This window comes from Bacillus sp. FSL W8-0770 (assembly GCF_038008705.1).
Classification (GTDB): Bacteria; Bacillota; Bacilli; order Bacillales; family Bacillaceae_G; genus Bacillus_A; species Bacillus_A cereus.
In genome coordinates this window covers 3,251,268-3,308,938 of sequence record NZ_JBBOZR010000001.1, presented here as the reverse complement: position 1 = coordinate 3,308,938, position 57,671 = coordinate 3,251,268, and the positions used below count along the sequence as shown (strand labels likewise).

The window sequence follows — 57,671 nt, the reverse complement described above, 5'->3', positions numbered from 1 at the left end:
TGTTTAATTTTTACAATTATTTTTCCTTTTGCTCTTCCAGACTCTGAATATTCCATTGCTTTTTGAGCATCTTCAAAAGGGAAAACTCGATCGATTACCGGTTTGATTTTTCCGGCTTCAATATAGTTTGCAATAGTACGTAATTGATCCCCGCTTGGCTTCATAAATAAAAATGAATATTGAGCATTATGCTTTTTTTCAAGTGCAGTAAGTTTTTTGCTGGCTAATGAAAATAAGAGAGTTTTAAAGAAGCCTGAACCAAATTCTTTACCGAAGCGAGCATTCGGCATACCTGAAACTGAAACAATGTTTCCTCCGCTTTTTATAATATTGAATGATTTTTCAAGTGTTGTTCCGCCGATTGTATCAAATACTGCATCATAATTTTTGAGTATTTCTTCAAATTTTTCTGTTTTGTAATTAATAATTTGATCTGCGCCAAGAGACGTTACTAAATTTGTACCAGCTTCACTAGCAGTCGTTGTAACAGTAGCACCCATTATTTTTGCTAACTGAATTGCGAAAGTACCAACACCACCGGACCCAGCGTGAATTAATATTTTTTGTCCTTTTTGTAAATGCATAATATCATGTAGTGCTTGATAGGATGTTAAGCCAACGAGTGGAATCGACGCCGCTTCCTCAAAACTTAAATTTTTTGGTTTTAAAGCTATATCATCCTCATGAATGGCTATATATTCCGCGAAAGTACCGATCTTATTTTTTCTTGGACGTGCATATATTGCATCGCCGACTTTAAAACGAGTTACTTGCGATCCAACCTTCACGATGACACCGGAAAAGTCATTACCAAGGATTAGAGGCATTTCATATTTCAGTAACATCTTTACTTTTCCATCACGTATTTTAAAATCAATTGGGTTAATACTAGCTGCATGAATTTCTGCGAGCACTTCATACCCATTAATTTCAGGAGTAGGTACCTCTGCCATACGCATTGGGACTTTTCCATATCTATCAATTATCATTGCTTTCATTTCTTATACCTCCAAGTTTTAATAAAAGTTTTGCAATAGCTTCTCAATATCTAATACAAGATTTTTTAATAAACCTAATTTTGTACGTATATCAATATAATAAAAATTCTTTGTACCTTCTTTTCTCATTAAAATAATGCCAGCTTCTCGTAAAATCTTAAGGTGATGTGATACTGCTGGACGGGAAAGGTGTGTTTGCTTCGTAATTTCTCCTACACGTAATCCTGTTTGACATTCCGTTTCCATTAGCACTAATAAAATAGCTTGACGTGTTTCATCACCAATTGCCAATAATACTTTTTGAGAATCAATAAAATCTTTTTTTATAATATTTAATTGTTCTTGTTTATTCATTTCAATCACTTTGCCTCCAGGTAATTAGTCGAAAGGTTTAAGATGATGAACCATTACTTCGATACGGTAATGCTACATGATTGTTGTATGAGGTGCAATATTGAGAAAGAAAATCGAGACGAATGAATTTTTTATTGTTGAAAATTATAGGGAGATAGAAAAAGGATTGGAAGGATTACATAACACAATAGATGAAGTTTTAAAAACAAAAAATGATGTAACAATAAAATAAGCGGTCGTAACCTTGTATAATCCATAAGGTTACGACCGCTTATAATGTTTGTATTATTTTTGATTTTTACGATAGAACATGGTTCAACGTAAAGTACATTCTTTTGTTTTACACTTTCATACAGACACAATTCAGGTGGATTATAGATGTATGAAAAGGTAAAAGGAATTTTGGGGCGTAATCTATCTATATGATAATTCAAAATGAAATATAAGTCTATATTTTAATGTTTTTTTTGATTATATTTATGTCACTGAGCTCAGAACAATGATGTGGAGGGTAAATATATGAAATCGAATTATGTACCAGTTTTAATTGTTGGAGGGGGATTATCTGGGTTAGCGTCTGCGTTATTTCTTGCAAAACATAATATTGAGTACTTACTTATTGAAAGGCATCCGTCTACTGCCATTCATCCGAAAGCAGGCGGTCTTACTTTACGTACAATGGAGTTATTTCGAGAATTAGGTTTGGAAAAAAGAATTAAATTGGCAGGTAAAGCATTAGAGAACTGCAGAGGAAGAATAGCGGTTCATACAATAGCTGAGGCGAATAAAGAAGAATTGGAACAAATGAGAGCGACGCAATACGGAAACGATGAAGAGTTACTTCAAAAAATAGAAAAGATTAGTCCATCAAAACAAACTGCGTGTTATCAAATTATTTTAGAAGAGATGATGTTACAAGAAGCGAAAACATTAGGCGAGCAACTATCTTTTTATCATGAATTAGTTTCATTTGAACAAAATGAAAACGGGGTAAAAGCAACGATTCGAAATCGTGAAACAGAAAAAGAAAGTGTCATACATTGTGACTATGTAATTGCAGCGGATGGAGCGAAAAGTAAAATACGTGAGCAGTTAGGGATTAAAACTGAGGGTCGTGGAACCATTGGTGGCTATTATATGAATATTTATTTTGAAGCTGATTTAAGTGAGTTTATACAAGGAGATGCATTCGGTTTTTCGATGGTACTTCATCCGGAGGTTCTTGGTGCACTTATCCCGGTTGATAACGTAAAAAAATGGATTTATCATGTAGCCTACGATCCATTAAAAGGAGAGGGGCTAGAGGACTTCACTATAGAACGTTGTAAACAAATTATTCAAATAGCAATTGGAAGTACAAATGTTGAATCAAAAATATTAAGTGTTTTACCGTGGGAAGCCGCTGAAAGTACAGCGGTGAAATTTCAAGGAAATCGAACCTTTTTAGTTGGCGATTCTGCACATATTATGCCGCCAACAGGAGGATTTGGTTCAAATACAGGAATACAAGATGCGCACAATCTAGCTTGGAAATTAGCGGCTGTTATAAAAGGGAAGGCAAAACCAAAATTGTTAGAAACATATCATGAGGAGAGACACTCTGTTGCAAAATTAACGACAGCTTATGCAAGTAGTTTACTGTTTCGTGCTGCGAATAGAGAGGAAGGCAGTTTGAATAATATGGATGGTTTAGCTGTTACAGTTGGATATCAGTATTGTTCAGAGGCGATTATAGATGATTCAGTCACTCCGCATAGAATGGATAGCATAGAGTTGAACGGAAGACCTGGAACGCGAGCGCCACATTTATGGGGAACGTATGAGGGGAAGAAAGTTTCTACATTAGACTTATTCGGTAACAGTTTTGTATTACTTACAGGAGTAGAAAATAGTTCTTGGGCTGAGGCAGCACATGCTGTTTCAGCTAAATTAGGAATACATCTAAAAGGGTATCGTGTTGGCTTAAGTGGAGACTTTATTGTTCCAGAAGATATTTTTAGCAAATTATATGGTATAGAGAATGGAGGTGCTGTATTAATTAGACCAGATGGCTTTATCGGATGGCGTTCGGAAAAAACGGTAGTAAATCCAGATATAGTATTGGAAGAGGTAATGAGAAATTTATTATGTGATTTTTAAGTAACTACAGAAATATTGTTTTATGTACTTCACTGTACTGAAAAAAATATTCACAAATTTCAATAGGTTTGATATGATTAAATTCGACAAGTTAATAGAGGCCGGAGATATTTGAGAAAAGCCATAAATTTATTTAGGGATACAGGAGTGTATTCTAAATAATTTATGGCTTTTTTTATTGAATGAACCGTACAAAATAGGGAGTTACATGTGAAAAGGAGGGCTATAGAAATTAAATAGGATAATACTAGTTTTCTATATTAATAATATAGAAAACATTTGTAAGATTGGAATTTTAATATAGGTTTATAAAAATAATGAAAGTGTGTCTTCTATTTCGTGTAAATCTCATTAGCTTGTTGAAATTTGCAACGTAGGAAGGATTAGAAGGATGAGAAAGATTATTAGCGTTTTAGTTATTTTCTTTATGACGGGAAGTATCTTTGTTGGGGGAGCTGTTCATGCGAAAGCAGAAGGGAAGCATGAATGGAATACGAATAAGCTTTTAAATATTGCACATCGCGGAGCAAGTGGACATGCACCTGAGCATACTTTTGCTTCTTATGATTTAGTTAAAAAAATGAAAGCGGATTATTTAGAGTTAGATATTCAATTAACAAAGGATGGCCAATTAATTGCAATGCATGATACAGCAGTTGATCGCACTACAAATGGAACAGGCGAAGTACGAGATAAAACGTTAAGCGAAATAAAGAGTTTAGATGCTGGATCATGGTTTAATAAAGCGTATCCAGAAAAGGCTAAGCAAGAGTATGTTGGGCAAAAGGTTCCAACTCTTGAAGAAATCTTCCAAAAGTATGGAAGAAGTATGAAGTATTATATTGAAACAAAATCACCAGATGTGTATCCAGGAATGGAAGAGAAATTGTTGACGTTGTTACAAAAATATAATTTAGTAGGCCAAAACATGTCTTCTAGCCGTGTTATGATTCAATCATTTAGTAAAGATAGTTTGAAAAAGATTCATAGTATGAATGAAAATATTCCGTTAGTTCAATTGCTTTGGTATTATCCAAATGAAAACAATGAAATTGTTGAATGGTCTGGTATTACACATGAACCGAAAAGTGTAACAAATGATGATTTTCAAGAAATTAAAAAGTATGCAGCTGGTATTGGACCAAACTTACGTAATGATAACGGAGAACTAATTATTGATGAGTCATATATGAAAATGGCTAGGAAAAATGGACTGTTAATTCACCCTTATACAATTAATGAGAAACCCGATATGAGACTGTTAATCAAATGGGGTGCTACAGGAATGTTTACAAATTATCCGGATCGATTACATAGTGTATTAAAGGAAAAATAAGTGGAAAAGGGTATACCAGTGTTTTAGGTATACCCTTTTTAATTTAACTCCCCGATAAACGTAATCTCTTTTTCATAGCATTCATCTGCATCATAAATAATTTCTTGAAAGTGAAGCGTTTTGAAGGAATGACAAACTGAAATTTCCCATGTCTCCCAAAAATCAATTTCATTTGAAAGAAGAATCCATTTTTGAAATTCACTATCTCTATTAAAGAAATTATGAAAGTAGTCCTCATTTTTAAATATAATGATTTGCGAATCCCATAAATTATTTATAGAAATCAAAACAACAACTCGATATGTATGGGTATCGCTCGGTTTTATATTTATTAAATGATTTGCTTGATTTAATAAGGTTTGAATACATAATCGTTTTACTTTTCTAGGCGTTTTACAAGAATCGATAAAAGCTTGAGAAACTGGTAAAGGCATATTCCAGTATTCATCGTTATAGAAAGTAGAAGGGAACATTTTTGTATGTTCCTCAATTCGCTTTATCATAGTGTTTGTTTTTCGTTTCATACCACGTATTTTCTTTTCACGCATTGTGAGTCATCTCCATAAATTTTTGTAATGCAGCAGAGTGATATATATCTTTTCTAGTAATAAAAGTAGTAGGAACTTTTTGGAAGCTATTTGGTAAAGGATTGAATGATATGTCATGTTTATGACCATTTAAAATAGACTTCATCATAATTGCTATGCCCATACCTGATTTTACACATGCGAGTATCGCTTCAATTGTTCCAAACTCAAATACTCGCTTAGGTGAAATTCCTTCTTCTTGAAGCCAATCTTCTAATAAATTTCTATAATAGCACCCGTGACTAAATGCAAGTAAATTCATGTCTCCTATGTCTTTAAAGGAAGATAAAGGCTTTTTGCTAATGAGAACTAATTCTTCTTCACGAAATATATTTGTATGAAGTTCGGCATGCTGAGTAGAGCCAGCTATAAACGCTCCGTCCAGTTTTCGTTCTAGTACAAGCCTAATTAATTGTTCCGTCGTATTTGATTCTAAAATTAATTCGACTTTTGGGTATTTCTCATAATAGGCCATTAATATAGATGGAAGTCTTACAGCGGTTGTAGATTCTGTACATCCAATTTTTAAAGTGCCTCTTGGTTCTATCCCATTACTTTGAACTGCTTTAACAGATTGATCCATTAAGTGGATAATTTGTTTGGCGTATGTTAATAAAATCTCACCGTTAGAAGTTAAAGTTACACCTTTTCCGTTTCGATAAAATAAAGGCACACCTAATTCGTTTTCTAGTTGTTTCATACGCATTGTTACGCCAGACTGTACATAGTTTAAATTTTTAGCTGCATGAGATATGTTTTTTTCTTTCGCAACTTCGTAAAATACAGTTAAATCTTTTATATCCAAGTATCATCCCTCCAGAAAAGGTATCATTTTTTTTGATGGATTACATGATAAATCTTTATTTTATATGATATCAGAACTTTCATACAATGGAAGGGGATGGAGGGATTATTGTGTTAATGGAAGAAAGGGTGAATAGTACTTATAAGTGGGTTATGTTAATTTTTGCGACGGTTGCTCAAACAACAGCGACACTTATAACGTATGGTGTTGGAGCGTTTGCTTTATTTTGGAAAGAAGAATATGCATTTACGAATACGGAGATTGGATTGTTAGTAAGTGTTGTAAATATAGGACCGCTATTTTGTATGCTTTTTGTCGGGCGGCTACTTGATCAATACAATGAAAAGTTGTTAATTTCAATAAGTTCATTTTTACTAGGAAGTTCGTTTTTACTGACTAATATGGTCAATGAATTTAATAGGTTACTCTTTGTACTTTTATTAGTAGGAACGTTTTATAGTGTTTCGCAGCCAGGAGGAAGTAAGGTGATAATGAAGTGGTTCTCAAAAGAAAATCGCGGGTTAGCGATGGGGATTAGACAAGCCGGTATACCGATTGGTGGTACATTAGCGGGAGTATTGATCCCGTTTCTTACAATAAAATATAATATGGCCTATGCGGTAAATAGCATTGCATGTATTTGTATAATTGGAGGGTTTTTATATTTTATAAGGAACCATATATTCAAGAGAAAGTTAAACAAGAACGTAGTAAACTTTCTTTTTGGATGCAGTTAAAAGAAGTGATGTGTAAAAAAGAGTTGTATGCAATTTATATAACTGGCATTTGTATGATTTCATTGCAAATGGTGTTAGTTGCACACTTTATAAAATTTTTAGTATTGGAACAATCAATCACGCCAATTTTAGCTGGAAAAGTATTTTCCGTTATGTTCTTTTCTGGAATGGTTGGTAGGGTTATGTTAGCAGCTACTAGTGATTTGTTTTATAAGGGAAATCGGCGTATCCCCTTATTTATAACTGTTTGTATTTCTATTTTCCTCATTCTAATATTAGTAATGAGCATACATACAATAACGAATGTATTGTATGGTGTAAGTGCATTGTTAGGGTTCTTTTCAATTGGATGGTTTAGTCTTTTTATAGCTGAAGTTGCGGAATCAGCAAGTGAAGAATCGGTAGGGATGACAGTGAGTTTTGCACTTACATTAAATCAAATTGCAATTATTGCTGCGCCTGCTTTATTTGGTTATATTGTAGATAAGAAGGGATATACGTATGCGTGGTTATGTATAGTTGTATTACTAACTATTTCAGCGGTTAGCTTATATGGGAAGTATAGAAAATGAAGGAATGTTAGCAATGTAAATTTTTTATGAAGAAAGTCTAAAGAAATGTTGAATGAGCGACATTTCTTTTTTTATTTGTTGTATAATCAAAATGTAAATGAGATTCGTTTTCAATTTCGTTCATTGCCTCTTTTGAAATTACCTGTAATTTTAGCCATAATTAGCTGTTTTTCTTTATCGTTATTTGCATGATTTATTTTATTTAAAAATTTTTTAGCGTCATTTCCTTTTAATGTAATAATTTGTTTTCCGTAATATTCAATTAATAACATGTTATTTTTTGTTATCCGATAATGAAACATCTTATCATCTAAACGATTGCGTTTATCGGTGTTTTTCATAGTACATCTCCATTCTTTTTAGTATGTAACAAATGTTACAAAAGAATTTGAAATTATAGTGTAATGCATCCGATTGTATGTTGGAAATTTTGCAAGAAAGAAATACAATAGAGAGTAGTCAAAATTGAAAATGAGAAAAAGGAATCTAGTTTTAACAGAGTGAATATTAAATAATATTATAATATACTTGATAATTAAAAGATATAAAATAGAATGGATATACGTTAAGTGAAACTAGATAAAAGAGGGTTCCTAGTATGTTAAAGAAATGGTTAATCATTTTCTTTATTTTTGCTGTTTTTTGTGGAAGTGTTGTTACACTAATACATGCAAATAAAGGAAAAAAATATGATACAAAGGCATTTTCTAATGTAAATAGTAAGCAAAAAGATGTTAAGCAGGAAATTGATGTGAATGAGAAAAAGCGTTATGAAATTGCAGCTGGAAAACTAGATCAGTACTTAAAAGATAAAGGATTTAATGGGAGTGTTCTTGTAGCAAGTAAAGATCATGTCATTTTACGAAAAGGCTACGGTTATGCGAATGTGAAAGATCAAGTATTAACAACGCCAAGAACGAAATATCGCATTGGTTCTATTACGAAAACAGTTGTTGCAATATCTATTATGCAACTAAAAGAAAAAGGGAAGTTGAACATTGAAGACAATGTAAATAAATATATCCCATCGTTTCCAGCAGATAAAAATATTACGTTACGAAACTTGTTAACACATACGTCTGGATTACCAGAACAGGGACAAGGTAGTGTTGACGCAGCATCACGGTTAAAGTTAGTAACGTGGATTGGGGCACAAACGTTACAATTTCCAGCAGGGACAGGATGGAAATATACAGATTATAATTATATGGTGCTTGCATATATTGTAGAAAAAATATCAAATAAACCACTTGCTGAATATGTGAAAGAAAATATTTTGACTCCTGTTGGAATGAATGAATCTGGAATGGGCGCAACACTCCCAGAAGATATTTTCTTAGCAGAAGGGTATACGAAAAAAGATAATAAGTTAATAGCCACACCTCGCTTAAAAATGAACTGGCTGTATGGTTGTGGTGAAATGTATACGACTGTTGAAGATATGAAAAAGTTAGATGAAGCTATTATGGATGGTAAACTACTTTCTAAACAAAGTGTATCAGATATGTTTTCTGCATCACCTGCAAGAAAATATGGATTTAGTTTCTATATTTACCCAGATTATTATCATAACCACGGTGTATTAGCTGGCTGGAACACTTTTAATAATTTTAACTGGGATAAACGAACGTTTGTCATATTATTTTCTAACGTCCAAAATGGTATGAATGATGCATTTAATCAAGAATTTAGGAAAATGGCGAATGATTTAATAGAAGGAAAATAATTATAAAAAATCGGTATTGATATGGAATTATCAATACCGATTTTTTTATTTTGTAAAGTTTTACTTACTGAATAAAGTGAAACTTTAATCAGTGGAGAGGCTTTGTTCATCCACCACTGAGTAGAAGCCCTCATCAATCGGGCTTTTACGGGCAACAGGGCCCCACTTAAATTCTTTGCTTCCGCTGAATTTTGAGGTGGGGGTCTTACTGCCCATAAATAGCGGGATAAATAGGTAAGAAAGGCGATTGGCATTTGAATAAATCTAAATAGGTAGTTAAATGTTAAGTAATGCAAAGAACAATTGGTAATTTTTACATTGATAAAAAAGCTTGAGCTTCACACTATGTGAAGCTTTACATTATTGGAGACAAGAACAGGAGGTTGAAAAAATGAAAAAAGCAATAAAGTTTTGTTTAATAGCTACATTATCTACAACGATTATTAGTGGATGCTCTTTTGAGGGGAACAATGAAAATGTTAAAGGGAAAGAAGGGGAAAAAGTAGAGGTACAGAAAAATGCTGGGAAATATACGATGCCAGATGAAAAAGATAAACATGAAGGTACATGGCTGCAATGGCCACATGAATACACATATGGTGAAGAGTATAAGAAGGAAGTTGAACCTATTTGGGTTAAGATGGCAAGTGCTTTAACTGAGGGTGAGAAAGTCCACATTGTTGCATATGACCAGGAAGAAAAAGAAAGAATCAATAACCTTTTAACAGATGAAGGGTTAAATATGGAGAAGATTGATTTCTTTATCGCGCCTACTGATGATGTATGGGCAAGGGACAGTGGACCAATTTTTATTTATGACAGCAATAAAAATCTCAAAATATTAGATCCAGCATTTAATGGTTGGGGGAAGAAAACACCGTATAAAAATGATGCTCAAATACGTAAAAATGTTAGTAAACAATCAGGAATTGAAAGAGTTGATTGGGGAAAATTTGTCCTTGAAGGCGGCGCAATTGAATTAGACAGCAATGGGACTGCTTTATTAACTCGAAGTGCGGTGACGAATAAAAATAGAAATCCTGATTTATCAGAAAAGGAGATTGAAAAATATATAAGTGACCTTGGGGTATCAAACTTTATTTGGTTAGACGGAGTACCTAATTTAGATATTACGGACTTTCATATTGATGGATTTGCTAAATTCCATAATAAATCTACCATTGTAACGATGAAAGAAGATGACCTAGCCGAATGGGGTTTATCTAATAAAGATATGGATACATTGTTAGATGCAAAAAATGCTTCAGGACAGAAATATAAGTATGAATACTTGCCGCTTAGTAAAGAAAAGGTTGCTTTAGAAAATGGAAAAACTCTCGATTATAAGGGGTCATATATCAATTATTATATCGGAAATACAGTTGTATTAGTGCCTAATTATAATGATCCGAATGATAAAATCGCAAACGATACGATTCAGAAGTTATACCCAGGTCATAAAGTAGTCGGTATTGATGTGAGAGAGTTGTATAAAAACGGCGGTATGATTCATTGTGTGACACAACAACAACCTATTGCATTGAAGTAATTGATTGTAATTTCGTTGTTCTGCTATATAGACAAAATAGGTGGAATCTTATTACCTATTTTGTCGTTCCTTATTATTTATAATAATAAAATTTTAATATAATGATAAATTAATTATAGTGTATATTCGCTTTTCGTTTTATATGGTAAAGGAGAAAAATGTTTGTGTTAAAGAATTTTAAAATAGTGTTTTCGTATTTCCCTATCGTTTTACAGTACATTTTAAATGTAACTTTAATTTGCTTAGGGGTTATTCTAAGTGTGTTTCTTATGAAAGAAGTCATTCAGTTTATACAAGAACTGAAATTGGATGGTAATGAATCGAGTTATCATTTAATCATTTATTGTTGTTTTAAAATACGGTATTAAAAAAACTTGTCAAGAGTCAATATAAGGCTTAACGTCAGCCTTATATTTTTTTTATAAATATATAATATTTCTCCATGCTATAATCCATTCATAAAATGTACATGTTGCATGAGTTGTAACGAAAAAAGACATAAATTTAGGAATAGTTGGCTTTGTAAAATCAGTTATGTAACTACTATTAAAAAGCGAGATGAATAATATGGAACAAAAACATAATGGCATTATTTTTACTGCAATACCAGACGAATCAAATGAATATTATCAACCATTTTATGAAGACTTGATTTACTTTAATGAATGTTTAAATGAAAAGAAATCAATTGCGGATCAACTTATATCTTTATCTGTTGAAGAACAAGACTTTCATACGAGCTGTTTTGAGTATGATGATATTTGGCTAAGAGATGTTGCACCGGTTGTCACAAATCATCTAGTTAAATTTAAATATCGACCAAATTATTTGCCAGATGATCAAGGGCGATATTTAGATCAACAATTTAATAAATGGTTGAAAAAGAATGACTTTGAATATGTAAAATCCCCATTAATATTAGATGGTGGTAATCTTATTTGGAATAAAAAAGATACTGTAATATTAACAGAACGCATATTTGATGATAACGATGATTGGACAGAAGAGGAAATTATTGAGCAGTTAGAATGGGATTTAGATGTGAGCCGAGTTATTATTATTCCTGCTGAAGAAGGGGATGTACTAGCACACGCAGACGGAATGGTTAAATTTATTGATGAACATACAATGTTTATTAGTGATTTTTTAGGGGATCATGAATTTACATATAGTGTTCAAGAGATTATTAAAGAACAAATGCCAGAAGCTGAATTTATAGTTGTTCCTTCATCATATACAGAGAAAGGACAATATGATCAAGAGATAGCATCGGCAAAAGGGTTGTATATAAATATGTTAGAATCATGTGATGCTCTTTATGTTCCTAAGTTTGGACTAGCTAAAGATGAGGAAGTTTTACGATATATTCAACAGTATACGGAGAAACAAGTTATTCAAATTCATGTAGGAGAAATATCAACAATGGGGGGCGCGATGAATTGTTTAACGTGGTATTGTCCAAGTCATTTGTTACCTTCGAAAATGAGAAGATTGAAAAATCAGAATGGAAATTTTTCAATGAAGAAGATTTTTGATTGGTTTTAATAAATAAGTAATGAAAAGAAAATATATTCAAGGAGTATTGATATGTATACCATCGCTGAGTTTTCTCGGATTTGTAAAATGAGTACGCGGATGTTAAGACATTATGACAAAGAGGAGATATTAAAACCGGCATATGTGAATCCGGTTAATGGGTATAGGTATTATGAACAAGAGCAACTGGAAGTAGCGCTGAAAATAAAAAAGCTAAGGGAGTATAAATTTCCTCTTCCAAAAATTAAAATTGTTTTGCAGTCATCGGATCAAGATTCGTTTGTTCAACATATACAATCACAAATTATCGAGTTGTCTCAGGAAGTGAAACAAAATTTACAGGTTATTTCAGAAATGAATGAAATGGTAATGGTGAATAGTAGTCTAAATATTGCTCGCCATAGAAGTTACGATATATTAATGGGAATGAGGAACGAAGTAACGTTAATTACTCAAAGAGTAAAAATAGATATAGATGATATGGATGATTATTTTTATGACTTATATGAAGAGGTACAAAAAAATAACTTTCAAATAGTTGGTTCTCCATCTGCAGTCTTTTATGATGAAGAATATATTCCAAGTAACAGTGATATTGAGTTAAGAATTCCGGTTATGCAGGGGAATGATGAAGACGTAGCACAAGAGTATGAAATGAAACAACTAAGTCCACATCATATCGTTACTACTATGCATTATGGAAGTTACGACTATATAGGTTACGCTTATATAGCGTTAGAAGAATGGATTGAAAGAAATGGGTATGTAATAATTAATTCGCCATATGAGGTTTATATAAAGGGACCTGAATGTGATTGTTTAGCAGAAGAGTATGTGACACAAATTTGTTTTCTAGTTACGAAAATAGAATGAGAATAAGGATTGACATTAACATTATGTCAATCCTTATTCTATGTATGAAAGCAATTTATCATAATAAAAAGGAGAAGTAAAGAATCACCTTATAAAGTTGCTACAAGTAAATGAAGATATTCCTGTTGACCTTAACACGATGTCAAAGTATAGACTGTACGTACATTCATATAAGGGGTGAACACGTATGAGAAATATAGAGAATAGTTTGTTTTATATGCCTGCGGAATGGGAGAAACATGAAGGTACATGGCTCCAATGGCCACATGATAAAGCACATAGAGGTGAAGGCTTCAGAGCTAAGTTAGATGATATTTGGATATCGATGGCAAAGGAGCTTCACTATGGAGAAAATGTCCATATTGTTGTATGTGATGAAGAAGAGAAAATACATGTCCAATCGAAGTTAATTGAAGCTAATGTAAATATGGATAAAATTGATTTCTTAATTCAAGAAACTGATGATATTTGGATACGAGATAAGGGACCAATCTTTGTAACGGATAAGGAAGGGAATCGCTGCCTAACGCACTGGATATTTAATGGTTGGGGAAATAAATATCCGTACGAAAAAGACGCTAATATTCCGAATAAAATAAGTGAAATGTATCGTATTCCAAAAGTTGAATCTAGTGTCTGTCTAGAGGGTGGGGGAATTGAGATAAACGGAAACGGGACCTTAATGGCGGCGAAAACGTCTATTATAAATGAAAATCGAAATCCCACACTAAGTCAGAAAGAAATTGAAATGGAGTTAACGAAATATTTAGGAGTAACAAATTTTATATGGATAACTGGTATACGCGGAGAAGATAATTATGATGAAGATACGGATTATCATATTGATGGCGCGGCACGGTTTGTAAATGAAAATACGATACTGTATGAATATGATCTTTTCGATGAAGGAGAGCCATACCTTTTGGAGGCGTACGAAAAGCATTATCAAGAATTGCGGCAAGCGAAAAATATAGATGGAAAGCCATTTCAGCTCATTCCAGTACCAGTAACAAGAAAAGTGGTAAAAGAAGCAGATTGTAAAGGATCGTACTTAAATTTTTACATTGGTAATGAAGTTGTATTGGTACCTATATACGGTGATGAACATGATAAATTAGGGCTTCAAATCATTGAAGGTCAATTTCCAGGGAGAAGAATTGTCGGTATATATGTTAACGAATTGTATGCATACGGTGGTATGATTCATTGTGTGACGCAGCAGCATATAGAATAGAGTAATTCAAATAAAAAGCATGCAGAGTATATACTCTGCATGCTTTTTATAATGTTGAAAACTCCTCAACAAGTTGAGTGAATTGTTTTAATGCACTTTCAATCGGTTCTGGCGTTGTTAAATCGACGCCAGCTTTTTTCAATAAGTTTAATGGGTAGTCTGAACTTCCGCCTTTAAGGAATTCAATATAATTTTTCTGAGCATCCGGATCACGGCTTAATAGTTTATCAGCGATTTGAATGGCAGATGCGAATCCAGTTGCATATTTGTATACGTAAAACGGGCGATAGAAATGAGGGATTCTAGCCCATCCGTATTTTACTTCTTCATCAAATACAAGTGAATCACCGTTATATTCTTTAAATAGCTTTTCATAAATTTCACTGAAGACTTGTGCATGTAATGGTTTACCTTGTTCAGCCATTTCATGTGTGATTTTTTCAAATTCTGCAAACATAATTTGTGTAAAGAAAGTACCTTTAAATTTCTCAATAAAATGGTTAACTAAATGGTTACGCACGTTCGTATCTTTTGCTTCTTTTAATAAATAGTGAATTAATAACACTTCATTTACTGTAGAAGCGACTTCTGCGACAAAGATAGAATAATGTGCAGAAATTCTTGGTTGGTATCCATGTGAATAGTGCGTATGCATACCGTGACCGCATTCATGAGTAAGAGTGAACAGGCTGTTTAAATCATCGTGATGATTTAAAAGAATGAAAGGATGAACGCCGTATACACCAAAGTTATAAGCACCAGAACGTTTCCCTGGTGTTTCTCTTACGTCTATATATCTTTTATCTTTAAAACTTTTTAATGTCTCAATATATTCTTCTCCTAAAGGAGCTAGTGATGCAATCATAATGTCAAATGCTTCACTATATGGGATGTCTTGTTTTGCACCTTCTACTAAATCGACGCCTAAGTCGTATTGTCTTAGTTCATCTACGTTTAATTTTTCTTTTCGAATTTCATTGTATGTATGTAATGTTTGAATGTTTTTTTTCGTTGTATCAATTAGGTTTTCATATACTTCTTTCGGAACCATATCGCCAAATAATGATTTCTCTAGCGCTGATGGATAGTTTCTTAATTTCGAAACAGTAACATTATTTTTAATAGCAGCGGATAAAGTAGATGCGATGGAATTCTTTAACTGAACATATGGTTTGTAATATGCTTTATAAGCTTCTTTACGCTTTTCACGATTCGTATCTTCTATTAACTTTGCATACATTCCGCGTGTTAAGTTCACTTTTTCTCCATCGTCAGTCGTCACTTCACCAAATAATATATCTGCATTATTTAACATACCAAATGTGTGCTGTGGAGAAGAAAGAGCTTCACCCATTTGTGATAAAATTTCTTCTTGGTCCTTATTTAATACGTGTTTTTTATAACGGTATAATTCAAATAAGTCTTCTTTATAATATTGTAAGCCTTCTGTTTCTTCTATGTAAGAATGTAATGTGTTTTCGTCTATGCTAAGTAAGAAGGGGGAAAAGAAAGATTTCGCTGCACTTACTTTCACGTGTAATTGTGATACTTTATCGACAAGAGATTGCGCGTCAGTATCGCGTGTATCAAGGTCAGATTGTAATCGTGCATAAGCGAACATTAAAGATATTATGCTAGAAACTTCTTCACTCTTCGTTAAATAAGCTAATAAACTATTGCCATCGTGAATATTTCCATTAAACTCGTGTAATTCCTTCGTTAATACTTCAATTTTATGAAAATCACTTTCCCAATCTTCAATTGTATGGTAAATGTCTGTTAAATCCCATTTTTCTATATCAGCTACTTGTAATCGATCTTTAAGTTCTGTCATAATCATTTCCTTTCTAAACATGTAGTTATATTTCTATATAACTATGAAATACAACAAATTGCAAAAAATCCCTGCTGAAAATTGAAAAGCCCTGCTGAAATAAAAAGGCTTACTTACTTATAGTGTAATTCCGAATTTTGAATGTAAAAGGTTTGTATATTGCATGTCTGTAACGGTTTCTTTCGTTTTTTTACCATTTTTTGCTACTGTAAGGCTATCTTTCGTTAAAGAGGCATGCCCATCTTCAGTTAGTTTTACAATAAGAGGTACTTTATTAAAGGGTGATCCTTCATGTTCAACGATAATTTTTTGTGCTGTATTTGCTTTTTCTTCATCCACTTCTTCTATATAAAATGCATAGCCTAACGTCCAATCATCAGCAGAAGATTGATCCAAGAACTCATTGTTTTTCCGCATCTCTAAAATGTAGTTTCCCTTTTCGGTCATTTCTTTACGAATACGATAATCTCCTGTAATAGAGTGAATGACTTCACCTGAGAAAGGGACAGGGGCAAGAGGTAAGTATGATCCGAATCCTACTTCAATTAAATAAAGTTCATTATGATGTGTTAAAACGGTTGCGATATGGCCAGAATCAACAGCCCATATGGAGTTTGCAGCGTTATAAACTGTTCCTGAAACGAGATGAACATCGAATCCAGAATCTTTCAGGAAGTAATACATAGTAGGGTTGAGTTCATAACAAAGACCGCCACGGTTATTTACTAAAATTTTCTCTTTCAAATTTTCTTTTGATATTTCTTTAAAATTCTTTTCGAGAATATTTAAGTTTTCAAAAGGAACAGTTTGTGCCATTGCGTACATAATGTTAGATAAATCTTCAAATGAAACTGTGTCTTTTTCTTCTATATGTAATCGTGCGAAAAATTGTTTTTGAAAGTCTGTCATCGAAATCCCTCCGTTATGCTTTTATAGGTAAATTGTAAACAATCTTGAATAGGATGTGAAATTAAAACTACGTTGAATATTTGAAATTAGATTAAAAATAATATGAGAGAGTGAGAGATTGCTACTTTACTAACGGTGGGACGAATATTATAATAATTCTGATAAACTATGCAAACGCTTTCTTGGAAGGGGATGGTGTACAGATGTTTAAAAGAATAACAATAGTCGGATTGTCAGTTGTTATGTTTTTACCTAGTATATATGACGGGAGTAAAGCATATGCAGACACAGTTAACAATGGAACGTTAATGCAGTATTTTGAGTGGTATGCTCCGAATGATGGAAATCATTGGAATCGTTTGCGTACTGATGCTGAAAATTTAGCGGAAAAAGGAATTACATCTGTTTGGATACCACCTGCATATAAAGGAACTACGCAAAATGACGTAGGATATGGAGCATATGATTTATATGATTTGGGGGAATTCAATCAAAAGGGAACAGTGCGGACGAAATATGGGACGAAAGCACAATTGAAGTCTGCAATTGACGCTTTACATAAGAAAAACATCAATGTATACGGTGATGTAGTTATGAATCATAAAGGTGGGGCTGATTATACAGAAACTGTCACAGCAGTTGAGGTAGACCCGAGTAATCGGAATATTGAAGTATCAGGTGATTATGAAATTAGTGCGTGGACGGGATTTAACTTTCCAGGGCGTGGAGATTCTTATTCTAATTTCAAATGGAAATGGTATCATTTTGATGGAACGGATTGGGATGAAGGAAGGAAATTAAACCGAATTTATAAATTTAGGGGCATAGGTAAAGCATGGGACTGGGAAGTGTCTAGCGAGAATGGGAATTATGATTATTTGATGTATGCAGATCTTGATTTTGATCATCCAGATGTTGCGAATGAAATGAAAAAATGGGGAACGTGGTATGCGAATGAATTAAATTTAGATGGTTTTCGTTTAGATGCTGTTAAACATATTGATCATGAATACTTGCGCGATTGGGTAAATCACGTTAGACAGCAAACAGGGAAAGAAATGTTTACAGTAGCTGAATATTGGCAAAATGATATCCAGACTTTAAATAATTATTTAGCGAAGGTTAATTATAATCAATCTGTGTTCGATGCACCACTTCATTATAATTTTCATTATGCTTCAAAAGGAAATGGAAATTATGATATGAGAAATATTTTAAAAGGAACGGTAGTTGCGAATCATCCTACACTTGCGGTTACTCTAGTTGAAAATCATGATTCACAGCCTGGTCAGTCATTGGAATCTGTAGTGAGCCCTTGGTTCAAGCCGCTGGCATATGCATTTATTTTAACGCGTGCAGAGGGGTATCCTTCTGTTTTCTATGGTGATTACTATGGTACAAAAGGAAATAGTAACTATGAAATTCCAGCGTTAAAGGATAAAATTGATCCGATTTTGACGGCACGAAAAAACTTTGCATATGGTACGCAACGTGATTATTTTGATCATCCAGATGTGATTGGCTGGACAAGAGAAGGTGATAGTGTACATGCTAATTCTGGTTTAGCAACATTAATCTCTGATGGACCAGGAGGGGCAAAGTGGATGGATGTTGGAAAGAATAACGCAGGGGAAGTATGGTACGATATTACGGGTAATCAAACAAATACTGTAACAATTAATAAGGATGGTTGGGGACAATTCCAAGTAAGTGGAGGATCAGTTTCCATATATGTTCAGCAGTAATTTGGTGATGAAATAGGAGAGGGAAATATAAGTTTTCCTCTTCTTTTTATATTGTTATCCTTCCTAAATCTTTATGTTTATAAATGAACTAGTCGGCTTTTGAAACACCAAGAGATGCATTGGAATAAATAATGTCATCTTATTCGTACTCGAGGAACATCTCCTTACTGTGATTGCTATAGAACTAAATATTAGTATGTTTTTAATGTGATTTTAATAGATATTATATTTGCTTTACGATAAAATTATTATAATGCAAAATTACACTATTATCATAAAATGATAGTTAATGGGTATTTTTATACTTGTGGTTATTAGTGTTTTCTAAAGCAAGATGATGAGTTTTTATTATTCAAGTTAGCGAAGATAGTTTGATGTAGCGCTTTTTAGAAGAAGTTCTTTATATAAATCGTAATTTAAAATCCATAGGCACATTTCTGTATAGGTGGTAGTAGCAAAAGGAGAGGCAATATGAAAAGAACAATAATGAAATATAGTATAATGTTTAGTTTATTACTATTAACATCATGTGATATATCCAATGAAGAAATTGAACAAAAAGCACAAAGTTATACAAAATCGGAGTATGGTATGGTTGTTAAATTAAACGGAGTTGAAACTCTGGATAACGGAAAGGACTTCCTTGGTCCAAAGGGGCGGATAGTTACTGTGCAGCAAGTCGATGAACCACACTTGCAATTTCAACTGTACTTCGAGGGGCAAATCTCTCCAGAAGTAAATAATGATAACTATGAAAAGAAAAAGGAAGCAAATAATTTACAAGGAAGATTTAATACATATTATGGAGAGAAAAACACTATATTTACTTTTGATCAAATGCAGACTGGGGATAATGTTTCCGATAAGAATACTGAGGAACAAATAGCGAAGAAAAATTTGCAACAGTATTATACGGCAGTTTTTAAAAGTAATACTGTTTTAGATGTAAACAATTCTGTACATATGGAAACATTAGCGGGGGTTGCAAGAAGTATTCAGGAATTTAATAAAACGATTGAAAATAGTAAAAGTAATGTAGAAGATATAACGATTCAGTTGCCAAATATTAATAAGGATGTACTACAAAATATTCCTGTAGATTATATAGTAACGGCTGAAGATGCGAAAAAGACCCTTGAGAAAAAGGTTGATTATATGAACATTTTACAGTCTGCAAGGAAATAGTTTGACACCTTTACTTCTTACAAAACATATAGTATGATGATTTCAGTAAATTAGATTTCAATGACTATAATATAAATTAATGAGAGGTGCTTTTTGTGAGTGCGGTAGGTACTAAATAGGAAAAATTTAATGAAATAAATCGGATAAGACCAGGGGATTTTTATGTACATCATACCCCTAATTTTGTCATGCATTTATTTCAAAACCTATGAAGATACCTACAATACTTTATAAAGCGTGTAATAAGGGACTGCCATCTATTTTTTTATGGCTTATTTCCTCATATGTTATTACAAATGCCTTGTAAATGTAAAAGCTGCGGTATCCCCGCAGCTTTTTTGTATATGTTTTTATTGTATAATTATGGGATTTTATATATGACTCATTGGAATCTAATGAGTAGGTATCTTCATTTATGATAAAAATCAATCATAGTGAGGAGAAACAAAATGAATACGATGACTTTTGAAAAGCTACAATATAACGAATTAAAGGATATAGTGAAATCTTATTGTGTAAGTGGATTAGGTAAGGAATTATTAAACAAATTAGAGCCGAGTACGAGTATAAAAGTAGTGAGAAATCGGTTGAATGAAACGACAGAAGCACGAGCTATATTAGATGCAGAAGGGCATGTTCCTTTCTTCGGCATTTCTAATATTGCTAGTACAATTCAAAAATTAGAAAAAGGGATGATTTTAGATCCAGAAGAATTAGTCAGTGTTTCAGACTTTTTACGCGGATGTAGAAAGATTAAAAAGTTTATGTTAGATAAAGAATTTTTTGCACCAGTATTAGCTTCTTATGCAAATTCAATGACTGAATATAAAAGTATTGAAGAGGAAATTAACTTTTCAATTAAAGGAAATAGTATTGATGCAGCTGCAAGTAAAGAGTTAAAACGAATTCGAAATAATATCGATTCTGTAGATGGGAAAATAAAAGAACGTTTAACGAAGTTTTTAAATAGTAGTGCAAATAAGAAATTCATTCAGGAATTCTTTATTAGTAAAAAGGATGACCGTTATACGATTCCAATTAAATCTTCCTATAAAAACCAAGTTGCTGGAAGTATTATTGAAGCCTCGGCAAAAGGTTCTACTGTATTTATAGAACCGCATACGGTTACGAAATTGAATGCGGAACTAGCGGGTTTGAAAGCAGAAGAAGCGGTTGAAGAATATCAAATTTTAGCGACTTTATCAGGAATGGTGTTAGAAAACATTTATAGTATAAAGATTAACATGGAGCTAATTAGTCAGTATGATATGGTATTTGCAAAAGCGAAGTTTAGTAAATCGATCAATGGAATAGAACCGAAGTTAAATGATCATGGCTACGTTCATTTAGTGAATTGTAAGCATCCGCTTTTAACAGGGCAAGTTGTACCCTTAAATTTTGAAATTGGTCAAGAGTATCGTAGTTTAATTATTACAGGGCCGAATGCGGGCGGAAAGACAATTGTATTAAAAACGATTGGATTGTTAACATTAGCTACAATGTCAGGTCTTCATATTGCAGGAGATAAAGGTACAGAAATCGCTATTTTTGAAAATGTATTTGTAGATATTGGTGATAATCAAAGTATCGAAAATGCACTAAGTACATTTTCATCTCATATGAAAAATCTTTCTGAGATTATGAGGATGTCAAATAATAATACGTTACTTTTATTTGATGAAATAGGAAGCGGTACAGAACCGAATGAAGGTGCAGCACTTGCAATATCTATTTTAGAAGAGTTGTACCTTGCGGGATGTATTACCGTTGCGAGTACGCATTACGGAGAAATTAAACGATTCTCAGAAATGCACGATGACTTTATGAATGCAGCGATGCAGTTTAATAGTGAAACGCTAGAGCCGCTTTATAAATTAGTTATCGGAAAATCAGGAGAAAGTAATGCACTTTGGATTGCGAATAAAATGAGCGTAAAAGAACATGTGCTGAAAAGAGCGAAAGAGTACATGGGAAATAAAGAGTACGCTTTAGAAAAAGTGAATGAAAGTAAAATTAGAAAACCGAAATTTGTACAAGAAAAAAGAGAATTTCATTATGAGTACAAAATCGGCGATCGTGTGAATTTATTAGATTATGATGATTTTGGTATCATCTATAAGGAAAAAGATAATTTTTATAACGTTGTTGTATATTATAACGGTGAATTCGTTGAAGTAAATGTAAAACGTATTACTTTAGAGGTAGCAGCGAAAGAATTATACCCAGAAGGATACGATTTAAATACACTATTTGTTGATTATAAAGAAAGAAAAATGCAACACGATATTGAGCGCGGATCGAAAAAAGCACTGCGTAAAATTCAAAAAGAAATAAGAAAGAATAGAGGATAAGTTAAAATGGTAACGATTAGACAAGAACAAAAAAATGATTATAGAAAAACAGAAGAAGTCGTAAAAGAAGTATTTTCACTTGAAGAATTTAGTGATAAAACAGAACATGAACTTGTAAAACGTATTAGAGAATGTGACGCGTTTGTTCCGGAGTTATCAATCGTTGCAGTAGATGAGGAAATAGTCGGTCACATTATGTTATCTAAAATTGCGATAGAACAAGGTGGAACTTCTGTAGAATCGCTAGCACTTGCACCAGTGTCAGTTGCTAGGGGCCATCAGAAGAAAGGAATTGGCGGAAAACTGATCACGGCTGCTTTAGAAAAAGCGAAAGAACTTGGATACGGATCAGTTGTAGTATTAGGACATCCAGAGTACTACCCGAAATTTGGTTTTAAGAAAGCAAGTGAGTGGAATGTAAAAGCACCGTTTGAAGTGCCTGAAGAGGTATTTATGATAATGGAATTAACAGAAAATTCTCTTCGAGGTGTAGAAGGAATTGTACAATATTCGAGTGCTTTTGCTGAGTAGGAGTACCGGTTAAGAAATGTAATCATAAAAGATGCTATCTTTTTGTATGGATATACAGAAAGATAGCTTTTTTTATTAAGCGGATCTACTGACGTATATTTTGCTCAATGAATAATTGAGGTGTTAAAATTGATATAGAAACGTAAAGGGAGAGAATGAAATGAATAAGCGAGAAACAGATAGCAATGAGAATGTAGTGACGTTATATGTTACAAGACACGGTAAAACAATATTAAATACGAATCATCGCGCGCAAGGTTGGGCAGATTCTCCTTTAGTAGAAAAAGGTGTTGAAGTTGCCACAAATTTAGGAACAGGATTAAAAGATATTCATTTTATGAATGCATATAGTAGTGATAGCGGCCGCGCAATTGAAACTGCTAATTTAGTATTAAAATATAGTGAGCAATCAAAATTAAAACTTGAGCAAAGAAAAGATTTGCGAGAATTAAATTTCGGTATTTTTGAAGGTGAAAAACTTGAGAATATGTGGGATGTGGTTGGAAAAGCTGCAGGCGTTGCATCACCAGAAGAACTCTTGAAGCTTTCTATTCAAGAAGTGATTAATCTTATTAGAGTAGCAGATCCGACAAAACAGGCGGAAGATTGGGAATTGTTTTCTACTCGTATAAAAACAGAGATAGATAAAATTAGTGAAGAATCTGCTGCAAATGGTGGCGGTAACGTTTTAGTTGTCGTTCATGGGCTTTTGATTACTACCTTAATAGAAATGTTAGACAGTAGCAAAACAAAACTTGGAGTGGAAAATGCTAGCGTGACGAAGATTGTATATCAAGATGGAACATACACAGTTGAGTCTGTTGGAGATATGAGTTACGTTGCAAAAGGGAAAGAAAGTGTGGAAATATAAAAATAAGAAAAGGAAGGTAGAGAACTCTAGCTTCCTTTTTATTTTTTAATATATCATTTATTAATTCGAATCGGAATATTCCGTTAAAAATGAACTATGAAAATTATTGTAATGGTATAATTAGAGAGTAGGAACAACAAATTAGTTTGCAGTGTATTGGAGGGACATTAGCCTTACATTTCATCTCGGAATCTAAAGTAAGTATACGAGAAATAAAGTGAAACTTTAATCAGTGGGGTTTTCTTCATCCCCCACTGATTATCATCCCTCACCAATCGGACTTTAATGGGCAGCCCGCCCCCCACCTAACTTCTTTGCTTTCGCTGCATTTTGAGGTGGGGGTCTTACTGCCCATTAAAGCGGGATAAAACAAAGTAAGGAATGTGTGAATATGGGTGGTACATGGTATGTGATTTATGTTCAATTCTAAGAAGAAAAGAATATTAACAATTATATGGAGAAGTGATTATGTTGATTAAATTCGTTCATTTGTTATTTGGGAAACCGTGTGAAAAAGGTGATTCGCTCCAAACTAAGTTTCCACGTTTTATTTATTGGAGTGCAGTTGTATTTTATTTTTTTGGAATGCTATTATTTGGGATTCTTTCTTTTATTGATACTGTATTTATTGGATCGTTGATATCAGGAGGTTTGTTCTTTCCTTTAATATTTAGATTCATTTATTATATAAACTTAAAAATGAGGGGCCTAGAAAGAGAAGCGTAGAGAAAAAATATAAATAACAGGGTTATTGAAAAGAAGCGAGATTGATGTTAAGAGATAATAAAGTTGTTTAATTTACAATAAAGTCCTTTGAAAATAATAAAGTTGTTTAATTCTTATTGAATTAACGGTGCAGGATAGTTGAATAAGGATGATGATATACTTAAGGGGGAATTTACTTTATTTTATAATTTATGAGGTGGAAAATGGACTCTTTAGAATTAAACAAATCTAAATATATTGTCTCTAATATCAAAGAAATTTTGCATAAAAAGCTTATTCTTGATAAACCGTTAACTAAAGATGAGGTAAAAAAATTAAAACTAGTTAATCCCCCTGTATACGAAAAAGAGAAGTATCTCATTCAAAAACGGTGGTTTTATAGTATTAATATCGGAGAATGGGAAGATGTGGAGATTATTATTCAGGGGAATAATGAAAATCCCGATATGGAGATTATCGAAATGGCAGAAAAAACATTCGATGAACTCCATCTACATATAAGCTGTGCATTAAAATATTTACAGAAATTCTTCCCTAATCAAGAAATGAAGAACTACTATCTATCCACAATATTTTTTGGAAAGATGGTTAATTTTGACGATTATATATTTTCTGGGTTTAGTTTAGCTTTTATTTATGATGGTCACTTTGAGTTTCAGTATAAAGTAAAATTTAAAAACGATGGATGGCCTATTGGTTTTGAAGGTGGGCCACTTTAATAATAATAGATAATTTTTTCTTATTGAACTAACGGGTGCTTTAGTTGAACAAGATTTAAACAACATTATTATTAATTTTTGTCTACAAGCACATTTAAATGGTTAGAAATTAAACAACTTTAAAGGGCTTTACTACAATATGATTTGTAGCCAGGCTCTTATATTTTTAGATCAGAATTAAATAACTTTATTATCACTTTACAATTGAACATAAATAACGTTAAAAAAGGAAGCAAAGAAATACATTCTAGCTTCCTTTTTTATTGGAACGATTATGGGATCAATAAAATCTTCCCTGTGCTTTTTCGGCTCTCTAATAATTCATGAGCACGGGCACCATCTTGTAAAGAGAATGTAGTAGAACTTGCGATCTTTAATTTTTCGGTCGCAATCCATTCGAATAATTGAGAGGAGCGTTCTATTCTCTCTTCATAAGATGTAAGCACGTTCCAAAGGTCTCCGCCAGTTAAAGTTTTCGAAGTATCCATAAGCATACGTGGATCAACTGGCGCAGGATTACCGCCGGCCATTCCGTAAAATACGACAGTACCGCCAGTTTTAGTAGCATTAAAACTCTCCTCTAATGTAGAACCTACTGATTCATATACAACATTTACTCCATCACCATTTGTTATTTCAACTACTTTTGTATGCCATGCTTCCGTATATAAAAAAACGTGATCAGCACCAGCTAATGTAGCTATCTTTGCTTTTTCTTTTGATGACGTTAGGCCGATTACTTTTCCGCCTAGTAGTTTAATTATTTGAATAAGAAGTTGCCCAACACCACCAGCTGCAGCGTGTACTAAAGCTATATCACCTTGTTTTATTTCATAGCTATCTTTCGTTAAATAATGTGCGGTTAGACCTTGCAATAAGACAGAAGCGGCTGTTTCAAAAGAGATAGAATCTAAAAGCTTAATTGCTTTCTCAGACGGAACAGCAACTAGCTCTGCATTTGCAAATGGGACATCAGCAAATGCAATACGATCTCCAGGATTAATATTCGTAACGTCAGCTCCTACTTTTTCAACAATGCCAGCCCCTTCATAACCTAATATAAAAGGCGGGGTACCAGCGAGATGATAATCACCGCGGCGTCTATAAATGTCGGCGAAATTTAAACCGATTGCTTTCGTGCGGACAATAATTTCATTTGGATTTATGATTGGATCATTTAGTTCTTTATATTGTAGTACATCCGGATTTCCGAACTGTTCGAAACAAAGTGCTTTCATATGGAATACCTCCATTTTTATTGTTTGTAGATGCTCTTTATCATACAATACAAATATCAATAGACAAAGAGGATTATTTCGATGAAATCAATCGGGAATATCGATTGAAAAGAGGGACGATAAATGGAGATAAAACAATTAATTACATTTAAAGTAGCGGCGGATACTTTGAATTTTACACAAACTGCGAAGAAATTAAACTTTGCTCAATCGAGTGTGACAGCGCAAATTAAAACGTTAGAAGCTGAGTTAGGTACGCCGTTATTTGAAAGATTAGGAAAACGCCTTTTCTTAACTGAAGCAGGTAGGAAGTTTCAACTATATGCCGACAAGATGATTGCGCTCAGCAACGAAGCAAAAATGGCTGTGAAAGATGATGAAGAAATAGCAGGTACGTTAATAATCGGTGCGCAAGAGAGTCAATGTACATATAGACTTCCTTCTATATTAAAGAAGTTTAAAGCACAATTTCCTCAAATAAAACTTATATTTAAACCGGCACATTCCAATAAAGATGCGAAGGAACAATTGATGGAGGGAAAAGTCGATCTTGCATTTATTTTGGACGAATGTAAAACAGAAGATACTTTACATGTGGAGCCGCTTATGAAAGAAGAATTAAAAATAGTAGCTGCTTCAGGGCATCATTTACTCGAGAAAGCTTCCATCTCTACAAAAGATTTAGAAAGTGAGACGTTGTTGCTAACAGAGCTAGGGTGCTCGTACCGGACTTTATTTGAAGAGCTACTTCGTACAGAAGATGTGTATCCAGCAAATAAAATTGAGTTCGTTAGTGTCGAAGCAATTAAACAATGTGTTATTGCAGATTTAGGAATAGCTGTGTTACCAGCAATAGTAGTAGAAAAAGATATACGAGAAGGGATGATAAAAGAGTTACATTTAGAAAATGAAATCTCACCGATTTATACACAAATTGCTTGGCATAAAGATAAATGGATGACAGCGCCACTGCAGCAATTTATTGATGTAACGAGGGAGTTTTTTACAACAGATTAAGTGGAGAAATATTTATTTTATATAAAAGAAAAAATGGCAATTTTGTATAAAGAACCGATGCTTGCATGTAACAAGTATCGGTTCTTTTATGTTTTAAATAAAGGATGCTATAAAATGTGTATTTCTCAACTTTTTTTCTTAGACGGTTACGTAAATTTCTTCGTATATTCCAATAATCATAAGGAAATTTACAACGTTTAGTCGTTTCCGTAAGATGCCTCTAGGAAGCATGAAAGGAGGGGCGTACACAGGGGATAGATTGTCTTTATTATACGTACTTATTTTGAGGGAGGAAATTGAAAATGTTTAAAAAGTTAATGAAAGTATGTGTATTAAGTGTAGCGAGTGTAGGGCTATTATTTAGTTTCCAAGGAAGTACATTTGCTGCTACTGATTTAAGTAGTTACTATGACGGGAAAAATCCAGCAACAACGAAAGTATACGGAGGTAGTACAACGTGTGATGCAGATGGATTTAATGCAAAGTCTACAGCTGTGTATGAAGGGAGTAAAAAAGTAGGGACAGTGTATTTACGTTACAGCAATAAATGTCATGCAGCTTGGGCTAAGTTTGTTTTAGATCAACCAGCACCAGCTGTGTCTGGAGGAGTGTATGCGTACGCTGTTGTGAATAAATACAAAAATGGTGTATTTCAAAAATCAGTCACTTCTAATCAGGGAAACGGTACAATAAAAACAGGTCAAACGAGCACGTATACAGGAATGGTATTTGATTTAACTGCTGATTTCGGATACACAGCAGAGGCTGAGGCGGTTACGTTTAATAACGGTTATGGAAAAACAGGACGCTATTAAAAAGGAGTGGAATACTTTGAAACTTTTAAAAAAGCTAAGCGCATGTTTTTGTCTATCATTGCTCGTTTTAACTAGTGTGTTTAGTACGACTGGTAATGATAAAGCATATGCAGAAGATCATTCGTATGATGGAAAAAGTCCGTATTACAATAGCTGTGACCAATCAGCAGTAACGAAAGAAAAGAAATGGATTGATTCCAATTCTTATGTGGAATTAAAATTTAGCACGACGTGTAAGACAGCGTGGGCAAAAGTTACTGTAACCCGCCCAGCAGTATATAATAATGAAGCTGATGCAAGAATTGTAAGAAAAACAGATGGAAAGGCATACACTTGCGACAGTGCTGGAGGAAATGGTGTTGTAAATAAAGGGCAAACATCATGCTATACGCCAATGGTATATGATTTAGATCCAAGAAAGGCACAGGCGCAGGGGAAACATGCCATTCCGAATAGTGATGCATATAATTATGCGGAGACTATTTGGTATTGATGAGGAAATGGAGAATGTAAGATAGAATATTTTAAGAGCATGTTTTGAGTGGTTTTCAAAGCATGCTCGAATTGTATTCATTCTAATTTTTTTAGTAATCATGGACCATTGAATTAACTAAGGTCTGTATCAGGAGGAGTATATCCAAGATGCCTAGCCATTGATACAATTTGTCCTTTATGATGAAATTCATGTGTTTCTGTATGAGTTAAAAGCCATAGTGGTGTTGTACTCCAAGGTTCTTTTTGCCACTTTACTTCATTTGCTATATTTTCGAGCCAACGGTCATTGTATTTATCTAAAAAACGTTGTACAGTCTCATCTACTAACTTAAATCTAGCACGGACTTTTTCCACATCTGCATGCTCAATTTTATAATCACTAGCGAATGAAAAATCTGCTCGTTTTTGTTTGAATGCGAATGATCCAAGCCAGTATCGATAGCAATCGGCTACATGAATATGTGTCTTTATAATGCCACCGCTCCCGAAATTCGGAACAGTGCTATGTAATTTTTCTAGTGGGATTTCTTCCAAAAATGAAAATAGAGTTTCTCTTGTAGAGCTAATAAGATTATATTGTTGTTTTAAAATATGTAACATGTAAGTACACTCCTCTTTTATTTACATAGTAAGTAATTCTATATTTACGAGGAGGGAACCTTTTTATTATTTTTAATAAGCATATTAGATGTATTTCTTATTTATTTCTGATAGATTAAACAAGGTAAAACTTTAATGAATTGAACATTCTTAGTTCATAATAAATTGTACATCAAGAAGGGGAACGATAACATGAATAGACTAGTGGGTTTAAAACAATTTGAAATAACGCGCGGGGCATTACTTAAATTTATGGAGACGCTAGATGATAAAATTGCAGATACGCAGCCAGAGGGTTTTAACAATACAATTCGTTGGCATATTGGTCACGTGTTAACAGCAGCAGAAGTTTTCATGTTTGGAAAAGAATTCAAACAATTACCAACTGAATATCCAGGTATGTTTGGATATGGATCAAGACCATCTAAATGGAAAACAGAAGGACCATCATTAGAAGTGTTAACGACTCAATTAAAAGAACAAGCAAAGCGTATTAACGAAATGCCAGCAGAAGCATTTGAAAATAAACTACCAGAGCCGTTTTTAGGATTGGAAACTGTTGGTGAGCTTTACGGTATGATGCTTTATCATGAAGCTGATCATATTGGGCAAATGAAGGCGATGGAACGTATTATTAAAGCTCTTTAGTCTTAATTGCATATAACAAGCAATACAGTTGTAATGTTAAATAATATATACAAAAAAGGTAGATAAATTATTATCTACCTTTTTTGTATAACTTCTTGAAGGATTAGAGAATTTTATAATTTTTTAGGTTGTGATTATTAATTGTAGTATTCCTAAATATGGAATATAAGTATAATGATAGAGAAGAACTAGAAATAGGGGTGAATACTATGATTACATTAGAGCAAAAGTTAGAGCAATATAAACATACATATGTACAGTTAAAGGGAGAACTAAAATGGAAAACGAGTGATTCTCGAACAGGAATGATGATTGCTGCTATGTATGCAGGTAGTGATAAATTGTTTAATCTCGAACGTTTTTTAGAAATTAGTAGTTATATTAAGAATCAAGTAGGGATGTTTTCATACTTAAAGTCTTATCATCGTTTTGTAGTGGCCGCAACATTAGATATTCACTTTACAGATTACAAGAAAGCTTTTCGGACGTTTTTAGATTTATATGAACAATTGGTCACTGGTGGCTTTAGCCGGAGTATATTTACTTATCTCGCAGCAGCTGTGCTTTTAACAGAAGAAAATGAACAGCATGGCGCGCACATTCAGCGTTCGATGCAAGTATATAAACGCATGAAAAAGGATCACCTCTTTCTTACAAGTACAAATGATTATCCGCTCGCGGTTTTATTAGCAGGACAATCAGAGAATGTAGAAACACTTATGGATCGTGTAGAACGTCTGTATCAGAAACTAGCGAAAGCTGGTTTGCGTAAAGGGAATGATCTTCAGTTTTTAAGTCATATTCTTTCACTAAAGAAGGATGTCCGGGAAGAAATGTTAGTTGCAACATGTACAAACATATGGAATTTGTTAAAACAAGAAAAGGTAAAAGTGAAACAGATGCATTATCCAGCAATCGGGCTACTAGCGTTACTTGAAGATGGAGAAAAAGAGATTTATGCTATTAAAGCGTTGATTGAAAAACTGCAGGGGGAGAAATTATTCCGTTGGCATACAGATACGAATATTCTTATTGCTATTCAACTGTTCGTAAGTCAGAAAGGTGAGGAAAGTAAAGCTACCAACACAGGTTTACAAACTATGATAGAAGTCCTCATACAAGCACAACAAGCAGCTATGATGGCAACGATTGCCGCTTCATCTGCAGCAACATCTTCTGCTAGTAGTAGCTCATAATATGTAACTACTTTAATAAGGAAGGTAAAAAAGCCCATCACTTTCTAATGAGTGATGGGCTAACTATTTTTACATAATCAGCATTATTTTTTCGACTCTTTCAAATGTTTGAGTTGTGTAACAATCATAATGCTAATAACAACGAGTAAAAACCATGAACTAATTTTGCTTAAGTGAACGAGATTCCACGCTTCCCGTTGATTTGGATATTGCCATGCTCCGAAAAATGTTGCGATGTTCTCTGCAATCCAAATGAAGAATCCGATAAGGAAAAAGGAGAGAACGAGTGGCATTGTATATGTAACGCCTTGTAATGAAAATTGTACAAATGTGCGAGAGAAAACAATGAATAGTAGTAAAGTTAATATCCATCTAAAATCGTTTGTAAAGTGGTGTGTGAAAAAATTGAAGTAAATCATAGCTCCTAACGGCACGGCAAAAATAGCTTTCGGCCAATGATGCATTTTTAAATGCAACCTTCTCCACGCTTGGCATATGTAACTTGCGACACTTGCGTACATAAAGCCGCTGTAAAGTGGAACTCCAAAAATCTTTGAATACGCCTCTTCAGGATAACTCCATGAACCGAAATGAACTTTATATATTTCTAGTAAAAGGCCGATGAGGTGAAAGACAGTAATTACTTTTAATTCGTCTTTCGTCTCAAGTCCAGTCTTGTACATAATCCACTGCATAAGAAGACATGCAATGAGTATGAAATCATAGCGATATAACCCTGGAATAGAAACGATTTTTGAAAGGGCTAGTGTTAAGAAAATAACGACTGGGAATAAGCAAGATAATGCTTGCTCGTAAGTGAAGTGTAGTAGTTGTTTTATATATAACATTGGGTCACCTTCGGTATTTTTATTTGAAAACTCGAAATAATGATTAAGTATACTACACTTTTAAAAATAAGCTAGTAGTCTATTTTGTGTGTATTTGTAATTTTTGGAAGGGAATTGTAATAAGTATTTTAATATTTAGCGAAGTGAAAAAATAGTTTGCTATTTAAAAAAAGTGGCGATATAATATCTAAATGAAAATGATAATTATTATCAATAATAATTACAAATAAAAAATAATTATAAAAAACAACTGAATATAAAGGATGAAATGAAACATGTTACATAAGTCTACTGTACATGCTGGTAATAACCGCTGGATACATATTAAGTTCATATGTTTCATGAGCTTAACAATTTTATGTTTAATTGGATCTATATTTTTAGCCATTTCATTTGGTGCAAAAGATATTCATTTACAAACGGTGTGGGGAGCGGTTTTGGATTACAATCCGAAACTAACACAGCACCAAATTATTTATGAATTAAGGCTCCCGAGAGTAATTGGTGCAGCAGTTGTAGGGGCAGCTTTTGCGGTTGCTGGTGCTGTTATGCAAGGTGTAACACGAAATCCTTTAGCTGATGCAGGTGTACTCGGAATAAATGCAGGTGCGATGTTTGTAGTAGCACTTAGTTTTGCCTTTTTTCCGCATATGCCATATTCCTATTTAATGATTGTCTCTTTTATTGGAGCGGTTTTAAGTACAGTACTCATTTTTATTATCGGATCGGCCACATCAGGCGGATTAACACCAATGAGGTTAACGATTGCTGGAGCGGTTATGGCAGCGCTTTTACATTCATTAAGTTCAGGTGTTGCGATTTATTATGATTTAAGCCAAGATTTAGCGTTTTGGTATGCTGGTGGTGTTGCAGGGGTTAAGTGGGAACACTTGAAATTTTTAGTCCCTATTATTCTTATAACGATTATTTTTGCGACAATGCTAGGGAGATCTATTTCACTCATATCAATGGGAGATGATGTTGCTACAAATTTAGGAGTGAAAACGAACCGAACGAGAATACTAGGGATGATTATAGTAGTCATTCTTGCAGGTGTATCTGTTTCAGCTGTTGGTTCTATCGGATTTGTAGGACTCGTTATTCCGCATATTGCTAGAAAATTAGTTGGTGTTAATTATAGACTCATTATTCCTATGTCAGCATTATTAGGTGCTATGTTATTAGTTTTAGCTGACCTAGGAGCAAGAGCAGTAAACCCTCCTAAAGAACTTGCGATAGGAATTATGGTAGCTCTTGTTGGAGTTCCGTTCTTCCTCTATATAGCACGTAAAGTTGGGAGGGAGTTGTAAGTGAAGAAGATTTTAAACACAGATAAAAAAAGAGCCATTACTGTAACTACAATATTCGGTTGTATTGGTATCGCTGTTATTTTACTTAGCTTAAATACAGGGACACTGAGTATAGAGCCACTTAAAGTAATTCAAACACTTTTTGGTTATGGTGATTTTGAGAGCGCAACCGTGCTATATGATTATCGTATGCCAAGAATTATAATCACCATGTTAGCTGGTATTGGCCTTGGGATTTCCGGTGCGATTTTGCAAGGATTATCCCGTAATGCACTTGCAGACCCTGGTATTCTTGGACTGCATTCAGGTGCATCTTTCGGGCTAATTATATTTGTTACATTCTTTCATTCTATTAATGAAAGTGCATCCATTTTAATACCGTTATTTACATTTGGCGGAGGAGTATTAGCTGCATTTCTTATTATTTTACTTGCGAGTGATCGGTCAAATGGTTTACTTCCCATTAGACTTATTCTCGTTGGTATTGCAGTTTCAGCTGGTTTTAGTGCAATTTCGTTATTTTTCTCTCTCAAGTTAAATGATGAGACGTATACATTCGCTTCTAGATGGCTAGTTGGTAACGTGTGGGGAAGGGATTGGATTCATGTCCTTGCATTATTACCTTGGATTTTCATACTAACCCCTTATGCGTGGCTAAAATTTAAAACGTTAAATGCATTGTCACTAGGTGATAGTGTAGCGGCAGGACTTGGTGTTTCTGTTCAAAAAGAACGGTTATTACTTTTAGCTACAGCGGTTGGATTATCTTGCGCAAGTGTATCGATGGCAGGAGGGATTGGTTTTATCGGTTTAGTTGCTCCGCATATCGCAAGGAAGTTAGTAGGTACTACATATCAACACTTTCTTCCTTTAGCTGGCATTATCGGAATGATTATTTTAGTGCTAGCAGATACGATAGGTCGTTCTATATTTGAGCCAAACTCTATTCCAGCTGGTGTAGTAGTGGCGGCATTAGGAGCACCGTATTTTCTTTATTTACTTACAAAAACAAAATAAATACTTCAAAGAGGAGAACATATGAAAAAGAAACTTACTATTTTATTTAGCATGATGTGTATTTTAGTATTAGCAGCATGTGGTCAAACGAAAGCTAATGAAGAGGCAACGAAAAAAACGGAAAAAAGTAATGATCCAAAAATCGCCTCTATGTCCATTCATTTAACAAATAATTTACTTGCATTAGGAATTACACCAGTAGGTTCTGTTATTGGCGGAGATTTAAAAGATTTCTTACCGCACGCAAAAGAGCAGTTGAAAGATACGAAGAAACTTGGTGTTGTAACAGATCCGAATATGGAAGCGTTACTTCAATTGAAGCCAACTGACATTTATGTGGATGAAAAATACGCGGGCAAAGATTTAGCGAAATACGAAAAAATTGCAAAAACACATTCTTTCAATTTAGATGAAGGTACGTGGAGAGATCATTTAAAACAAGTTGGTAAACTTGTAAACCGTGAGAAAGAAGCAGATAAATATATTCAAGATTACGAAGAGCAATCAAAACGAGTAAAAAGTTTAATAGATAAAGAGCTAGGTAATAACGAAAAAGTAATGGCAATTCGCGTTACTGCAAAAGAATTACGTGTATTTAGTACAAAAAGACCGATGGGACCAATTTTATTCCAAGACTTAGGATTACAACCTGCAAATGGTGTAGAGAAAATTGATGGAAATCGCCCTTTCGAAGTCATTTCACAAGAAGTATTACCTGACTTTGATGCAGATGCGATTTTCGTTGTTGTAAATAGAGATGATAAAGCAAAAGCAGCATTTAAACAACTTCAAGAAACGCCAATTTGGAAAGACTTAAAAGCAGTTAAAGGCAAGCACGTATACATTATCAATGATCAACCATGGCTGGACTATTCTGCTTTAGGAAACAAAATGGCAATGGATGAAGCGGAGAAAATGTTTACGAAATAATATAGTTTTGCTATTAGGAAAGGCCCTCTAAATTTGGAGGGCCTTTCTATTATTGTTAGAATAAATAAAAAATTATACAATGAAGTTAATTCAATATGGAGGAGATGTGCCAATGTCAGCGCTTATTGTAAGTATCCCCGTTATTTAAAAGGGGGAGTTTGAAATGACAATGAATCTTTTTCAAAATAAAACGATTAAATTATCAGCTATTAGAGAAGCAGATGCTGAAGTAATGGCTATGTGGTAAGAAGATAGTGAGTATTTAAGGAATGTAGATACAGATGTAGCATTCCCGCAATCGATACAAGAAATAGCAAGTGATGGGCTATTAAAGGGACGGAGATCGAATAGTGTTTCTTTCATGTTAAGGACAGTTCAAGATGATCGCTTAATTGGTTTTGTTGCAATTCATGGCATAGAGTGGAATAACAGAACGGGTTTATTAGCTATTGGTATAGGAGATGCGAATGATAGGGGGAAGGGATATGGAAGAGAAGCGATCTATCTTATCTTAAAATATGCTTTTTATGAATTGAATTTACACCGCGTCGGTCTTGATGTTATTTCTTATAATAAAGCTGCTATTGAGTTGTATAAAAAGATGGGTTTTCGGATGGAAGGCTGTATGAGAGAAGCGGTTCAAAGAGATGGGAAGTGTTTTGATCGTATCATTATGGGGATATTGCGGGATGAATGGATAGAGCTGCAAGGTTAGAAAGTACATTCAAAATTATATATGTAGTATGCAGGAGATATAATGATAATTGGCGAATTTTTACAATGTACTGATTGAACTTATAAGGAGTCATGAAAAATGAATTTAGAAAAAAGTAAACCAGTAAATGAAGAGGTCGCTGAATTAAAGGAATTAATTAAAGAATTACACGGAAGTGTACATCAACTTCAAAGTGAAGTGCAGCAATTAAGGCATGAAAGACCGGTTGTTGAAGTAAGAAAAGGTATTCAATTATCACCAGCAATCGTTGGACAAATTGGTGGTATGATATTGGGTGGATTAGCAATTATCGGTATATTTTGGTGAACGAAAAAAGGTTTGCAGCACGCATGCTGCAAACCTTTTGTATTTGACGACATAATTTCATGCAATACAACTTTTACATTAAATAACGTAAATATATATAAGCATGTGATAACAAGAGTGCAACAATAGTTAATGGTAAACCAATTTTTAAGAAGTCCATATAAGAGAAGCCATGTCCTTCACGTTTTGCAATACCCGCAACGACTACGTTTGCAGATGCACCGATTAGTGTTCCATTTCCTCCTAAGCAAGCTCCAAGAGATAACGCCCACCATAGTACTTCGATTTGCGGAGAATCGACAGATAGTCCGAGTCCTGTAGCTAAGTCTTGAATAAGAGGAATCATCGTTGCGACAAATGGGATATTGTCGATTGTCGCAGATGCGATGCCAGATACCCATAAAATAAGTATAGCTGCGAATCCGATGTCACCGTTTGTTACGTCGATTACTTCTCTTGCAAGTGAAGAGATAAGTCCGATATCAATTAACCCGCCAACGAGAACAAATAATCCGGCGAAGAAGAAAATGGTTACCCATTCAACATGGGCAAATACATCTTCAATATCATGTTCTTTCACGCCGATTAACATAAGAAGTGTAGCGCCTGTCATCGCGATAACAGCAGCGTCTACATGAATAATCGAATGAAGTACGAAGCCTAAAATAGTTAGTCCTAAAATCGAAATAGATTTTAAAAGGAGGCTTTGATCTTTAATGTAATCTTTTTCGTTTAATGCCATTAGTTTTTCGATTTGTTCAGGTGTTGTTTTTAGTTTGTTACGATACATGAAGTAAATAATGCCAAGTGTCACGATAGAAATAATAATTACGATTGGAGCTAAGTTAAGTAAAAAGGCGTTAAAGTCTAAATGCTTGTTTGCTGATCCAATCATAATATTAGGTGGATCACCGATTAATGTTGCTGTTCCGCCTATATTTGAAAACAGCACTTCTGAAATCAAATAAGGCACAGGATTTACTTTTAAAATACGTGTAATGGATAGCGTAACAGGAACGATTAATAAAACAGTCGTTACATTGTCCAAAAATGCTGATCCGACAGCAGTTAATAGGGATAGTAATAATAAAATGCGAATCGGTTTTCCGCCAGCTGCTTTTGCCGCTTTAATGGCCACAAATTCAAAGACGCCTGATTGACTCGTAATATGTACGAGAATCATCATCCCAATCAAAAGGGTAATCGTTTCCCATTGAATATGTGATGTGAAAGCAGTATGTAAATCTACAACTCCAAAAATAATCATAATAGCAGCACCGAATAGTGCGATTACAGCACGATTCAATTTCTCAGAAATAATAAAACCGTACGTGATTAAAAATACGGCAATTGCAAAATAATATTGCCAATTTGCTACTTCATGTGCTGACTGTTCCAATCATGTCACCTTCTTTAAATTATGTATTCAATTGTCGAAATGTATCTCGCTGCAATAATACGGGATAAAATATATTGTAGCAAATTCAAAAAAGAAAGAAAACTATTTAACAAAGTGAAGGAAAAAATGTATTTTTTACATATCATATAAAAAATATAAAAAACACAGTGCAAATTATTAGGAAAAGTGAGCGTTGTCCTCTAATATAGAGATAGCAATTTACATTATTTTTGCGTAAAATGGTTTAAAGAGGTGAATTCCGATGGAAATAGTAAAAGATAGTTCTCTTATTCAAAATGAAATTGAACGTTTTGTAAATAAAGATGTATATATTCATTTAGAAACGACAAACGGAGCGTATGCATCACACATAAATGAAAAGATGATGACAGTTGGTGCTTTCATTCGAAATGCGATTATCCGTTTTGAACGCGGGAAGATAACTGGAACAAATCCATACCGAGTTGGTCTGAAAATGGATCACGGTTGGGTATATGCTGAAGGTATTACGCACTGGGAAGTAGACGATCAAGAGCGTTTATTACTAGCTGGACATGATAATTTAGGTCGCTTAGCAGTTGCACTTGAGTTAAGCTTAACACCATTTAAGTAAGAAGGAGGGAAACTTATGGAGAGACATGTACTTGTTGTATTTCCGCATCCAGATGATGAAGCATATGCTGCGGGAGGAACAATTCGCTTATTAACAGATCAAGGAGTACCTGTAACATATGCATGTGGTACTCTAGGACAAATGGGACGTAACATGGGTAAGAACGTATTCGCTAACCGTGAAACGATTCCACATATCCGTAAGAAAGAATTGAAAGATGCTTGTAAAGCGATGGGTATTAAAGATTTAAGAATGCTTGGCTTCCATGATAAAACGTTAGAATTTGAAGATGTTGATTTCGTTGCTGACAAAATTGAAGCAATCATTCAAGAAGTAAATCCATCTCGAATTATTACATTTTATCCAGAACACGGTGTACATCCAGATCATAATGCATTTGGCCGCGCTGTCGTTCGCGCTGTATCACGTATGCCAAAAGAAGAGCGCCCAGTTATCCATGCTGTTGCGATTACGAAAAATCGTGAGGCAGTATTAGGAGAACCGGATGTTGTAAATAACATTAGTGAAGTATTTGATCATAAATTAACTGCATTAGGTGCGCACCGTTCACAAACAGAAGCAATGCTTGAAGACACGCATGCAAAAATAAAAAACAAAGATGCAGCAACATTAAAATGGCTGCAACTTGAACAGTTTTGGACTTATAAATGGGAGTAGGCTAGAAGGATACCTTCTAGTTACTCTTACATAGAAAAGCGCCGTCACTTGTGATGGCGCTTTTTTTATTGAAGACTATATATTTCTTAAGGGGCTTCAAAATTTTTAAATTAACGTGCAGTATAGCCTCCATCAACAAGAAGTGTTGTACCATTAACAAAACTAGCTTCATCACTTGCTAAAAATAAGACAGCTTTAGCGACTTCTTCTGGTGTTCCAAGTCTGCCTTGTGGATGAAGTGAAGCTAAATATTCTTTCTGTTCAGGATTAACACTACCAAGTAAAGGGGTGTCAATATAACCGGGGCACACCGCATTAATACGTATTCCATATTTAGCGTAGGCAGTACATAAATTTTGAGTTAATAGTTTCACACCACCTTTTGCAGAGGAGTATGCTGTTGGGGTAGGTAATGAAACAAAACTATGAATCGAACCAGCGTTAACGATGACACCACCTGTACCTTGTTTAAGGAATTGTTCAATCGAATATTTATTAGAAAGGAATACCCCAGACAAATTAATATCAATAGTTCTTTTCCATTTTTCATAGGATAATTCATTTGCCGGTGCATCATCAGCAACGCCGGCATTGGCATACATAATATCTAATTTACCGTATGTACTTACTGTCTCATGAATTAGCTGTTTAATATCTGCCTCTTTTGTTACATCAGTTTTAATAAATAACGTATTATATCCATGTGCATTCAATTCATCTGATAGTTCTTTTCCACGTTCAGAAAAGTCAGCAATAACTACTTTTGCACCTTCTTCGATAAAAAGACGAACAGTAGATTCGCCAATTCCACTTGCTCCACCAGTTATGATTGCTACTTTGTCTTTCAATTTCATATAAACCTCTCCATTCATCAATGAATTTAAGTCGAATTTTAAAATCTGGTTATATCACTATTAACCTTAAATAGTAAGTAGATAGAAGAAAAAGCTCGCGTTTACTTAATTGTGAGAGTGCTATTTTTTCTTTAGTGTACTTTTTGATACAGTTATGGACGAAAATATTAATTTGGTCAATCTTATCATTAGATTGAATATTTGGTAAAGAGCTCTCGAACAGAGCGAGTACGGATGCTAAAAAATTAAAATAAATATGAAGTATTATTTGTAGGGTAAGGAACAAGGGGGAGAGGCATAACGAAAACTACTACTCTATTTAAATAGGAAAAACCTTGCAGGGGGGCAAGGCTTTAAACAGGGTATTAAAAATGGTTGATTTATTAAGAAGAACTTCTTCTTGTGAATAAACTAATTTTAGCATGATAACTCATGTGTATGTGTTACGAATTTGTGAATAAAAACTCAATGATAAAAGTATGAGTGAAAGGAAATAATGTATTTGAAATATGTATTATTACAGAAAGTTTAGTTGAAATAGTGAGGAAAATAAAAAAGCGCAATGAGCAAAATAATTAAGAGACGAATTATATGAAAGATTAGTGGAACGCCTACTATTTAATTCTTTAGAACTGATTTTTAATAATGCATATAAGAAGCGTATATTTTGAATTATTTAATAGAATAATATATATTTATATTGATTTAGTGATTTTAGTTTGTTAAAAATGGGGAAATCGATATGAAGGTTAAATTTGCCGTAATAAAAGATGAGAGCTTTGATTGTAGTTTATTGGAAACAAAATTATTGAAAACTTTTAAAGAAGTAGATTGTGAAGCAGATATTGTAAAGGTTGAGGATGAAATTTTTGAAAACAATGATGTACAAACGCATTTATCAGAAATAACCATTCATGTTACTGGAAAAAATATCGGATATAGATCCGTTTCAGCCAGTATATTTATTGTTCTAGAGAGTTTATCAATACAGCTATTTCGTATTCATATTAGTATACTTTAAGCAGTTCAAAAATTGGCTTCTTCAGAAAATCATACTGATTATATGGAGTTGTAAATATGAAAACAATAGAAATTATCGTAGGTGCTTCCGAATGTTGGATTGCACCTTGTTTGTTGTTAAATAAACAAGGGGTTCCTTTTAAAATTTTAATGTATCTTAACGCTAATTTATAAATAGAAGAATAGAAACATGTGAGTAATTCAATTAGATTGTACAAATAATTTGGTACGCGGATATACGCAATGTATTCACAGGTAAGAGGGTTGTCTCATAATATATATAGATTTTTCTATTAAGATGAACAGAGGGTGTGAATATATGGAAGATGTTTACGCTAAAATTGACAGTCTCAAGGCGGAGCAAAAAGAAATGATGAGAGACATTCGAAATTTAGAAACGCGTACCACTATTAATGAGAAAGATATAGCAACAATCAATAAGCAATTAGAAAAAATAAGTACAAACACTACTTGGATTTTGCGAATTATTATTAGCACGATAATAATGTCAGTTTTAGGATTAATATTAAAAGGAATGATTTAGTCTTGTGAAATAGAACGATATAAAAGAAAGAGGGGAGCTCCCTCTTTCTTTTATGTAAATGGGAAGCTATAAATTTTCTGTTTCCTTTTCACCTGCATATTTTTCCTCTAAAGAAATTAATAGAGGAATGGATACGGTTACTAGAGTGATTAAAGTAGTTATAAAAGATTTAGAAAGAGAAAAAGAACCTTCAATTAAAGGTGATAAAAACTTGAATGAAAGTAGACTTGTTATGAAGGAAATTACTAAAAAGCTAAAAAGAGAGATATTTTTATTCTTTATAGATGTTTCTATAAAGTCTTTAACACAGGTTATTACAACAAATATAGTTAATATGATAAGAGAAACAAAATAATGTGTTAAATTCGTCATACTAATAGTAGGATCGTCTATTATGTAAGCAAGTAACTTAGATACTAATATTCCTCCAAACAATAAAATAATAAAAGCAAGTAATCCTTCCAATATATAAGTGCTCAAATTGTCTTTCTTGTTAAAGAGTTTATAGTTTAGAGTAGATTGGGTTATTTGAATTAGGAATAGGCTAATAATCCATACATAATATACAATTGGTAATTCTCCTGAGAATAGAGAAATTAGGAAATTTAATACTGTCCTTAAAATTTCAATCATTACGAAAGTCCTCCTGTTTGTAAGCTTGTGACATTAAAATATGCTAGTCTATCGTTTAATAATTAAGTTTATGAATTCAAACTATTTCTAATTATTCCATAAAAAGGTGAATGCATCAAGTTATCTTTTTAACAATCCTCCAAGGCCGAGCACTAGTAAAAGAAACGCAATATGTAATATAATTGAAAAAGTATATTTAAAAATCGATGTTAATATTACCCTCCTATAAGTATTAACATACGTAATTGAGGTGTTTTCTTTGTTGTTTTATGACCGGATTTCTATAATGGCCCCTCCTGTTCCGTAGCTAAGGAAAGTCTTTTTATTTCTGAGATTTTCAAAGTTATAGGAGGGTATGAAAAATGAAAAAAGTCTCAGTACCATCACTTTTGTTAATGATTGTTCTTGTCGCATTTCCGCAAATTAGTGAAACGATTTACACACCGTCTTTACCGGATATTTCAAAGGCGTTACATGTAAGTAATAATGAGGTGCAGTTAACGCTTAGTGTGTATTTTGCTGGATTTGCTTTAGGTGTATTTTTTATTGGATGGCTATCAGATATAATTGGCCGTCGCCCAGCAATGTTATTTGGAATTGTCGTATATGGCGCTGGGAGTTTCTTGTGCTTTATTGCAAATTCCATTGAAGTTTTATTGGTAAGTCGTTTTATTCAAGCGTTTGGAGCAAGTGCAGGATCAGTTGTGACGCAAACGATTCTTCGTGAAAGTGTAGAAGGGCATAAGAGGCATGTTATGTTTGCTCAAATTTCAGCAGTCATTGCTTTTACACCAGCGATAGGACCGTTAATTGGTGGCTTTCTTGATCAAATGTTTGGATTTAAAATAGTATTTTTAAGTTTAGTAGTTATGAGTATCGGTATTTTTCTGTATACGTTTGTTTCTCTTCCTGAAACAAAAACGGGCTCAGTAACGAATAAAATAAATGTATTTTCAGTCTTGAAGAGGTTAATTACAAATCGGAAAGTGGTAACATATGGGCTGTTAATTGGAGGAGCAAATGGTGTTTTATTTAGCTATTATGCAGAAGCGCCGTTTATCTTTATTGAATACTTTCAGTTATCGCCTAGTATGTATGGCTTTCTAGGAATTGTTGTAGCATCTGCTTCTATTGTTGGAGCGAAAATTTCAAAACGTTTACTTGCTACTTATAAACCAGAGAAAATTATATATATCGGTTGTCTTGTAATGACAGGGGGAGCTATCCTTTTATCTGTTATTACGTTTGTGGGATCAAATCCGAATGTAATATATATGGTTGTATTTTTAATAGCGATGTTTATATTGCTATTAGGAATTGGAGTAGCGTTACCTAATTGTTTAAGTTTAGCGTTAGTAGATTTTCAAGATGTCATTGGTACAGCTGGAGCGTTGTTTAGCTTAGGATACTATGTAATTGTAGCGATGACAATTTGGGGAATGAGTCAATTGCATACGGGCTCGTTACTGGCGATGCCACTTTATTTTCTGGTTATAGTAGTTATAATGGCAGTGTTTACTAGGGTATTTATCTTTGGTAAGCAAACTTCGAAATCGATTTAAATATGAAATCGTAATAGAGTCTCATTTTTTAATGAGACTCTTTTATATTTTATCCCGTTGTTTTGAGGCAGAAAGGTTTCTGCCTCAAAATTTGGCTGGAGTAAAGAAGTTAGTAGTTTATTAATATATTAAATTCCTTATTGGTATATGAATCGAATGTGTGGGAAATTACGTTATCAACTATAAAGGTTGAAGTATTTGAGATATGAAACCGAGGAAGATAGCATCTCCTCGGTTATTTATATTGTAATAATATACATGCCGGAATCATATTGAATAGATGTATTTTATTGTTAATTTAGTTAAAAATTAATCAGACTTATGTATAATAATTTATTGAAAAAATAATTGAATTTTTCAGATTAATGAATTAATATAAGGTAAGTAATTTTAAGATTTATAGAATATTGGAAGATGAAAGGTTTTGAGAATTTTATTAGGAGCACAAAACGATTTTAGGATAGCTTTAAAGCTAGTGTAAAATGACGTTTGCTTCATCATTTTCAGGGCCGAAAGGAATTAGGGGAAAGCATCTTGTGTTAAAATGCGGTTATGAATCATCTAAGAGGGGGAAGTGAAGTGGCAAACAAAGAATTGAAAAGAGGTTTAGAAGCACGTCATATTCAAATGATTGCTTTAGGCGGAACGATTGGTGTTGGTTTGTTTATGGGGTCAGCCAGCACAATTAAATGGACAGGTCCGTCAGTAATGCTTGCTTATGCAATTGCAGGTATTTTCATCTTCTTCATCATGCGTGCCATGGGAGAAATGTTGTATATGGAGCCAAGTACAGGCTCATTTGCGACATTCGGTCATAAGTATATTCATCCACTAGCTGGTTATATGACAGCGTGGAGTAACTGGTTCCAGTGGGTTATCGTTGGGATGTCAGAAATTATCGCGGTTGGAGCGTATATGCAATATTGGTTCCCGGATTTACCAGCTTGGATACCAGGTATAATTGCAATGGTTATTCTTGGTGCAGCTAACTTAATTTCTGTTAAGTCATTTGGTGAATTTGAATTTTGGTTTGCGATGATTAAAATCGTTACGATTCTATTAATGATTATTGCAGGATTTGGCCTTATTTTCTTCGGAATTGGTAACGGCGGAGAAGCGATTGGCATATCTAATCTTTGGTCAAATGGCGGTTTCTTTACAGGTGGTTTTTCAGGATTCTTCTTTGCATTATCACTTGTAGTTGGAGCGTATCAAGGTGTGGAATTAATCGGTATTACTGCTGGTGAAGCGAAGGATCCAAAGAAGACACTTACAAGAGCGATTCAAAGTACAATTTGGCGTATTTTAATTTTCTACATCGGTGCTATTTTCGTTATTGTAACTGTGTATCCGTGGGATCAATTAAGTACAATTGGTAGCCCGTTCGTAGCAACTTTTGCGAAGGTTGGTATTACGGCAGCAGCTGGATTAATTAACTTCGTTGTTATTACAGCAGCAATGTCTGGTTGTAATAGTGGTATTTATAGTGCTGGACGTATGCTGTATACGTTAGGTGTAAATGGACAAGCACCGAAGTATTTCACGAAACTTTCTGGAAATGGTGTGCCTTTATTTGGTACAGTTGGCGTAATTATCGGTCTGGCGGTTGGTGTTGTTTTAAGTTATATCGCACCGAAAAACTTATTCGTATATGTATATAGTGCAAGTGTACTTCCTGGTATGGTACCATGGTTCGTCATTTTAATTAGTCAAATTCGTTTTAGGAAAGAAAAGGGAGCAGAGATGAAAGATCATCCGTTCAAAATGCCATTTGCTCCTGTAACAAACTATTTAACAATTGCCTTTTTAATTATGGTATTAATCGGAATGTGGTTTAACGATGATACTCGTATTTCATTAGTTGTAGGTATTATTTTCTTAGCTATCGTTACAATTAGTTTCTATGCTTTCGGAATAGGAAAGCGAGCTCCGTTAGACGTTCAAAATAATAAAGAGATTTCAAGTAAATAAAGAAGAGGCTGTTCATCTGGAACAGCCTTTTCTTATTGTTGTTATTTGTCGATAAATCGATATAACTTGTCGAATCGTTGATATAATTTGATTTGTGATAGATATATTCGAAAAATCGTTGATATAATTTCACATACTACCTATCACTATCATGATTAAAATTTCTCTAATACGATTTTCCCAATGGTGTGCCCGCTTTCAAGTAGTGCATGTGCTTTTTTTAGTTTTCAGCGTTAATCGGTGTTAATGTTTCATTTAAAGTAAGAATTCTTTACTTCTATATTATAGATGGTGAAATACTGCATGTAAAAAAATACCCTCTTTTTTATGCAAGCTGTACTGATAGTCTAGAAGGAGTTTATTTCTAAAAAGAAGAATTTTTTACTGTATTACTTTATCCAAAACTAAATGTAAAGGTGGATACATAATGACAGTAAAGAAACTTTATTTCATCCCAGCAGGTCGTTGCATGTTGGATCATTCGTCTGTTAACAGTGCGTTAACACCGGGGAAACTATTAAACTTGCCGGTGTGGTGTTATCTTCTGGAGACGGAAGAAGGTCCTATTTTAGTAGACACAGGTATGCCAGAAAGTGCAGTTAATAATGAAGGGCTTTTTAACGGTACATTTGTTGAAGGACAGATTTTACCGAAAATGACTGAAGAAGATAGAATCGTGAATATATTAAAGCGTGTAGGGTATGAGCCAGACGACCTTTTATATATTATTAGCTCTCACTTACATTTTGATCATGCAGGAGGAAATGGTGCTTTTACAAATACACCGATTATTGTGCAGCGAACCGAATATGAGGCAGCACTTCATAGAGAAGAATATATGAAAGAATGTATATTACCGCATTTGAACTACAAAATTATTGAAGGGGATTATGAAGTGGTACCAGGTGTTCAAGTATTGTATACGCCAGGTCATTCTCCAGGCCATCAGTCGCTATTCATTGAGACGGAGCAATCCGGTTCAGTTTTATTAACGATTGATGCATCGTACACGAAAGAGAATTTTGAAGATGAAGTGCCGTTCGCAGGATTTAATCCAGAATTAGCTTTATCTTCAATTAAACGTTTAAAAGAAGTTGTGGCGAAAGAGAAACCAATTGTTTTCTTTGGTCATGATATAGAGCAGGAAAAGGGTTGTAGAGTGTTCCCGGAGTATATATAGTGCAAAAAGTCATGAGTTCGCGTGCTCATGACTTTTTCATTTAAATAATTTTTTTAAATAAATTATAAACTTTTTTTGAACTATCTTCGTTTAACTGATAGTACGTAAGGTTTACATCATCAGGAGTATCTTGCTGAGCAATCATCACTTCGCTGCTGTGATGATCAACTATCCATATGAAATATTTTTTATAAGTTCCATCCTCGAAAGTAATCCACATATCACAATCTATTAAATCTGATCCTTCTTCATCCAATGTTAATTTTCCTTTTTTTGCGGTATTCATACTGTTAATAAATGTTTTTAATTCATCTGTTTTTGTGAGAAAGATATCCTTTTTTGTTTTAATTGATTCTACATGTATATCTTTTATTTCCTGCTTTCCTAAAAAAACAGGGGGCTCATTTGGATCTCGCGAGCTTGAAATAATAGTAGCTTTCTTTTTCGGTTTGTTTGCAGTATAGAGATCTTGAATAGATTTTCCCGAGTTTACAAACCATACAATTCCACAAATAATTAATACGCTACCTAGCAATAAAATAATTTTTTTAATAGGGTTTTCTCCTCTCTATTATTTCGTGTGAAGAGCTTTTCTATTAATATATGATAGGTAAGCGTAAAGTATTATAGTTGAACTTGGTTATGCTTCACAGTTTTTATCGGGCGATCTATGAGTAAATTGTAAGTGAGCCCAATTAATACGAAAATGCCACCGATAACTTTACCGATTGAGAGTTCATTTGTCAGGAAGAAATCAATGATAGTCCCCGCAAATAATTGTCCGATAAAGATGAGTAATGTTAAATAAAAGGCTGATATTTTAGGAGTAATATAGTTGGATAATGAAATAACGATAACGCCTACTAATCCGCCTAAGTACACAGCAATAGGAATAGATTGTAACGTCTGCATTGGAATATACAATGAATCTGAACTGAAAATTAAAAATAACATAGAGAAAAATAATCCAGTAATATAATTAAAAAACGTGCCTTCCCAATTTCCAATTTCCTTTGCTAAATTCGCGTTAATAATTCTAGCAACAACGATAGAAACACCAGCTAAAATAGCGATCGTAATATATAACATTTTCTTGCCCCCATTAATAAATTGTCATGATTATAATTCCAGAAGAGATGAAACATAATCCAATTAGTTTTTTCTTTTCAAACTTTGCAACTTTCATTCCTAATAAGCCGAAATGATCGATAATGATGGAAGCAATAGATTGACCGAGTAAACTTAATGCGATCGTAATAGAAGCACCAAGGACGGAGAAACTTATATTGTTAAAAAGAACAGTGAATACTCCAATCGCTCCAGCGCTATATAAAAAAAGTGGAATACTTTTATCGAAACGAATTTTATTTTTGTTTATGATTAAAATGAAGATAACTGCAATTAAACCGACAAGGTGAATGACCACGCTTGCTGTGTACTTGCCAATTAACTCAGATAAAATCCCATTCAGTGGAAGCATAACGGCGATGAGCACACCAATAAAGACAGAAAGAAAGTTATACAATGTAATATCCCCTTTGTATTTCATATTTGTAATGACTGTATCATGCTGAAATTGTGTATTGTTATGACATATGTCATAGTGGAAGAAGAAAATTTTGATTACAATGGGGATGAGTTGTAAAGGTGGGGAACTATGAAGAAAGTATGTAATTCTATTAAATTAGCAGAGTATATGAAGAAAAATAATATTGATTCATTTTTTAGTCATGATATGAAGCCATATATGGAACTTATATTTTTTAAAAAGAATGAGTTTATTTGTAGAGAAAATGAAGAGATAGATTATTTATATTTCTTTGTTGAAGGAAAAGCGAAAGCGTTTAACACATTAAGTAACGGGAAATCCGTATTACTGTGTTTTTATGATAGTTTGCAGTTACTTGGAGATGTGGAGTTAATTCATTCCCAAAGGATTACATCAAATGTACAAGTAATGGCAGATTCATATTGTGTTGGTTTACCATTAGGAAAAGTGAGAAATAAGCTATTTCATGATGCGAAATTTTTAAGATGTATTTGCGGATCATTAGCACATAAGTTAAACCGACTTTCCAAAAACAGTACAATTAATTTATTGTATCCGCTTGAAAATAGACTTGCGAGTTACATGTTAGCAGCAGGGGAACGAGCAGTTCAGCATGAAAATAGAATTGTGTTTAGTGGGAATTTAACGGAAATAGCGGAGTTGTTAGGAACGAGCTATCGGCATTTGTTGCGAACATTAAATATTTTTTGTGATAAAAATATAATCAAGAAAAACAATGGTTGTTTTGAAGTAGTGAATGTAGAAGTTTTGAGGGAATTGGCTGCGGATGTTTATAAATAATATATTAAAGTAGGGATTAAGATGAAAATAGCTATAATTTCAGATATCCACGGAAATAGTCACGCTTTAAAATCGGTATTAAAAGATATTACACGTCGCAAGGTCGAAATGATAATAAATTTAGGAGATAGTGTGTACGGGCCGTTAGATCCTTTAGAGACAATTGAAATATTAATGAGTAGCGAGATGATACATATTAAAGGCAATTGTGATCGCATGCTTTGGGAACCTATACAAGAGCAATCTGCTACACTAACTTTTGTTCAAAATCAATTAACAAATTATCATATAGGTTGGTTAAAACAACATCCTTCACAATTTATTGTAGACGATATGTTATGTTGTCACGGTACGCCAACTTCAGATGAAGTGTGTTTGTTAGAAGAGATGAATGAGAATGGTGCAATATTAAAGAATGAAAAAAATATAATGGATCAACTCCAAAATATAGAACAAAAAATAATAGTATGTGGTCATACACATATTCCTAGAGTTGTTTATTTAGCGAACGGAAAGATCATTATAAATCCAGGAAGTGTAGGACTTCCAGCATACAAAGATGAGTTACCTGTTATGCATAAAATGGAATCAGGAACTCCGCATGCAAAATATGTAGTGATAGAAAAGGTTTTGGAAGAATGGACAATTGAACAAATTTCAGTTCCTTATAATTGGGAAGAAGCTGCTGGATTGGCTGTTCAACAAGAAAGATATGACTGGGCACAGGCGCTAAAGACTGGGAAGATAGAATGAAGGGGAGTTTACTTTATGGTAAACTGCTCTTTTTTATTTTGAGTAGATATTGAATCATATAAAAAGAAAATGTTATGATTATGGAAACGTATGAATATATGAACAAATATTCATATGTAAAAGAAGGAGGGATTAGAATGATAGACCTAATTATTATTGGAGCGGGTCAAGCTGGATTAACAATGGGATATTACTTGAAGCAAGAAGGGTATAATTTTTTATTACTTGAGGCAGGAAAACAAGTTGGTGATTCATGGAGAAATCGATATGATTCTTTGCAGCTTTTTACCCCAAGGTCTTACAGTAGCTTGCCGGGTATGGCGTTAATAGGTGAAAAAAATGAATTTCCATATAAAGATGAAATTGCAACTTATTTAGAAGAATATGCAAGACATTTTCAATTACCGGTACAATTACAAACGGAAGTTCTAAAAATAAAGAAAGAAAAAGAAATATTTGAATTACATACTCCTACAGAAGTTTTACAAACGAAAAAAGTTATTATCGCATCAGGTGGTTTTCAGCAACCATTTATTCCCTCAGTTTCAGCAAATCTATCATCACATATTTTTCAAATACATTCATCACAATATAAATCATCACCGCAAATTCCACAGGGGAAGGTACTTGTAGTAGGTGGCGGGAATTCAGGAATGCAAATAGCAGTAGAACTTGCAAAAACGCATGAAGTTACGGTGTCTATTAGTCATCCTTTAACGTTTTTACCGTTACAACTTTTTGGAAAAAGTATTTTTAATCTGCTAGAAAAAATGGGTTTATTGTACGCTGAAATAAATACAAAGAGGGGAAGATGGTTTCAGAAGAGAAAGGACCCTATTTTCGGTTTTGAAGGTAAGAAACTTATTCGTAATGGAGCAATCAAACTGCAAGAAAAAGTAGTAAGTGCATCAGGAAATAACATTATGTTTCAGAATGGTGATATTTATAGTGCAGAAAGCGTTATATGGTCAACTGGTTTTGTTCAAAATTATAATTGGATTGAAATTGAACAGGCAGTGAATGAGAAAGGATTTCCTAATCATATAAAGGGAATCAGTCCAGTAAAAGGATTGTATTATATCGGTTTACCATGGCAATCTCAAAGGGGTTCCGCACTTATTTGTGGTGTAGGAAAGGATGCAGCGTATGTACTTTCTGAAATCAAAAAAATAGATCAGTAGCGATAACTACTGATCATCCATATGTACATGAATTAGGAGAGGTCAAACATTTATTAACTTTATTATAATAGATTTTTATAGAATTAAAAACTGAAAATTCAAATTTAATGTTGAGAAAGTTTTTTGTATCGAAATATATGAAAAATAGGGATTTTTATTGAAACAGAAAAAGATATTTCTATTTTAGTAAATTATGATATAGTCTAAATAAGCGTGTTTTTCCATAAATGTAATTATTTTCATTGTAGTTTCGTTTATATGAGGGAAGGAGAAGTAATTATGAAGTTTGATGATCAACGCTTATTAGGAGTCCGATTAGGTTCTGTACTTGTGACAGAGGAAAATCAATATTTAGTAATTAAGAAAAAAGATCATTATGCACTGTTAAATATACATAATTTAGAATGCACACATGTTGAAGTGCAGTTAGAACATTTGGAAGAAATGTTGCGGGAAGATTTCCAAGAAAGTATAACGGAGATTATCGCACCAGAACATATAAAAATTGTTGCGAAAAATGTTATATAGATAAAGAAGCTGGAAGGAACTGCTTCTTTATTTTCATTATAAGGATAACGTTTTTACAACTTCACCAATGATCCCTTCCATTTGATGAACACCTAAATCGGAATTGGTCATAATAACAGCACCATTCCCGCAGTATGGATAACAAACCATCATACATTGAAATCCAACGCCCCATCCGAGTGAATAAACCTGTAATTCTTCATTAGAATCATCTAGAAAAACACCTAATCCAGTCCATTTTGAGCAACCTTGAGGAGAAATCATGTCTATTACTAATTTTTGAGAAAGTTTTAGTTTACCCTTTCCTTGTAAGGAATGAATGATTTCAATAACTAAAGCTGATAAGTCAGTTGGTGTTGTCCAAATGCCTGAAGCAGCTGCGAATGGATAAAATGGATACTTCTCATTTGTTACAGTCCTATCTTTATTATGTCCGCAAGCAAAAACATCGGTTTTATCTATGTCTTTTGGAGAGAAAAGTGTACTATATTTCATTTGTAGTGGCTGGAAGATGTGTTCTTCTAATAACTGACTAAATGATCTTCCTGTAATATCTTCAAGTAGTAGTTCGGTTATACAAAAGCTTGCGTCTGAGTAGTGAAATTCACTTTCTGGTTTATAAGTTACCTCTATAGGTACGGGGCAATATAGTGTTTTACCGGAAAGGAGCTCAGACATATTAGGTAAGCCTTTTGCAGGTGTATAATGTTCAAAACTATTAGGTGGATCAATGAGTCCAGATTGATGGCTTAATAAGTTTCTCAAAGTGATGCTTTTTTGTGAAGTAAATAGATTAGTAGGAATGTTCCAAGATGTGAGTTTATCATTTACGTTTTCATCTAAATATACGATACCTTGCTCTGATAATGTTAGTACGAGCATTGTAGTGATGAATTTGCTGATAGAACAAGAATTAAAGAGAGAATTTGTAGTAACAGCTCTAGTTGTTCCAGCTTCAAGTGTTCCAAAGGCAGTCACTTCATCTAGTTGGCCATTACGTATAACAGCGAGGCTTAAACCTGCAACGGAATATTGATTCATTTTCTCGTATATATTGCTACTTTTTAAGTTCATGGTGACTCCTTTCTTTAAAGACAGAATATTATTTTTCTTTTTTAGTTAGTTTGAAGTGAACTTTTGAAAAAATTTGTCTCGGTACATGTACATAACCCATGAGATTGTTATTAAAGAAATGATGATTTGTTTGTTTTTAATTGGTGCATTGAGAACAAGCCAACCAACTATATCAAATAATAAATGTAGCACGATTGAAAGAACTACAAATTGAAGTAACGTATTTAAAAATCTTTTCATAAAGTGTCCCCCTAAAATAATAGGTTTTATTAACAGTTTGATATAGTGGTATTTTACAGTAAATGTGTCCTGTGGTAAAATTTACATAAGTTAGTGAAATAAAACAAATGAAAGTTAGTAAGGGGGAACACTTATGGAATTCTGGATGGTTATACTAATATTAGCCTTTGGTTTCATTTATATCGCTGAAAAATTAGCTAGAATTGAAAAGAAAAATGATGCGCGTTTAAAGAGAATTGAAGATAGATTACAATTAATTACGAAAGAAATGGGAATTGTAGAAAGAGAACCTGAAATTAATAAAGAACTACGCCAGCTTGTAGAAGAAGGAAAAAAAGTTACAGCAGTTAAGAGAGTAAGAGAAGCTTTTGGTTTTTCCTTACTAGAAGCGAAGCAATATGTTGATAAATTATAAAAAAGATCATCCATTTGGGTGATCTTTTTTACTGCACCATGCGTGTATTTACATAAGCGGCGATAATAAAGTGTCCAATTATATGGAACAAACATTTGAGATAAATTGTCTAATATAGGTAATAACTATTTAGCTTGAAAGAAAGGGTTGATAACATGAAAAAGAATACGTTGTTAAAAGTAGGATTATGTGTAGGTTTACTAGGAACAATTCAATTTGTTAGCACAATTTCTTCTGTACAAGCATCACAAAAGGTAGAGAAAACAGTAATAAAAAATGAGACGGGAACCATTTCAATATCTCAGTTAAACAAGAATGTATGGGTTCATACGGAGTTAGGTTCTTTTAATGGAGAAGCAGTTCCTTCGAACGGTCTAGTTCTTAATACTTCTAAAGGGTTAGTACTTGTGGATTCTTCTTGGGATGACAAATTAACGAAGGAACTAATAGAAATGGTAGAAAAGAAATTTCAGAAGCGCGTAACGGATGTCATTATTACACATGCGCACGCTGATCGAATTGGCGGAATAAAAACGTTGAAAGAAAGAGGCATTAAAGCGCATAGTACAGCATTAACTGCAGAACTAGCAAAGAAAAGTGGATATGAAGAGCCACTTGGAGATTTACAAACCGTTACAAATTTGAAGTTTGGAAATATGAAAGTAGAAACATTTTATCCAGGGAAAGGGCATACAGAAGATAATATTGTCGTATGGTTACCGCAATACAATATTTTAGTTGGAGGCTGTTTAGTGAAATCTACGTCCGCGAAAGATTTAGGAAACGTTGCGGATGCTTATGTAAATGAATGGTCCACATCGATTGAGAATGTGCTGAAGCGATATAGAAATATAAATTCGGTAGTACCTGGTCATGGAGAAGTAGGAGACAGGGGATTACTTTTACATACATTGGATTTATTAAAATAAGAAATTGTAGAAATACAAAAGAGAGGAGAAATAATTTTCTCCTCTCTTTCTTCTAACTATATTTAAATGCTGAATCTGTTGATTACGCCAGCATATATTACTGAGATTTTAATTCCAAGTATACAAATACTAGTACTGTCATAATTGCTATAACAACATAAGTAGCATCAAGCATTATAAGTGTTTTTAAAGTTTCAGTCATCGTAATTCACCCCTGTTATAAAAATATAACATGATCTTTTTATTGATTAGATAAGAGATCATAAAGATAAAATGTATATGAAATTTCTTAAGTAGCTTCTATATAAATATATCATATAAATAATGTAAGTAATGTTAAGATAATGTAAATGTATTGTAAATAAAAAGGTTTACAATAAAGACTTTAATAAAAAATGATAGTTCCTTAAAATGACAAATGCGCTCTTCTTTCTATTGAATGATAGAAAGAAGAGCGTATTTTTATATCTATTTCATATGTGATGAATTGCAACTATTTGTACATGGGATTCAAAAATTTTTTTCGTTGTATATATTTCTCCAAATTAATTAGCTATTTAAAAGTATCGAAAGATGTGTGTACACTAATGCATATTTTTTAGTGTCAATAAAAATATTATGTCAACAATATGAACTGTCACAAATCTTTATATATTATTGTGATTGATATCACATCACTTTTTTTCAATGGGTATTATGCTTAAGGTGTAATGAATGATTGGGAGAGGGTGGGATGATATGTTTTGTTATCAATGTGAACAAACGCCAGCAGGCGGATGTAAAGTAATGGGTGTGTGCGGCAAGAATGAAACGATTGCGAGTTTACAAGATACGATTGTGTTTGGGCTAAAAGGAATTGCAGCTTATCGCACACATGCTGCTCAGCTAGGATATACGGATGCATTTGTAGATGCTACAACACAAGAAGCTTTATATATGACATTAACAAATTCTAACTTTAACGAACAAGAGCATATTGATATGGCTATGAAAGTGGGGAAATCAGCTTTACGGGTGATGGAATTATTAGATGAGGCACATACGAATCATTTTGGTGTGCCAGAGCCTGTACAAATTACACAAAATCGTGTAGAAGGTAAAGCAATTGTAGTTACGGGGCATAATTTATTTGCACTAGAAGAATTATTAAAGCAAACAGAAGGAAAAGGCATTAATATTTATACACATTCTGAAATGCTACCAGCACACGGATATCCGCAGCTGAAAAAATATAAACATTTAAAAGGAAACATCGGTAAGGCATGGTATGATCAAAGACGCCTTTTTGAAAAATTTACTGTTGCCATATTAGCTACAACAAACTGTGTTATGCCAATTAAAGGATCGTACTCTGATCGATTCTTTTCATATGACATTGCAGGTTTAGAAGGTGTACAAAAAATTGAAAATGATGATTTTACACCATTGATTCAAAAAGCGCTAGAACTTCCAGAAGTACATATGGAGTCAGATGAACAGTTAGTGACAGGCTTTCATCATAATACAGTATTGTCATTAGCTCCAGAAATTATTGATGCAGTAAAAGAAGGGAAAATAAAGCGTTTCTTTGTTATCGCCGGTTGTGATGCACCGGGAAAAGGCGGAGAATATTATCGTGAATTAGCAACGTCGCTTCCGCAAGAAACGGTTATTTTAACAACTTCTTGCGGGAAATTCCGCTTTAATGATGTGGATTACGGTGTTGTACCTGGTACGGAAATTCCGCGTTACATTGATTTAGGACAGTGTAATAATTCCATTTCTACAGTGAAAATAGCGGCTGCATTAGCTGATGCTTTCCAATGTGAAGTGAATGAATTGCCAGTAAGTATTGTGCTATCATGGTTTGAACAAAAAGCGGTTGCCATTTTACTCGGGCTATTTAGTCTTGGGATTCAAGATATTCGCATCGGTCCAAAGGCTCCTGAATTTATTTCACCTGGCGTGCTTGATGTATTACAAGAAACATTTGGTTTAAAACTAATTACAAATGCAGCAGAAGACATGGCTATGATGTTATCGTAACGGAAAAGATGTTTTCACTTAATTGTAGCTTTATAAATCATTTGTATGTGTGTGAGTAAACGTACATACAAATGATTATTAATAAAGAAAATCGCTATATCTATAAATTTTATAAAGCTTTTAAAGTGTAACACCACATGCCCATCACCTTAAGATTTTAAGTATCCCCAAAACGAAATTTCTACATGAATATCTATAATTTTACCTCTTTTTCATTTGATTTGAAAATAAGCTTTCTATTTTTAAAAACCAACGATACCACCTCAAATTATATGGATAAAATCCATTCATTTATTAGGAAAATGGATTGAAAATAATAAGGTAGACTAAAAAGTAAAATATTATTTATGATAATCATTCTTTTATAAAATTTAAATTGGAAATAGCCCTACTCATTTTGATTGCGCATTTTCAAAATGGAGGGGCTTTTCTTACTGTAAAATCAATAACTGCAGCTTATTTTGTTGAAAAAATTCTCATTCTTATTTTGAAAGTGATATGGGTACATTTACATGCACATCAATCTTATATGATGAAGTGGCCCTTGAATATATTATTTTTTATTGACAGACATAAAAATGATTTATTTGCTATATTGATAATTTATAGACGTTATAATAAAATGTTTACGTATATGTAAACTTAATTTATTCTTGTTTGGTTTTATTGTGAGGTTAGGCAGTGTTAATAACAATAAAATAATGAATATATCACCTGCAAAAAGAATGCAACCAATACGGAGAAGATGATTTCGTTAAAAATTCGAAAAATAAGCGTTATTAGCTCTTGAAGAAAAATGACTAGAAAAATTATAAGCATATGGAAAATAGGGTTATACAAAAAGTCCTAAAGGGGGACGGAATTATGGAGAAAAGAAAGTATTCAGTAACACCACAAGATCGAATGAATTATGTATTAGGTCTTTATTCTGCAGATCAACAAATTAATGCAGTTCTTTATTTTCCTGTAGGTATATCCAAGGAAATACTTGAAGAATCAGTAAGGATAACGTTGCAATTGCAACCAGTTTTGAACAGCCGGTTTGTAGAAAATGATATTCCTTACTGGGAGGAACATTCATCTGACACTAACTCATCTATTTGCTTTTTTGCAGAAGGAAATAATCAAGAACTTGAAATAATGGCAATAGATTTTATTAAGGAACCTGGTGATCGTATTCAGGGGCCTATGGTTCAAACGAAATTATTACGGGGCACTACAACAGATATGTTAGTTGTGAAATTGTCTC

57 protein-coding genes and 3 pseudogenes (2 of these 60 cut by a window edge) are annotated in these 57,671 nt (G+C 33.5%); 41 read left to right on the top strand and 19 right to left on the bottom strand.

The genetic code is table 11. The features are described 5' to 3' along the window. Together NST27_RS17050 and NST27_RS17045 are read right to left on the bottom strand one after the other, a co-directional pair. Positions 1-998, bottom strand: partial view of an NADP-dependent oxidoreductase gene (locus tag NST27_RS17050; protein ID WP_000646448.1) — the 5' portion only. The gene continues 4 nt to the left of window position 1, outside the view; only the first 998 of its 1,002 coding nucleotides appear in the window; the start codon lies at positions 996-998; its stop codon lies beyond the left edge, outside the window. An 18-nt stretch (positions 999-1,016) separates the two neighbouring features. Further along, a complete protein-coding gene (locus NST27_RS17045; RefSeq protein ID WP_000571870.1) occupies positions 1,017-1,361 on the bottom strand; it encodes an ArsR/SmtB family transcription factor in 345 nt (114 codons plus the stop codon). A gap of 91 nt (positions 1,362-1,452) precedes the next feature. On the opposite strand from NST27_RS17045, the gene NST27_RS17040 reads away from it, so the two are divergent. The 3 genes from NST27_RS17040 to NST27_RS17030 all read left to right on the top strand — a co-directional run bounded on the left by NST27_RS17040 (position 1,453) and on the right by NST27_RS17030 (position 4,827). Continuing rightward, entirely contained in the window at positions 1,453-1,584 is a 132-nt protein-coding gene (locus tag NST27_RS17040; protein ID WP_001227549.1) for a hypothetical protein, read from the top strand. Between the two features lie 287 nt (positions 1,585-1,871). Further along, the gene (locus NST27_RS17035; RefSeq protein WP_000841674.1) at positions 1,872-3,491 is read left to right on the top strand and encodes an FAD-dependent oxidoreductase; all 1,620 of its coding nucleotides are present in this window, start codon (positions 1,872-1,874) and stop codon (positions 3,489-3,491) included. Positions 3,492-3,882: 391 nt separating this feature from the next. Further along, positions 3,883-4,827, top strand: coding sequence for a glycerophosphodiester phosphodiesterase (locus NST27_RS17030; RefSeq protein WP_001226364.1), 945 nt, complete (start codon positions 3,883-3,885; stop codon positions 4,825-4,827). Between the two features lie 38 nt (positions 4,828-4,865). Here NST27_RS17030 and NST27_RS17025 read toward each other — a convergent pair whose 3' ends face one another. Further along, entirely contained in the window at positions 4,866-5,375 is a 510-nt protein-coding gene (locus tag NST27_RS17025; protein ID WP_001208331.1) for a DUF3916 domain-containing protein, read from the bottom strand. Next, positions 5,368-6,219, bottom strand: coding sequence for a LysR family transcriptional regulator (locus tag NST27_RS17020; RefSeq protein ID WP_000351684.1), 852 nt, complete (start codon positions 6,217-6,219; stop codon positions 5,368-5,370). Before NST27_RS17020 ends, NST27_RS17025 begins: the two co-directional genes overlap by 8 nt. An 86-nt stretch (positions 6,220-6,305) precedes the next feature. On the opposite strand from NST27_RS17020, the pseudogene NST27_RS17015 reads away from it, so the two are divergent. After that, positions 6,306-7,528: pseudogene (locus tag NST27_RS17015) on the top strand (MFS transporter). A 110-nt stretch (positions 7,529-7,638) separates the two neighbouring features. On the opposite strand, the gene NST27_RS17010 reads toward NST27_RS17015, so the two are convergent. Next, positions 7,639-7,869 (bottom strand): hypothetical protein, encoded by a 231-nt coding sequence (locus tag NST27_RS17010; protein ID WP_000798789.1) that lies wholly within the window; start codon positions 7,867-7,869, stop codon positions 7,639-7,641. 257 nt (positions 7,870-8,126) lie between these two features. On the opposite strand from NST27_RS17010, the gene NST27_RS17005 reads away from it, so the two are divergent. From NST27_RS17005 to NST27_RS16985, 5 genes are all read left to right on the top strand, one after another. After that, positions 8,127-9,254 (top strand): serine hydrolase domain-containing protein, encoded by a 1,128-nt coding sequence (locus NST27_RS17005; RefSeq protein WP_047386568.1) that lies wholly within the window; start codon positions 8,127-8,129, stop codon positions 9,252-9,254. 391 nt (positions 9,255-9,645) lie between these two features. Then, positions 9,646-10,803, top strand: a complete 1,158-nt coding sequence (locus NST27_RS17000; RefSeq protein ID WP_000709177.1) for an agmatine deiminase family protein — start codon at positions 9,646-9,648, stop codon at positions 10,801-10,803. 567 nt (positions 10,804-11,370) lie between these two features. Beyond that, positions 11,371-12,348 (top strand): agmatine deiminase family protein, encoded by a 978-nt coding sequence (locus tag NST27_RS16995; RefSeq protein ID WP_000435521.1) that lies wholly within the window; start codon positions 11,371-11,373, stop codon positions 12,346-12,348. A 42-nt stretch (positions 12,349-12,390) separates the two neighbouring features. Continuing rightward, complete coding sequence (locus NST27_RS16990; RefSeq protein WP_000287984.1) at positions 12,391-13,212, top strand: MerR family transcriptional regulator; 822 nt, start codon at positions 12,391-12,393, stop codon at positions 13,210-13,212. Positions 13,213-13,399: 187 nt separating this feature from the next. After that, positions 13,400-14,446 carry an agmatine deiminase family protein gene (locus tag NST27_RS16985; RefSeq protein WP_001244181.1) on the top strand — a complete coding sequence of 349 codons (1,047 nt, stop codon included), beginning with the start codon at positions 13,400-13,402 and terminating at the stop codon, positions 14,444-14,446. A 46-nt stretch (positions 14,447-14,492) separates the two neighbouring features. Here the strand turns inward: NST27_RS16985 and pepF are convergent, their stop codons facing one another. After that, complete coding sequence (gene pepF / locus NST27_RS16980) at positions 14,493-16,280, bottom strand: oligoendopeptidase F (RefSeq protein ID WP_000137545.1); 1,788 nt, start codon at positions 16,278-16,280, stop codon at positions 14,493-14,495. A gap of 117 nt (positions 16,281-16,397) precedes the next feature. Continuing rightward, a complete protein-coding gene (locus NST27_RS16975) occupies positions 16,398-17,189 on the bottom strand; it encodes an arylamine N-acetyltransferase family protein (protein ID WP_000129195.1) in 792 nt (263 codons plus the stop codon). Positions 17,190-17,392: 203 nt separating this feature from the next. Between NST27_RS16975 and amyS the strand changes: the two genes are divergently transcribed. The 7 genes from amyS (at position 17,393) to NST27_RS16940 (ending at position 25,317) form a co-directional block, all read left to right on the top strand. Beyond that, positions 17,393-18,934, top strand: a complete 1,542-nt coding sequence (gene amyS / locus NST27_RS16970; protein ID WP_000476400.1) for an alpha-amylase — start codon at positions 17,393-17,395, stop codon at positions 18,932-18,934. Between the two features lie 471 nt (positions 18,935-19,405). Further along, entirely contained in the window at positions 19,406-20,119 is a 714-nt protein-coding gene (locus tag NST27_RS16965) for a hypothetical protein (RefSeq protein WP_000831441.1), read from the top strand. A 449-nt stretch (positions 20,120-20,568) separates the two neighbouring features. After that, entirely contained in the window at positions 20,569-22,470 is a 1,902-nt protein-coding gene (locus tag NST27_RS16960) for an endonuclease MutS2 (RefSeq protein ID WP_001095189.1), read from the top strand. A gap of 6 nt (positions 22,471-22,476) precedes the next feature. After that, complete coding sequence (locus tag NST27_RS16955) at positions 22,477-23,001, top strand: GNAT family N-acetyltransferase (RefSeq protein ID WP_047386565.1); 525 nt, start codon at positions 22,477-22,479, stop codon at positions 22,999-23,001. A 160-nt stretch (positions 23,002-23,161) separates the two neighbouring features. Further along, complete coding sequence (locus NST27_RS16950; protein WP_001042050.1) at positions 23,162-23,872, top strand: histidine phosphatase family protein; 711 nt, start codon at positions 23,162-23,164, stop codon at positions 23,870-23,872. A gap of 468 nt (positions 23,873-24,340) precedes the next feature. After that, on the top strand, positions 24,341-24,598 hold the full coding sequence (locus tag NST27_RS16945) for a hypothetical protein (RefSeq protein ID WP_000905656.1): 258 nt from the start codon (positions 24,341-24,343) through the stop codon (positions 24,596-24,598). Positions 24,599-24,801: 203 nt separating this feature from the next. Continuing rightward, positions 24,802-25,317 carry a hypothetical protein gene (locus tag NST27_RS16940; protein WP_030026782.1) on the top strand — a complete coding sequence of 172 codons (516 nt, stop codon included), beginning with the start codon at positions 24,802-24,804 and terminating at the stop codon, positions 25,315-25,317. Between the two features lie 272 nt (positions 25,318-25,589). On the opposite strand, the gene NST27_RS16935 is transcribed toward NST27_RS16940, so the two are convergent. Beyond that, positions 25,590-26,555 (bottom strand): quinone oxidoreductase family protein, encoded by a 966-nt coding sequence (locus NST27_RS16935; protein WP_000645241.1) that lies wholly within the window; start codon positions 26,553-26,555, stop codon positions 25,590-25,592. 123 nt (positions 26,556-26,678) lie between these two features. On the opposite strand from NST27_RS16935, the gene NST27_RS16930 reads away from it, so the two are divergent. The 3 genes from NST27_RS16930 to NST27_RS16920 all read left to right on the top strand — a co-directional run bounded on the left by NST27_RS16930 (position 26,679) and on the right by NST27_RS16920 (position 28,880). After that, positions 26,679-27,572 (top strand): LysR family transcriptional regulator, encoded by an 894-nt coding sequence (locus NST27_RS16930; RefSeq protein WP_000403877.1) that lies wholly within the window; start codon positions 26,679-26,681, stop codon positions 27,570-27,572. A gap of 302 nt (positions 27,573-27,874) precedes the next feature. Continuing rightward, entirely contained in the window at positions 27,875-28,387 is a 513-nt protein-coding gene (locus tag NST27_RS16925; protein WP_000473747.1) for a YjfA family protein, read from the top strand. A gap of 16 nt (positions 28,388-28,403) precedes the next feature. Next, positions 28,404-28,880, top strand: coding sequence for a DUF2690 domain-containing protein (locus NST27_RS16920; RefSeq protein ID WP_001986411.1), 477 nt, complete (start codon positions 28,404-28,406; stop codon positions 28,878-28,880). A gap of 113 nt (positions 28,881-28,993) precedes the next feature. Here the strand turns inward: NST27_RS16920 and NST27_RS16915 are convergent, their stop codons facing one another. Further along, positions 28,994-29,482, bottom strand: coding sequence for a DinB family protein (locus tag NST27_RS16915; protein WP_047386561.1), 489 nt, complete (start codon positions 29,480-29,482; stop codon positions 28,994-28,996). Between the two features lie 192 nt (positions 29,483-29,674). Between NST27_RS16915 and NST27_RS16910 the strand changes: the two genes are divergently transcribed. After that, positions 29,675-30,130 (top strand): DinB family protein, encoded by a 456-nt coding sequence (locus NST27_RS16910; protein WP_001081117.1) that lies wholly within the window; start codon positions 29,675-29,677, stop codon positions 30,128-30,130. Between the two features lie 158 nt (positions 30,131-30,288). Next, positions 30,289-31,326 (top strand): DUF4003 domain-containing protein, encoded by a 1,038-nt coding sequence (locus NST27_RS16905; RefSeq protein ID WP_100070331.1) that lies wholly within the window; start codon positions 30,289-30,291, stop codon positions 31,324-31,326. Positions 31,327-31,409: 83 nt separating this feature from the next. On the opposite strand, the gene NST27_RS16900 is transcribed toward NST27_RS16905, so the two are convergent. Then, complete coding sequence (locus NST27_RS16900) at positions 31,410-32,174, bottom strand: DUF817 domain-containing protein (RefSeq protein WP_047386559.1); 765 nt, start codon at positions 32,172-32,174, stop codon at positions 31,410-31,412. Positions 32,175-32,449: 275 nt separating this feature from the next. Between NST27_RS16900 and NST27_RS16895 the strand changes: the two genes are divergently transcribed. From NST27_RS16895 to NST27_RS16875, 5 genes and pseudogenes are all read left to right on the top strand, one after another. Continuing rightward, a complete protein-coding gene (locus tag NST27_RS16895) occupies positions 32,450-33,484 on the top strand; it encodes a FecCD family ABC transporter permease (protein ID WP_000902724.1) in 1,035 nt (344 codons plus the stop codon). Then, a complete protein-coding gene (locus tag NST27_RS16890) occupies positions 33,485-34,501 on the top strand; it encodes a FecCD family ABC transporter permease (protein ID WP_000722672.1) in 1,017 nt (338 codons plus the stop codon). Between the two features lie 21 nt (positions 34,502-34,522). After that, on the top strand, positions 34,523-35,431 hold the full coding sequence (locus NST27_RS16885) for an iron-hydroxamate ABC transporter substrate-binding protein (RefSeq protein WP_000728224.1): 909 nt from the start codon (positions 34,523-34,525) through the stop codon (positions 35,429-35,431). A gap of 163 nt (positions 35,432-35,594) precedes the next feature. Next, a pseudogene (locus tag NST27_RS16880) lies at positions 35,595-36,146 on the top strand (GNAT family N-acetyltransferase). A gap of 99 nt (positions 36,147-36,245) precedes the next feature. Then, positions 36,246-36,473, top strand: coding sequence for a hypothetical protein (locus tag NST27_RS16875; protein ID WP_001047522.1), 228 nt, complete (start codon positions 36,246-36,248; stop codon positions 36,471-36,473). 73 nt (positions 36,474-36,546) lie between these two features. Here the strand turns inward: NST27_RS16875 and NST27_RS16870 are convergent, their stop codons facing one another. Continuing rightward, positions 36,547-37,872, bottom strand: a complete 1,326-nt coding sequence (locus NST27_RS16870; RefSeq protein ID WP_000437992.1) for an ArsB/NhaD family transporter — start codon at positions 37,870-37,872, stop codon at positions 36,547-36,549. A gap of 262 nt (positions 37,873-38,134) precedes the next feature. Between NST27_RS16870 and NST27_RS16865 the strand changes: the two genes are divergently transcribed. Beyond that, a complete protein-coding gene (locus NST27_RS16865; protein WP_000407045.1) occupies positions 38,135-38,485 on the top strand; it encodes a YojF family protein in 351 nt (116 codons plus the stop codon). Between the two features lie 15 nt (positions 38,486-38,500). Then, a complete protein-coding gene (bshB2, locus tag NST27_RS16860) occupies positions 38,501-39,163 on the top strand; it encodes a bacillithiol biosynthesis deacetylase BshB2 (RefSeq protein ID WP_000439486.1) in 663 nt (220 codons plus the stop codon). Between the two features lie 110 nt (positions 39,164-39,273). Here bshB2 and NST27_RS16855 read toward each other — a convergent pair whose 3' ends face one another. After that, positions 39,274-40,017: an SDR family NAD(P)-dependent oxidoreductase gene (locus NST27_RS16855; protein ID WP_000768021.1), complete on the bottom strand. Its 744-nt coding sequence runs from the start codon at positions 40,015-40,017 to the stop codon at positions 39,274-39,276. Between the two features lie 742 nt (positions 40,018-40,759). Here NST27_RS16855 and NST27_RS16850 point away from each other — a divergent pair. Further along, positions 40,760-41,038 (top strand): hypothetical protein, encoded by a 279-nt coding sequence (locus NST27_RS16850; protein ID WP_000865018.1) that lies wholly within the window; start codon positions 40,760-40,762, stop codon positions 41,036-41,038. A gap of 318 nt (positions 41,039-41,356) precedes the next feature. Continuing rightward, positions 41,357-41,581, top strand: a complete 225-nt coding sequence (locus NST27_RS16845) for a hemolysin XhlA family protein (protein ID WP_000390471.1) — start codon at positions 41,357-41,359, stop codon at positions 41,579-41,581. A gap of 66 nt (positions 41,582-41,647) precedes the next feature. Here the strand turns inward: NST27_RS16845 and NST27_RS16840 are convergent, their stop codons facing one another. Beyond that, the gene (locus NST27_RS16840; protein WP_000570032.1) at positions 41,648-42,214 is read right to left on the bottom strand and encodes a DUF5823 family protein; all 567 of its coding nucleotides are present in this window, start codon (positions 42,212-42,214) and stop codon (positions 41,648-41,650) included. Between the two features lie 362 nt (positions 42,215-42,576). On the opposite strand from NST27_RS16840, the gene NST27_RS16835 reads away from it, so the two are divergent. Then, positions 42,577-43,776: a multidrug effflux MFS transporter gene (locus tag NST27_RS16835; RefSeq protein WP_000758011.1), complete on the top strand. Its 1,200-nt coding sequence runs from the start codon at positions 42,577-42,579 to the stop codon at positions 43,774-43,776. Positions 43,777-44,355: 579 nt separating this feature from the next. Continuing rightward, positions 44,356-45,747 (top strand): amino acid permease, encoded by a 1,392-nt coding sequence (locus NST27_RS16830; protein ID WP_001284405.1) that lies wholly within the window; start codon positions 44,356-44,358, stop codon positions 45,745-45,747. A 155-nt stretch (positions 45,748-45,902) separates the two neighbouring features. Here the strand turns inward: NST27_RS16830 and NST27_RS16825 are convergent. Next, positions 45,903-46,009 (bottom strand): annotated as a pseudogene (locus NST27_RS16825) (zinc-binding alcohol dehydrogenase family protein); the annotation flags it as partial. Between the two features lie 165 nt (positions 46,010-46,174). On the opposite strand from NST27_RS16825, the gene aiiA reads away from it, so the two are divergent. Further along, positions 46,175-46,927, top strand: coding sequence for a quorum-quenching N-acyl homoserine lactonase AiiA (gene aiiA, locus NST27_RS16820; protein ID WP_000216582.1), 753 nt, complete (start codon positions 46,175-46,177; stop codon positions 46,925-46,927). Between the two features lie 40 nt (positions 46,928-46,967). On the opposite strand, the gene NST27_RS16815 is transcribed toward aiiA, so the two are convergent. The 3 genes from NST27_RS16815 to NST27_RS16805 form a co-directional block, all read right to left on the bottom strand. Further along, on the bottom strand, positions 46,968-47,462 hold the full coding sequence (locus NST27_RS16815; protein WP_000901696.1) for a hypothetical protein: 495 nt from the start codon (positions 47,460-47,462) through the stop codon (positions 46,968-46,970). Between the two features lie 89 nt (positions 47,463-47,551). Further along, the gene (locus tag NST27_RS16810) at positions 47,552-48,016 is read right to left on the bottom strand and encodes a DMT family transporter (protein WP_000965814.1); all 465 of its coding nucleotides are present in this window, start codon (positions 48,014-48,016) and stop codon (positions 47,552-47,554) included. A 13-nt stretch (positions 48,017-48,029) separates the two neighbouring features. Then, entirely contained in the window at positions 48,030-48,476 is a 447-nt protein-coding gene (locus NST27_RS16805; protein WP_002005482.1) for a DMT family transporter, read from the bottom strand. A gap of 108 nt (positions 48,477-48,584) precedes the next feature. On the opposite strand from NST27_RS16805, the gene yeiL reads away from it, so the two are divergent. The 4 genes from yeiL (at position 48,585) to NST27_RS16785 (ending at position 51,739) form a co-directional block, all read left to right on the top strand. After that, positions 48,585-49,277 (top strand): transcriptional regulator YeiL, encoded by a 693-nt coding sequence (gene yeiL / locus NST27_RS16800; protein WP_000754828.1) that lies wholly within the window; start codon positions 48,585-48,587, stop codon positions 49,275-49,277. Between the two features lie 21 nt (positions 49,278-49,298). Beyond that, positions 49,299-50,030, top strand: coding sequence for a metallophosphoesterase family protein (locus NST27_RS16795; RefSeq protein ID WP_000684251.1), 732 nt, complete (start codon positions 49,299-49,301; stop codon positions 50,028-50,030). Positions 50,031-50,167: 137 nt separating this feature from the next. Then, positions 50,168-51,211, top strand: a complete 1,044-nt coding sequence (locus NST27_RS16790) for a flavin-containing monooxygenase (RefSeq protein WP_000566229.1) — start codon at positions 50,168-50,170, stop codon at positions 51,209-51,211. A 279-nt stretch (positions 51,212-51,490) separates the two neighbouring features. Continuing rightward, positions 51,491-51,739, top strand: a complete 249-nt coding sequence (locus NST27_RS16785; protein ID WP_000666948.1) for a hypothetical protein — start codon at positions 51,491-51,493, stop codon at positions 51,737-51,739. Between the two features lie 36 nt (positions 51,740-51,775). Here the strand turns inward: NST27_RS16785 and NST27_RS16780 are convergent, their stop codons facing one another. Then, complete coding sequence (locus NST27_RS16780; RefSeq protein ID WP_001050195.1) at positions 51,776-52,813, bottom strand: serine hydrolase domain-containing protein; 1,038 nt, start codon at positions 52,811-52,813, stop codon at positions 51,776-51,778. A gap of 45 nt (positions 52,814-52,858) precedes the next feature. Beyond that, complete coding sequence (locus tag NST27_RS16775) at positions 52,859-53,053, bottom strand: hypothetical protein (RefSeq protein ID WP_000819663.1); 195 nt, start codon at positions 53,051-53,053, stop codon at positions 52,859-52,861. Between the two features lie 133 nt (positions 53,054-53,186). Between NST27_RS16775 and NST27_RS16770 the strand changes: the two genes are divergently transcribed. The 4 genes from NST27_RS16770 to NST27_RS16755 all read left to right on the top strand — a co-directional run. Beyond that, a complete protein-coding gene (locus NST27_RS16770; protein WP_000397713.1) occupies positions 53,187-53,468 on the top strand; it encodes a hypothetical protein in 282 nt (93 codons plus the stop codon). 155 nt (positions 53,469-53,623) lie between these two features. Continuing rightward, a complete protein-coding gene (gene bla2, locus NST27_RS16765) occupies positions 53,624-54,397 on the top strand; it encodes a BcII family subclass B1 metallo-beta-lactamase (protein WP_000742472.1) in 774 nt (257 codons plus the stop codon). A gap of 738 nt (positions 54,398-55,135) precedes the next feature. After that, positions 55,136-56,422 (top strand): hydroxylamine reductase, encoded by a 1,287-nt coding sequence (hcp, locus tag NST27_RS16760; protein ID WP_047386580.1) that lies wholly within the window; start codon positions 55,136-55,138, stop codon positions 56,420-56,422. A gap of 864 nt (positions 56,423-57,286) precedes the next feature. Continuing rightward, on the top strand, positions 57,287-57,671 hold the start of the coding sequence (locus NST27_RS16755) for a condensation domain-containing protein (protein WP_000415482.1). Its footprint extends 932 nt past the window's final position; only the first 385 of its 1,317 coding nucleotides appear in the window; its start codon is at positions 57,287-57,289; its stop codon lies beyond the right edge, outside the window.

Excerpts from the sequence above, each read along its gene's own strand:
- NST27_RS17035 (WP_000841674.1), top strand. The coding sequence starts at position 1,872 with ATGAAATCGAATTATGTACCAGTTTTAATTGTTGGAGGGGGATTATCT.
- NST27_RS16985 (WP_001244181.1), top strand. The coding sequence starts at position 13,400 with ATGAGAAATATAGAGAATAGTTTGTTTTATATGCCTGCGGAATGGGAG.
- NST27_RS16840 (WP_000570032.1), bottom strand. The coding sequence starts at position 42,214 with ATGATTGAAATTTTAAGGACAGTATTAAATTTCCTAATTTCTCTATTC.
- NST27_RS16950 (WP_001042050.1), top strand. The coding sequence starts at position 23,162 with ATGAATAAGCGAGAAACAGATAGCAATGAGAATGTAGTGACGTTATAT.
- NST27_RS17010 (WP_000798789.1), bottom strand. The coding sequence starts at position 7,869 with ATGAAAAACACCGATAAACGCAATCGTTTAGATGATAAGATGTTTCAT.
- NST27_RS16865 (WP_000407045.1), top strand. The coding sequence starts at position 38,135 with ATGGAAATAGTAAAAGATAGTTCTCTTATTCAAAATGAAATTGAACGT.
- NST27_RS16805 (WP_002005482.1), bottom strand. The coding sequence starts at position 48,476 with ATGAAATACAAAGGGGATATTACATTGTATAACTTTCTTTCTGTCTTT.
- NST27_RS17005 (WP_047386568.1), top strand. The coding sequence starts at position 8,127 with ATGTTAAAGAAATGGTTAATCATTTTCTTTATTTTTGCTGTTTTTTGT.
- NST27_RS16850 (WP_000865018.1), top strand. The coding sequence starts at position 40,760 with ATGAAGGTTAAATTTGCCGTAATAAAAGATGAGAGCTTTGATTGTAGT.
- NST27_RS16925 (WP_000473747.1), top strand. The coding sequence starts at position 27,875 with ATGTTTAAAAAGTTAATGAAAGTATGTGTATTAAGTGTAGCGAGTGTA.
- NST27_RS16935 (WP_000645241.1), bottom strand. The coding sequence starts at position 26,555 with ATGAAAGCACTTTGTTTCGAACAGTTCGGAAATCCGGATGTACTACAA.
- NST27_RS16900 (WP_047386559.1), bottom strand. The coding sequence starts at position 32,174 with ATGTTATATATAAAACAACTACTACACTTCACTTACGAGCAAGCATTA.
- amyS (WP_000476400.1), top strand. The coding sequence starts at position 17,393 with ATGTTTAAAAGAATAACAATAGTCGGATTGTCAGTTGTTATGTTTTTA.
- NST27_RS16795 (WP_000684251.1), top strand. The coding sequence starts at position 49,299 with ATGAAAATAGCTATAATTTCAGATATCCACGGAAATAGTCACGCTTTA.
- NST27_RS17000 (WP_000709177.1), top strand. The coding sequence starts at position 9,646 with ATGAAAAAAGCAATAAAGTTTTGTTTAATAGCTACATTATCTACAACG.
- NST27_RS16965 (WP_000831441.1), top strand. The coding sequence starts at position 19,406 with ATGAAAAGAACAATAATGAAATATAGTATAATGTTTAGTTTATTACTA.
- NST27_RS16930 (WP_000403877.1), top strand. The coding sequence starts at position 26,679 with ATGGAGATAAAACAATTAATTACATTTAAAGTAGCGGCGGATACTTTG.
- pepF (WP_000137545.1), bottom strand. The coding sequence starts at position 16,280 with ATGACAGAACTTAAAGATCGATTACAAGTAGCTGATATAGAAAAATGG.
- NST27_RS16945 (WP_000905656.1), top strand. The coding sequence starts at position 24,341 with ATGTTGATTAAATTCGTTCATTTGTTATTTGGGAAACCGTGTGAAAAA.
- NST27_RS16810 (WP_000965814.1), bottom strand. The coding sequence starts at position 48,016 with ATGTTATATATTACGATCGCTATTTTAGCTGGTGTTTCTATCGTTGTT.
- NST27_RS16975 (WP_000129195.1), bottom strand. The coding sequence starts at position 17,189 with ATGACAGACTTTCAAAAACAATTTTTCGCACGATTACATATAGAAGAA.
- NST27_RS16990 (WP_000287984.1), top strand. The coding sequence starts at position 12,391 with ATGTATACCATCGCTGAGTTTTCTCGGATTTGTAAAATGAGTACGCGG.
- NST27_RS16915 (WP_047386561.1), bottom strand. The coding sequence starts at position 29,482 with ATGTTACATATTTTAAAACAACAATATAATCTTATTAGCTCTACAAGA.
- NST27_RS17025 (WP_001208331.1), bottom strand. The coding sequence starts at position 5,375 with ATGCGTGAAAAGAAAATACGTGGTATGAAACGAAAAACAAACACTATG.
- NST27_RS17030 (WP_001226364.1), top strand. The coding sequence starts at position 3,883 with ATGAGAAAGATTATTAGCGTTTTAGTTATTTTCTTTATGACGGGAAGT.
- NST27_RS16960 (WP_001095189.1), top strand. The coding sequence starts at position 20,569 with ATGAATACGATGACTTTTGAAAAGCTACAATATAACGAATTAAAGGAT.
- NST27_RS16780 (WP_001050195.1), bottom strand. The coding sequence starts at position 52,813 with ATGAACTTAAAAAGTAGCAATATATACGAGAAAATGAATCAATATTCC.
- NST27_RS16770 (WP_000397713.1), top strand. The coding sequence starts at position 53,187 with ATGGAATTCTGGATGGTTATACTAATATTAGCCTTTGGTTTCATTTAT.
- NST27_RS16940 (WP_030026782.1), top strand. The coding sequence starts at position 24,802 with ATGGACTCTTTAGAATTAAACAAATCTAAATATATTGTCTCTAATATC.
- NST27_RS16875 (WP_001047522.1), top strand. The coding sequence starts at position 36,246 with ATGAATTTAGAAAAAAGTAAACCAGTAAATGAAGAGGTCGCTGAATTA.
- NST27_RS16955 (WP_047386565.1), top strand. The coding sequence starts at position 22,477 with ATGGTAACGATTAGACAAGAACAAAAAAATGATTATAGAAAAACAGAA.
- NST27_RS16835 (WP_000758011.1), top strand. The coding sequence starts at position 42,577 with ATGAAAAAAGTCTCAGTACCATCACTTTTGTTAATGATTGTTCTTGTC.
- NST27_RS16845 (WP_000390471.1), top strand. The coding sequence starts at position 41,357 with ATGGAAGATGTTTACGCTAAAATTGACAGTCTCAAGGCGGAGCAAAAA.
- NST27_RS16775 (WP_000819663.1), bottom strand. The coding sequence starts at position 53,053 with ATGAAAAGATTTTTAAATACGTTACTTCAATTTGTAGTTCTTTCAATC.
- NST27_RS16995 (WP_000435521.1), top strand. The coding sequence starts at position 11,371 with ATGGAACAAAAACATAATGGCATTATTTTTACTGCAATACCAGACGAA.
- NST27_RS16905 (WP_100070331.1), top strand. The coding sequence starts at position 30,289 with ATGGAATATAAGTATAATGATAGAGAAGAACTAGAAATAGGGGTGAAT.
- NST27_RS16895 (WP_000902724.1), top strand. The coding sequence starts at position 32,450 with ATGTTACATAAGTCTACTGTACATGCTGGTAATAACCGCTGGATACAT.
- yeiL (WP_000754828.1), top strand. The coding sequence starts at position 48,585 with ATGAAGAAAGTATGTAATTCTATTAAATTAGCAGAGTATATGAAGAAA.
- NST27_RS16855 (WP_000768021.1), bottom strand. The coding sequence starts at position 40,017 with ATGAAATTGAAAGACAAAGTAGCAATCATAACTGGTGGAGCAAGTGGA.
- aiiA (WP_000216582.1), top strand. The coding sequence starts at position 46,175 with ATGACAGTAAAGAAACTTTATTTCATCCCAGCAGGTCGTTGCATGTTG.
- NST27_RS16790 (WP_000566229.1), top strand. The coding sequence starts at position 50,168 with ATGATAGACCTAATTATTATTGGAGCGGGTCAAGCTGGATTAACAATG.
- NST27_RS16910 (WP_001081117.1), top strand. The coding sequence starts at position 29,675 with ATGAATAGACTAGTGGGTTTAAAACAATTTGAAATAACGCGCGGGGCA.
- NST27_RS16885 (WP_000728224.1), top strand. The coding sequence starts at position 34,523 with ATGAAAAAGAAACTTACTATTTTATTTAGCATGATGTGTATTTTAGTA.
- NST27_RS16785 (WP_000666948.1), top strand. The coding sequence starts at position 51,491 with ATGAAGTTTGATGATCAACGCTTATTAGGAGTCCGATTAGGTTCTGTA.
- bshB2 (WP_000439486.1), top strand. The coding sequence starts at position 38,501 with ATGGAGAGACATGTACTTGTTGTATTTCCGCATCCAGATGATGAAGCA.
- hcp (WP_047386580.1), top strand. The coding sequence starts at position 55,136 with ATGTTTTGTTATCAATGTGAACAAACGCCAGCAGGCGGATGTAAAGTA.
- bla2 (WP_000742472.1), top strand. The coding sequence starts at position 53,624 with ATGAAAAAGAATACGTTGTTAAAAGTAGGATTATGTGTAGGTTTACTA.